Genomic DNA, 56,567 nt, shown 5'->3' on the forward strand with positions numbered 1-56,567 from the left:
TCCGACGCGGGTAAAAGTACCCTTGTCGCTGGGCTGTGCCGCGTCTTCAAACGACGCGGCCTAACGGTTGCGCCATTCAAACCTCAGAACATGGCCTTGAACAGCGCGGTGACACCCGACGGCGGTGAAATCGGGCGGGCGCAAGCCTTGCAGGCGCAAGCGGCGGGCATTGCGCCTTCCGTCCACATGAACCCGGTGCTACTCAAACCAAATACCGATACGGGGGCGCAAGTCATCTTGCAAGGCCATTCCATTGGCAACCTCGAAGCCCTCGATTACCACAGTTACAAACCCAAAGCTGCCGCTGCGGTGTTTGATTCCTACGCCCGTTTGTGTGCCGAATACCCCTATATCATGGTGGAAGGCGCGGGTAGCCCTGCCGAAATCAATTTGCGCGAAGGCGATATTGCCAATATGGGCTTTGCGGAACGTGCTGATTGCCCGGTGATTTTGATTGCTGACATCGACAAAGGTGGCGTATTCGCGCATCTGGTCGGTACGCTGGCTTTGTTATCGGCAAGTGAGCAGGCGCGGGTGCAAGGTTTCGTCATTAACCGTTTTCGCGGCGATATTGCCTTGCTGCAAGGTGGGCTGGACTGGCTGGAAGCCTACACCGGTAAGCCTGTGCTGGGCGTATTGCCATACTTACACGGGTTGCATCTGGATGCGGAAGACGCGGTGCCAGAAAATGCAGTGAATGCCGGGAAATTCCGCGTCATTGCTCCCCTGCTTCCGCACATCAGCAACCATACCGATTTTGAGCCGTTGCGGCTGCACCCGCAGGTGGATTTCCGTTATGTTCGGCATCTGGAAAGCATTCCCGCCGCTGACTTGATACTTTTGCCGGGCAGCAAAAACGTCGGGTTTGATCTGGCGTGGTTGCGCTCCCAAGGTTGGGAAGCCGCAATCCAGCAGCACTTACGCTACGGCGGCAAAGTGATCGGTATTTGTGGCGGAATGCAAATGTTGGGGCACAGTATCCATGACCCGCACGGCATTGAAGGCGCACCCAGCAGCCATAAAGGTTTGGGTTTACTCGACCTTGAAACCACCTTGCAACCCGAAAAACAACTCACCAACCGAGTGGGGGTGTTGGGACTGATGCCAAGAGAGGGCGTATGCAATACGCCCCTACGGGGATATGAAATCCATTGTGGTATCAGCACCGGGGCAGCATTAGCCACCCCTGCGGTGTATCTGGAGGGGCAGCCGGATGGCGCAATCTCGGCGGATGGACAGCTCTTTGCGACTTACCTGCACGGCTTGTTTGATTCGCCGCAAGCCTTGCAAGCGTTGCTGGAATGGGCAGGTCTGTCTGTGGCGCAAACCCTTGACATCAATGCTGTGCGTGAACAGCAACTGGAGCGCCTCGCGGATACGTTGGAAGCGCATTTGGATATGTCCGCCATTCACCACCTGCTGACACCATGCGCTTAATCCTTGCCCCAATGGAAGGTGTGATGGATCACACCATGCGTGACTTGCTGACCCGCGTGGGTGGTTACGAACGCTGCGTGACCGAATTCGTGCGGGTGGTGGATCGGCAATTACCCCCGCGTGTGTTTTACCGTACTTGCCCCGAATTATACCACGGCGGTAAAACTTCAGCAGGAACACCGGTTTACGTGCAACTCCTTGGTGGCGACCCTGAAAGCATGGCACTCAATGCGCAAGTGCTGGAACGCTTGGATGCACCCGGTATCGACATCAATTTTGGTTGCCCTTCTAAAACCGTCAACAAAAGCGATGGCGGTTCGGTGCTGTTGCGCGAACCTGAGCGGGTGCATGACATTATCAAAGCGGTGCGGACAGCGGTTAGCTCGCATATCCCAGTAACCGCCAAAATTCGCCTCGGTTTTAAGGACAGTAGCCTGTTTGAAGACATTGCGCTGGGGGTGGAGGCGGCCGGAGCAACCGAGTTGTGTATCCACGCCCGTACCAAGCAGCACGGTTACTTGCCCCCGGCCTACTGGGCAGAAATCGGCAAGGTAAAACCCAAGCTCAGTATCCCGGTGATTGCCAACGGCGAAATTTGGTCAGCCGCGAATGCTAGCCAAGCGCAAGCCGAAAGCGGTTGTACCGATTTGATGCTGGGGCGCGGTGCGTTAAGTTTCCCTGATTTGGCGCGAGTCATCCACGCCCAACAGGCTGGGGAAGCTTATACCCCGTTGCCGTGGGCAGAGATTTTGCCGCTGGTAGTGCAATACGCCGGAGAGCTTGAGCAACGTGCGCCGAAATACGCCGCCAGTTTCATCAAGCAATGGTTTACCTATTTGCGTCGCCAATACCCTGAAGCGGAAAGCCTTTTCCAGCAGATAAAACGCATGAAATTACCCGATGAGATCAAGGCCGCGCTGTTGCTGTACTGTTACTAAGCTGTTACTGCTATAATTTGACGCTCTTTAACCTTGCGGGTATGTTCCATTAAATAGATTAATCTTTGGTCGTATTTAATCGTTACAATGAAATAAAGGGGCGCAAGCATGGATAAGAAAGTGTTTTTTATTAAACGCTTAAATGATCATGTTCAGTATTTGAGCAAGATGAAGGGGCGTTTGGATGGTTTGAATCAATTTGAGCCATGCAACTGTCAGCAGTGCGCTTTAGGCGGCTGGTTGTACGGCGAAGGGCTGAGTGAAGTTAAACCTTATGGGGCTGTCATGGAGGATTTGTTTCAAGCATTATTTATCCCTCATGAACGTTTTCATCAGTCCAGTGATGAAGCGTTATGTTGCCAAATGGCTGGGGATGAGCTGGGTACGCGTCGCGCGTTGACCGAAATGCATCAACTCTCGAACACACTGGTTATGCTGTTGTTAAAAATGGACAATATTTCAGGTAAAACTGACTTACTGTTGTCTGCTGAATGTTCATAATCGACATGCCTAATTAAGGATTTAACCGATGGAAAAGAAAGCATTTTTTTTGAAGCGACTCAATGATCACATACAATATTTACGGCGCATGAAAGGGCGGTTGGATGGTGTTAATCAGTTTGAGCCAACCACCTGCCACATGTGTGTATTAGGCGATTGGTTGTACGGTGAGGGGCAACGCGAAGCCAATGAATACGGTGAAACCATGTTGGCCTTATTTAATGCGTTGTTAGTGCCACATGAACGCTTCCATCAAGCGAGTGAAGAGGCGTTACGTTGCCAACAAGCGGGTGATGAAGTGGGAATGCAACGTGCTTTTACGGAGGTGCATACCCTTTCCAATACTTTGGTAACAATCTTATTGCAGATGGATGGTCTATCAGGCAAAGTCAAATACCAACCCGCTATTGCAGAATGCTCATGACTGATACTGATAAAAACACTCGCCATCAAGCCCGTATGGCTCGTAAAAAAGCCGTGATTGACGCCAGCATTGCGCGTGCGGATCAGGAAAAAGGCTTGCTGCTGGTGTTGACCGGCAATGGGAAGGGCAAATCCAGTTCGGCGTTTGGCATGGTGGGGCGTTCATTGGGGCATGGCATGAAGGTGGGCGTTTGCCAGTTCCTCAAAAGCCGTACCGATACTGGGGAGGAGGCATTTTTCAGCCGAGATCCCAAGGTGGAATGGCATGTGCTAGGTGATGGTTTTACCTGGGAAACGCAGAACCGTGAGCAGGATATTGCGACCTCGCAACGTGGCTGGGTGGTGGCGCAGCGGATGCTAGCCGATCCTAGTTACGCGATGGTAGTGCTGGATGAGCTGACCTATCTGCTGAATTATGGCTATCTGGATGCCGATCAGGTGCTGGATGACATCGCCGCCCGCCCAGCGATGCAGCATGTGGTAGTCACCGGGCGAGCAGCCAGCGAAGCCTTGCGTGACCTCGCTGACACCGTGTCAGAGATTGCCGATGTGAAACACGCTTACCGTGATGGCATCATGGCTCAAAAGGGCGTTGACCTTTAGTCGGTTGATTAGCCTAACAATTCTTTCATGAACTGTGGTAGGGCTGCACTACCTTGATGAATACCAGCGTTGTAATATTTGGTCGGGAAGCCCAGTTTTTCAGCTGCGGCTTGCCGGGCAAATTCAACGTTGCCCGCTTTCGCCGCAATCGTGCAGCTCCACCAGCCCGTTGGGTAACTCACCAGTTGGAACTGATGTAGTTTTGTATCACTAAAACCCGCTTTGCGCATGGTGTCGTGCATGGGTTTGATGATCTTTTCGGCGTGAACCAGCGGCGATTCGCTTTGCTGTACCAGTAAGCCGTTTTCGCCCAATGCACGCCAGCAGCCACGGAAGAATTCTTCGCTGTACAACACAGCGCCGGGGCCTACCGGGTCGGTGCTGTCTACGATCAACACATCCAGCGAACCGGGTTCGGCATTATTGATCCACGCAATCCCGTCTTCAAACGCCAGCGTAGCACGCGGGTCATTATTGGATTCGCACAATTCCGGGAAGAACATTTCGCTGACGCGGGTCACGCGCTCGTCGATGTCGATCTGGATGGCAGATTCGACTTCCGGGTGACGCAACACTTCACGCAAGGTGCCGCAGTCGCCGCCGCCGATAATGCACACGCGCTTGGGCGCGGGATGGCTGAACATGACGGGGTGTGCCATCATTTCGTGGTAAACGAAGTTGTCGCGGGTTGTCACCATGGTGCAACCATCGAGCGTCATCAGTTTGCCGAAGGTTTTGGTGTCGTAAATTTCCAGCTTTTGGAACGGGGTTTGTTCTTCATGAATTTTGCCCGCGTCAGTTAATTCCAGCCCGAAAATCGTGCCGGAGTCGGATAATTCAGTAAACCAGTTAGGGTTGGATGTCATGGCAGTGCCTGTTGATTGATCACATAAAGGCGCTATGATGCCACAAGCCCGAAGTTTGTAGAATGTCTGTTTAGTGAAACACAGGTGCTTCGCCAGACAGACTTAAGCCCTCTGCCCAGAAAAAGCTGTTGCCCTCTTCCGGGCGGTTGAGTAGGACCATTAAGACGACCCATTTAAGGCGGTCGAGATTAAAGTCTTCATCCTGTAATTCCAGCACGCGGTCAAGGATCTGTTCCCGAGCTTCGGTGCTAATGACGCCTGCGTGCTCCAGAAAGATCAGGTAGCCTTGGCATTCGCCATCCAGCCAGTAGCGTTCCTGCGGGGAAAAAATCCGGGTCGTGGAACAGCGGTAGGTGACTTCTACCCGTTCGGCGGTATCGCCCAGGCTTTCCAGCCAGTCGAACGCACGGGTAATTTCGCTGTTCAGGAAACCAGCATCCTGCAAATAGCCATGCATGGAGGCACGGTCTTCCGGCAGGTTGTCACCCATGTCGGGATAATTATCAAAAAGGTAGAAGAGAACGTCTAACGTATTTTCTTTCATCAGTTTCCAGTTCCTGACCCCAATCGCATGTAATGACCACCACCACACGCTGCTACAAGGTTATGCAGTTCAAGCATAAGGAGAATGGATGAAACTGCGTCAGCGGTCAAGCCTGTATTCAGGATAATCCGGTCTATCGGTAGTGGTTCGTAGCCCAACGCATCAAGTACTTGGGCATATTCAGGATCAAAGGTATCGTTGTCCAGTAAGCCATTACCGGCTGTCAGTACCAGTTGTCCCTGAGTGGTAGCGGGGGCTTTATCTTGTTGTAACCAAACATTTAACTGTGGTGCAATTTCTTCCAAAATATCGTTGGCGGTTTCGACTAATTTTGCACCTTGGCGAATTAAATGGTGGCAGCCGCGTGCTAGCGGGTTGTGGATCGAGCCGGGAATGGCGAACACTTCGCGGCCTTGTTCCATCGCGTGGCGTGCCGTCACTAGTGTGCCGCTTTGCAGGGCGGCTTCCACAATCAATACCCCGAAGCTCATGCCGCTGATAATGCGGTTGCGGCGCGGGAAATGCTGCGGGTGGGCGGGAATGCCGATGGGGAATTCGGAGACGATACAGCCTTGCGTGGTAATACGTTCCGCCAGTTTGCGGTTGCGCAGCGGGTACATAATGTCGAGGCCGTTGCCGACCACGGCAATGGTATTGCCCCCGGCTTCCAGCGCGGCTTCGTGGCTGTAGGCGTCGATGCCCACCGCGAGGCCGCTGGTGACGGTGAGGCCATTGGTGGCGAAATGCGCAGCGAAGGCACGCGCGTTTTCCTTGCCGCCTTGGGTGGGGTTGCGGCTGCCGACCATGCCGATTTGCGGGTCATTGAGCAGATCCGCGTTGCCGAAGGCAAACAGCACGGGCGGCGCGGTGCGGATGCGTTTCAGCAGGTTGGGGTAACGGCTGTCCTCGGGAACGAGGATGTGGTGCTGGTCGGATGCTTCCTGCCAGCGCCAGTCGGGGTCGGCGGCCTCCTGCGGTAGGGCGCGGTAGGCGGCAATGCCTTCCTTTTTCAAGCCTGCTTCGAGCAAGGCGGTCTCGGAAACGCGTAAGGCTTCTGCTGCCCCGCCGAAATGTTCCACGATGCGGCGCAGGCTGCTGGGGCCCATGCCTTTGGCACGCCAGAAATGCAGGCGGGCGCGGCGTTCTGAATCAGTGAGCATGAATAAAGCGTTCCGTGGTGATGAGCCTGCATTTTCCGCCAGCGGTGGGCATGGATGCAAACAAATCCGCTAGCCTGTGGTGTTGCCTGCCTTGTCCGTTGACGAGTACCACGCTGGTCATACCTCCTTTGTACCCATTCCTATGCTCCGTCATGCTTATTGCAGCTCCCGTGCCGAATTGGTACAACAGTCAGATGATAGCAACTAACCCTGATACTCACTTATTGATTGACCGCTTCGGGCGGCAAGTGACTTACGTGCGCCTGTCGGTGACTGACCGTTGTGATTTGCGCTGCGTGTATTGCATGTCCGAAGACATGACTTTCGTGCCGCGTGAGCAATTGTTGACGCTGGAGGAAATGTTTCGGCTCGGCAAAGCCTTCGTGGCCATGGGCGTGGATAAACTCCGCATCACCGGGGGTGAGCCGTTGGTACGGCGCAATATCCTCAAACTGTTTCAGGATTTGGGGCAACTGGACGGTTTGCGTGACCTGACCCTGACCACTAACGGTACGCAGCTTGCGCGTTACGCCAAAGATCTGAAAGCCGCAGGCGTTACCCGTATCAATATCAGCCTCGATACCCTCAACCCGGAACGTTTCCGTGCCCTGACCCGCTTGGGTGACATTACTAAAGTACTGGAAGGGATTGATGCGGCATTAGCGGCGGGTTTCCAACGCATTAAACTCAACGCCGTTATCCTGAAGCACCGTAACCACGACGAAGTACTGGATTTGGTGAATTTCGCCCACCAGCGCGGCATGGACATGACCTTCATCGAAGAAATGCCGCTGGGCGTGATTGGTGATCACGACCGCGCTGAAGCTTTCTATTCCAGCGATGCAATCTTGCGGGATTTGCGCCAAGGCATGGTGCTGGAGGAAAGTGCTGCTCAGACTGGCGGCCCCGCACGCTATTTCCAGCGTGAAGGTAGCGATTACCGAGTGGGGTTCATTTCGCCGCATAGCCACAATTTCTGTGATACCTGCAACCGGGTACGGGTCACGGCGGAAGGGCGTTTATTGTTGTGTTTGGGGCAGGAACATTCGCTGGATTTACGCCGGGTGTTACGCGCTCACCCGACGGATGATGGCAAGGTGCGTGAGGCCTTGCTTGAGTCGATGGCGATCAAGCCGCAGGGGCATGAATTCAATCTACAGGCTGCCCAGCCGATGATTTTCCGCCACATGAGCGCCACCGGCGGCTAGGTTTATAAGAGCCAGTCCTTCGGTATTTCCCCTGCCAGCGGTGCAACCGTGAATTCGCGGGCATCTTCCCCCGGTCGGGCACTGTTGCAGACCACTTCCGGCGCGTGTTTGCCTTGGCTGTAACGGGCGGCAATTTGTGCCGCCAGTTGCAAATCGTCATCGCTGATATGGTCGCCATCCAGCAGGGTTAAGGGGCCGCCGTGGCTGGCAGTCTTGATCCAGGTAAACTGGTTTTTGTAGCCTTCGAGGAAATTGGTTTCACCTTCTTCACGCGACACGATCATTTTGAAATGCGGGCGGGGGCGTACATGCCGCCCGATTTTCAGCAGCATAATGTCGTCGAGTTCGTAATCGCGGCTGGGGCGGTGCGCCCACAAGTCTTTGAGTTTACCGGTGTAATTGGCATCGGTGAGGAAGCAGCAGCCGCCCGCAGGTTGTGCGTATTCTTCAATACCCCATTGGTTGGCTAGCGCCATTTGTGGCTTGCGGCTGCGCCCGTTGAAACCGTAGAGTTGCTCGCGGTTGATCCAACCCTCGCGTTCCGGCTTGGTGGGCGGCAGGTTGCGGGCAGACAGCGGGCGTAACAGCAAATCCTCCGCGCCGGATTCGGCGGCAATGATCGGCATGGTTTTGGCGCGTTGCGACATGGGGCGTTGCCCCACCACTTCGCCGGTGATGATGAAATCGAAGCCTTTTTGCTGAATCCACTCGTGCGCTTTTTTCACCATGAAAATCTTGCAGTCGAGGCAAGGGTTCATGTTCGCGCCGTAGCCGTATTTGGGGTTGAGCACCACGTCTTTGTATTCTTCGACAATATCGACGATGTGCAGCTTGATGCCGAGCTGTTCCGCCACCCACAGCGAGTTATTGCGCTTGGTTTTTTCACTGTGCTGCTTGCGGATCGCGTGGGTATGGCCTTCCACACAAAAGCCGGTGTAAAAGTTGATGCCTTCGACGTGGATGCCTTGCTCCTGCACGGCTTTGGTGGCAAGCATCGAATCAAGGCCGCCAGAAATCAGGGAAACGGCGCGGTATTGTCGGGTCATGACGGTCACTAACTGGTTGGGGATGCGTCAGTATACGCTATTTGTGGCGTGCTGTTGAAAGATGCCTGCGTCGCGGTTCTTCATGACGTTTTCCCACGAAAATATCTGCCCATTCATGGCGATATAAACGCCTGCCGGGAGCAGTTGCACCCCGGTGACGGCACAACCTAGATTAAACAGCGCGTCGGAATGGCTCACGGTATAAGGAATCATTGCGCCTGACAGCACGATGGTTTTGCTGCTTATGTGCTTGCCCAAAACTTCGGCGGTTGCCGCCATCGTATCCGTGCCGTGGGTAATGATGATGTGAGTGGCGGGGCAGCGTTGGCAGCGTTGCAGAATGTTGGCGCGGTCTTGGTCATTCATCTCCAAACTGTCTTTTAGCGACAGGGTTTCTACCGCTATATCCAGCGTACAGCGGCCTCGGGCGAGCATGGCGGGAATGCTGGTCTGGTCGAATACCAGTTCGCCCGTGAGGGGGTTGTACACTTTGTCGAGCGTGCCGCCGGTGATGAAGAGTTGGATTTGCATGGAAGTCCTTCTGGAGTGGTTGTGCTGAGTGCTCTTTTGCCGGGCTGCGAGTATAGCATGACGTGGTTTAGCATCTGCCCCACCAGAAAGCCCCGATTTCCTACCGCACATTCGGTTAGAGTGCTGAATGAGACAGCAGCTTGCAGTATACTTGCCAACTTTCAGGCATAAACGTAAAAGCAAGTAAGTTATGGCTAACTATGACCTTTCCACCTTTCAAGGGTTGATCCTCGCACTGCAAGATTACTGGGCGCAGCAAGGTTGCGTCATCATGCAACCGTATGACATGGAAATGGGTGCGGGAACCTTCCACCCGGCAACTTTCCTGCGTTCCATCGGCCCAGAGCCGTGGCGTGCCGCGTATGTGCAGCCCTCGCGCCGCCCTACGGATGGGCGTTATGGCGAAAACCCCAACCGTTTGCAGCATTATTACCAGTTTCAGGTATTGCTGAAGCCGTCGCCGGACAATATTCAGGACTTGTACCTCGGTTCCCTGCAAATGCTCGGTTTCGACCCGCTGGTGCATGACATCCGCTTCGTGGAAGACAACTGGGAATCCCCCACGCTGGGCGCATGGGGTCTGGGTTGGGAAGTGTGGTTGAACGGCATGGAAGTGACCCAGTTCACCTATTTCCAGCAAGTCGGCGGGCTGGATTGCAAACCCGTGAGTGGCGAGATCACCTACGGTCTGGAACGCCTCGCGATGTACATGCAAAACGTGCAAAGCGTCTACGATCTGGTGTGGACGAAAGGCCCGCAAGGGGTGGTGACTTACGGCGATGTGTACCATCAGAATGAAGTCGAGCAGTCCACCTACAACTTCGAGCACGCCAATGTGGCAGAGCTGTTCCACACCTTTGACGTGTGCGAACGCGAAAGCCAGCGTCTGATCGAAGCCGGATTGCCTTTGCCTGCTTATGAACAAATGCTCAAAGCCTCGCACACCTTCAACCTGCTGGATGCGCGTAAAGCCATTTCCGTGACCGAACGCCAGCGCTTCATCTTGCGGGTACGCACCCTGTCGCGGGCGATTGCCGAAGCTTATTACAACGTCCGTGAAGCCTTGGGCTTCCCGATGCTGCCCGCAGGAGAAAAATAATGAACCACGATTTGCACGATTTATTGGTGGAAATTGGCACGGAAGAGCTGCCACCCAAAGCCCTGAAAAAACTCTCCGACGCTTTTACAGCGGGTATTGTTGCTGGCCTCGCAGACGCTGGTCTGGCAGCCGAGGACTTCTACGCTTACGCTGCGCCGCGCCGTTTGGCCGTGTGGTTGAAAGGCGTGCCCAAGCAACAAGCGGATCAAATCATAGAACGCAAAGGCCCTGCCTTGGCAGCAGCGTTTGACAAGGAAGGCAACCCCAGCAAAGCAGCGGAAGGTTTCGCACGCTCCTGTGGTGTGGCATTCGCTGACTTGCAACAGATTGAAACCGACAAAGGCGGCTGGCTGATCTTCCGCCAGCAACAGGTCGGGCAACAAACCACGGCTTTGTTCGCCGCTATCGTCGAAAAGTCCCTCGCGGCCTTGCCTATCCCGAAGCGGATGCGTTGGGGCAGTGGCACGGCTGAATTCGTGCGCCCGATCCATTGGATTGTGATGCTGGCGGATAGCGAAGTGATCGACGCGACGATTATGGGCATTCCCACCGGGCGCGAAACCCGTGGACACCGTTTCCATGCCCCGGCTGCGTTGGCGATTACCTCGCCTGCTGATTACGCGGTGCAATTGGGCGAAGCCTACGTGGTGGCACGCTTTGATGCACGTCGCACCATGATTCAAGGCAAGGTTGAAACCCTCGCGGCGGAACTCGGCGGCAAAGCGGTCATGCCGGAAGATTTGCTGGATGAAGTCACTGCGCTGGTCGAATGGCCTGTGCCCGTCGCGGGTCGCTTTGAGGAACGCTTCCTCGATGTGCCGCAAGAAGCGCTGATTTCTACCATGCAGGATAACCAGAAATACTTCGCATTGGTGGGCGCGGATGGCAAGCTGATGCCGAATTTCATCACGGTTGCCAATATCGAAAGCCGCGATGTTGCGCAGATTTCCACGGGTAACGAGCGCGTGATTCGTCCGCGTTTCAGCGATGCCGAATTCTTCTGGAATCAGGACAAGAAAACCCCGCTGGAAAGCCGCCGCGAACAGCTCAAGAAAATGGTGTTCCAGCAAAAGCTCGGCACTTTGTACGACAAGTCTGAGCGCGTGGCTTTGCTGGCGGCGGAAATTGCCAAGCAGATGGGCGGCGATGAAGCCCTCGCTATCCGCGCTGCCCAGCTTGGCAAGTGTGACCTTGTGACCAATATGGTGTTTGAATTCACCGAACTGCAAGGCACGATGGGGCGCTATTACGCCCAGCAAGATGGCGAACCTGCTGACGTTGCCAGCGCGATGGAAGAGCAGTACATGCCGCGCTTTGCTGGCGACGATCTGCCGCACACTGCCACCGGGCGCATTTTGGCGTTGGCGGAACGGCTCGACACCTTGACCGGCATTTTCGGTATCGGTCAGAAACCAACCGGTGCGAAAGACCCGTTTGCATTACGCCGTGCTGCGCTGGGTGTGTTACGTATCCTGATTGAGCTGCAATTGCCGCTGGATTTGGCTGACTTGCTGGATAAAGCTGCTGAAGGTTTCACTGCCCAACTCGGTAGCAAGCCGGACACGCAGGAAGCGCTGGATTACATCCTCGAACGCTTACGCGCTTACTATCAGGAACAGGGCATCGGTGCGGAATTGGTCGAAGCGGTTGCTTCCCTCAAGCCAACCCACCCCTTGGATTTCGATCATCGGGTCAAAGCGGTGGCGGCCTTCCGCCAGTTGAGTGCCTCCGAAAGTTTGGCAGCGGCCAACAAGCGCATCGGCAATATCCTGAAAAAAGTCGAGGGCAATTTGCCGGACGGCGTGAATGCGGGTTTGTTGCAGTTGGAGGCGGAGCGTGTTCTGGCGAGTGCGGTGCAGTATCAGGAAAACAAGGTCATGCCGTTGTTCGCGGCGGGCGAATACGAAGCAGCCCTGTTGTCGCTGGCTGAATTGCGTGAGCCGGTCGACAAGTTCTTCGATGATGTCATGGTTATGGCTGACGATGTGGCGTTGAAAAACAACCGCCTCGCATTGCTGAACCAGATGCGTGGCTTGTTCCTGCGCGTGGCGGATTTGTCGGTGCTGTAACAGCACAATAGTGGGGTTTGCATGGTGCTTCCATCCCGTTTGCTGGGGATGCTTCCGGCATTGTTTGTATTGTTGTGGAGCACCGGCTTTATCGGCGCAAAGTACGGGCTGCCATATGCCGACCCGCTGGCTTTTCTGGTGGCGCGTTATGCTCTGGTTATTGTCGCCCTCTCCTTATTGGCGTGGGTGGGCAAAGCGGTTTGGATAACCAATTCTACACAGTTACTGCACTTGGCTATCGCGGGTTTGTTGTTGCAAGCTACGTATCTGGGTGGGGTGTTTATCGCCATTAGCCACGGCTTGCCTGCGGGTTTGGCCAGTTTGCTGGTGGGATTGCAGCCGCTGTTAACCGCGCTGCTGGCAGGTATATTACTGGGTGAAACAGTGGGTAAATACCAGTGGTTGGGGATTGCAACGGGCTTGCTCGGTGTGGTGTTGGTGCTGGCACAAAAAGCAGGAGTGGCCACGGCGCACAACCTCAGTTGGTACGAGGTAACGCCCGCATTGTTTGCCTTGCTGGGGATTACCTTTGGAACCTTGTATCAGAAACGTTTTTGCCCGCATTTTGATTTGCGCACGGGTTCCGTGGTGCAATTTGTTCCCTCATTAATCATCACTGCATTATTAGTCCCTGTCATGGGGGAATGGCATATTGAGTGGACGGGGCATTTCCTGTTTGCTTTGGGTTGGCAGGTGATTGTGTTGTCTTTGGGGGCGATCAGTTTGCTCAACTTGCTGATTCGTCAGCAAGGGGCGATCAATATTACCAGCTTGTTTTACCTGACACCTGCTGTCACTACGTTGATTGCGTGGGTGTTATTTGATGAGGTGTTAACGTTGCAGCAATGGCTGGGGATGGCGTTGACTATGTTGGGGGTTTGGCTGGTACGGCGTAACCCCCTCGCGAAAGCAGTATCACGGTAGAGACGCAATAGCTTGCGTCTCTACGTCGTTTTTAGTGGCTAGCCAAATTCTGCCGTCGGGGTGCGCACGGCATCCAGACGGTAGGGCGTTGGGTCAATGCGTGGGGTTTTGCCCAGCATTGTGTCGGTGAGCAGGTCTACTGAGGCCAGCGCCATGGTGACGCCGTAACGGTAATGCCCGGCATTCACGTATAGCCCGGCAATTTCCGGGTGTTCGCCGATATACGGCACGCCATTCGGGGAGCCGGGACGCAAGCCTGCCCAATGGTTGTTGATGGGTAAGTCACGTAACGCTGGCATCATCTGGTAGGCCGTTTCCCGCAAGGTTTCTTTGGCGGCCTCAGTCGTGCGCTTGTCAAAATCGTTCATTTCTAGGGTGGAGCCACACAGGATGCGCCCGTCTTGGCGTGGAATCAGGTAAGTGCCTTCGTGCAGCACAATACGGTTCAGTAAGCCTTTTGCGCCGCGAAACAGGATCATTTGCCCCAGCACCGGGCGTATATTGACGTTCAGCGCTTGCATTTCTGGGAACAAACCCGTCCATGCCCCCGTGGTGAGGATCACCTTGTTGGAGTGGAATACTTCCTCACCTAAACGTACACCGGTTACTTTCCCATCGGTCGTTTCCAGCCCCGTTACGGGATAATGTTCGGCAATCTCAATGGGCAGTAGGCGTAAGCTTGTGCGTAAGGCATCAGCAATGCGCGGGTTGCGGACTTGCGCAATGTCGGGCATGAACATGCCGCGTTCAAAGTGTTGCGCCAGTTGCGGTTCGCAGGTGTGAAGGGCAGGCGCTGAGGTGAGGTGTTGCAACTCATACCCCCACGTGTTCGCCCAAGCTTGTGCACTGGCATACTCGTTATCATCAGTGAAAACCAGACCTGAGGAGCGCCATTGTGGGTCAATACCGGTTTCATCTTGAAGGGCGTTGCAGAGTGCGGGGTAACGTTGTTGGCTATATTGGGCGAGACGCGAAATCTCGTCAGGGTAACGCCACGGATATAGAGGGGAGAGAATACCCCCACCCGCCCATGTGGATTCTTTGCCCAATTCACCTTGGTCGATGATCATCACTTTGAGGCCAGCTTCGTGCAGGGAACGGGCAGTTAGCATACCCAGTATGCCACCGCCGACAATAATTGCGTCTTTCATGCATCATCTCAACATCAGGGGGCTTAAAGTATACGGAGACGCGGCGCGGTCATCCAGCCATGAATGACCGCTGGGGCGGTTTATTGCAGGGTGGTGTTCTGCACGGGCATGTCTTCAAGCAAGGGTGGAGCAGGTGTGCTGAGACGTTGCTTGATGTTTTTCCAGAGTGGCTGGGCTGCTAACAGGCTTATTTTGTGGTGGCTATTGGCCTTGTCTACGGCAGTACTTAGGGTTTGGATACAACCTTTACAGTCGTCAGTACGACAATGGGTGGTCAATTTGCCGAAGGTTTCCCAGCCACCCAGTTCAGCATATTGTGGGACAGTAGCAGCGATGCGGGCAAATTCACCGCGCCGGAAATAAAACAAGCAGGGAATTGTGCGCAGCGGATCGGGGTAGCCGGAGTTTAGCCCGGCAATATCGCGCATTAAGGTGAAAGCCCGTTCCCACTGCCGCAGGGCGCACAGTCCCACGGCCATCAGGTGTCCGATCGTGGTGTCGTAAGGGTTTACTTGACGGGCTGTTTCAATTTCCACTTGCCCCATCTCGTAGTCGCCCCGGTGGAAGCATTCCAGTGCAAAAATACTGTGCGCCAAGGCATTGCCGGGGTTGAGTTCCAGCGCCCGTAAGGCCAAACGGTGCCATTGGTTTGTCAGTAAGGTTTTGGTTGAGCCACGAAACATGTAGGCATACAAGCAGAGCACTGCGTAGTGCAGGTGGGCTAGTGCATCGTCATGGTAGCGTTGGGTGCGGGTTTGGCAGGCATCCATAAACGTTTGGAGGTTGGTTTCGCCAGCATTGTCTTGAATAAACGCTACATGTTCGACCAGTACCTGATAATGGCTGGGTATTGTGCCATGGGTTTTCCAATAACGGCTCCAGTACGCCATGGCTACACCACGATGTAGGCTAAAGGTTTCCTGTATCAATTGGCTGAAAATGGTTTCCAGCGTCTGTTGGGTATGGTGCGCTGGTAGAGGGGCACTATCTGACCATACGACTTCGTGGGTTAAGGTGTGGAAGAGGGCAAAGCGAATATCAAAGCCGTTGGGCACGATTTCAGCAGTGCATTGCAACAAGAATTCGGCTTGATGTTGGCGCCATGCGATGTCTAGTTCATCACCTTGTGGCGTTTTGGTTGGGCTGATACGTGCTAGCGCAATCCGTACTTCGCGGAAATTCCCCATCACCATCGGTAATATTGAACGCATGTTGTAGACTAAGCCACGCAAGCTGTCATCGCGTATGAGGGCTGTATCAGGGTAACAAATGTGTACTTTTGGCCCGAGAGATTGAATGCTTTTAGGGCCGAAGTGTTGTACGACGAGCGGCTCTGACTTGGCCATACTGTCAAAAACGGGTTGGTAACTGCCACTCGGTAGGATAATCCTGATCTTGCTGTCTTTCCCTTCCGTAGCGTAATAGGTTTCTAGTAATTTACGCACCCGCCCAGCCTCGACACGCACCGCAGGGCTGTCAGTGGGGCAAAAGTCGTCTGGCTTACCAAGGGCTTCAATGGCAATGCCATATTGTGTGATTTTCTCACCGCGTCCAGCTAATGTTTCAGCAACGATGTAGGTAAGAAAATTACATGCCTGTTTTTTACCATCTAATAGTCTGCTGGCTAATATTTGGCTAAGCTCGTTTTCAATAAAATCTTTTTCTTCCATAAAATATCTTTTCTTCTTAATAAAAACAGCTAGTTCCCGCAAGGATATTACCAAATTATGAATTGCCAATAGTTGCATGAAAGTAATACGGCCAACAAGCTGTGAATTTGTAACATTCTGTACCAGTCATTTTTTCTTTACTTCTTTACTATTATTTATTTCAAATGCTTACGTTATTTTTGAATAATATTTAAACAAATTAATATGAGGTGTTGATGCAGGAAAACTTCGTCGGTGTTACGGGTAACAGGGAGGTTTTACTTGGTATTGGTGCTTAAAACGTTAACATGCCGCCCATGGGTAGGGCTGTAGTATGTAATATTTTCAGGGCTGGCAACGTCGTTGTTGCGTTCGATTTATTCTGCTGAATTTTCGTGGTTGGTATTTTTTCTGAGAAATGGAGTGTTGGTGATGGGGGCTTTGATTCATGCAGATAAGCATCTGGTGTTAAATAACCGCTATGCTTTGTTGGGTTGTATTGCGGTATCAAGCGCTGGAAAAATATACAAAGGACGTGATTTGGGGCTGGTTGACAATCAAGAGTTGGAGTCGCGTGTTTTAATCCATGTTTTACCCAAAGCAGCATTATGTTGGCCATTGGATGACATGTTTCAGCAAATCCGTAGCACTTGCCAGCAGATTCGTGAAGCTTGGATTCTTGAGCCTTTGGCTTATGGGCAAGATAAGGATCTTGCTTATGTTGTGCTGAAAAGTCCTGCCACAGAAGTATTACAGAGTTTACTTAGCACAAATAGCGATAAGCCTTGCTATCAGGGCACACGGCAACGTATCGATCCTTTGGTAAAACAGGGTTACCTGAAAGCACATATTGCCCCTGCCTTATTCGTTTGTACTGCGGATGAAGGGTTGTATCTGCTGGCCACAGCACTTGCGCCACAGGTGCAGGCTTTGGATAAAGGTATCTCACATCGCCAGTTCATGCCCCGCAAATCTTTGGGGCAAGCGTTGATGACTGGTATGTTGTTGAGCCTTTTTGCTATTTTCACCGCAGTGGCGGGTAATACTGCTTTGGATATGGGGCTGATTGATAAGCCGTCGCTGCTGGGTGCTTGGAAGACAGAATCCGTTCCGCCATCGCAGCCTATGGAATTGGCTGCATTGCCGAGTACCAATGCTGCATCCGTTCTCGTGAGGCAGCATGATCAAGTTATGCGTACTTTTTCGGATGATTTAGTGCCTTTAACGAAGACTGATGCTCAGCCATTGCCCGCGTCACTGAAGTCATCGACGGTGGCTTTGGTTAGAGCACCTTCTCCAAAAAGTGAGTTTGGGACACAGAAAAAGGCCACTGTGACGGCTTCAGCACCAAAGCCTGCACCAACTAGCCGCAATGCTGACCGTCCGCAGGCAGCTAAGGTGTTGAAACAGCCTGAGGTATCTACCCCTCCAAACCAGCTGGGTATTGATGAGCTGATTTCTCAGGCTTATGCCATGCTGAATACTGGCAATCTGGGGGGGCAAAACGGGGCGCTGTATTTTGTGCGGCAACTGCGGTCGCAGTCAGCTTCACACCCACAGGTTACACGGTTGGGGCAAGAAATTACGGCGGCTTACCTTCGACAGGTCAGAGGGAATTTACAGACTGGTAGGCTGACAGCAGCAGCCCGAGTGTTACCTATGACCCGGCAACTTATTCAAGAGTTTAACTTGCCAAATCTCAATCCAGCTCAACAGGTACTGGAAGATAAAATAGTGGAGCTTAATGGTCATTAATGGCCAGCGCATTTTTAGTCAGAATAAAGGGGAAACCATGATCAACCAACAGAGAGCTTGGCTTTTTGCCGAGCAATTGCAACACCGTATGCCTGAAATTGAAAATCTCCAGCTGTTGACGGTGGATGGTTTGGCTATGCGGGGTAGTTGTTTGAGGCAAGATGAAGATAAGTTGTCTGCTTTGTCGGCGCTGTTATATAGCGGGGCACAGCAGTTGGCTGAGTGCCTTCAGGAGGAGAGTCCCAAGGGGCTGATTGTTTGTATTGGTGTGTCAGCTTATGTGATTGCCCAGTTGGGTGATGAGTTAGTGCTGGGGTTGCAGGTGCCTGCTGATTTAGGACATCCACAATTTCTCCAGACGGTGTGCCAACTCATTGGTGAGTATGAGCAGAGCTCCCCTTTAATTCACTGAGTGTGATCATCAATACAGAGATAGGAGTATGACAATGGATCTAGTCAGCATGACCAACAGTATTTTGCAAAAAATTCCGGTGGTATTGATTCCGACCGCGAATGACGGAATCCTGTTACAACGTTATCAGCCGTTTTTCAAAAAGCATGAGGATGCTGTTATTCGGGGTTTTTACGACGTGGTGTATGGTGATCAAGAGGCTATCCACCGTGCATCGGGGTTGAATCAGGCGATTTTGGGGCGATTCATTCACATTGAAATCGACAACCTGCTGGTTCAGGGGCGGGCGATTCTGCATGAAAAAGTTCAACAGGCAGCAGCTTGATCCAGTTTTAAGCTTATCGAATCCCTTTTGATAAATGAGGCATGATTTTGAAGATACACATGATAACTGGTTTACCTACGCAGATGGGTAAATCATTGCTCCTACTGACATTGCTATTGGCTAGCTCCTGTCTATTTGCTGCTGATAATGAAGGTGCAGCGCCGTTGCCTGCGGGTGTTTGTCCTTTGAATAGTGGAGGGCCTTCGCTGTTGGGAAGTCAATGGCGTTTGCTGTCCATTTATGGAACCCCCGTGCCTGCCGAGCTGGAAATTAACCTGACGGTTGGGGAAGATGCTTTGCACGGTTCGTCAGGTTGCAATGATTACACCACCAACTTCAAACGTGTTGGGCATACGGGTTTTATGATGACGGGCGTGGAAAAAGGTAAAGACGTTTGCCGAGTATTGCCGACTGTCAGGGGTGGGCCGACGATCAATGTGGGGAATTGGGAAGGCAGTTATATCCGTACCCTGCAACGCGCAGGTAGTGTGCAGCAAGAGGGCAATACCCTGCATTTCTACAACCGCAGTGGTGAACCGTCTGTGGTGTTTGCCAAAAAATTTGGCAACAGCTAAGCCGTAGTGGGATCTATCGGGAAAGGCCGTGATGACCGTTCCCGATGAGCGCCTGATCCGTTTACTTTTCCAGTTGTGTTACGTCACGCACCGCGCCACGCGAAGCCGAAGTGGTCATCGCCGCATACGCTTTCAACGCTGCACTTACCACCCGATCACGATTTACTGGCTTCCAGCCTGCTTTGCCTTGTGCGTCCATTGCGCTCCGACGGCTGGCAAGTTCTGCATCACTGATGCGCACGTTGATGGTGCGGTTGGGGATGTCGATGTCGATCATGTCACCTTCCTGCACCAGACCGATGGCGCCGCCTTCGGCTGCTTCTGGGGATACGTGGCCGATGGAAAGGCCGGATGTACCACCAGAGAAACGCCCGTCGGTGATCAGCGCACATGCTTTACCCAAGCCTTTGGACTTGATGTAGGAGGTGGGGTAAAGCATTTCCTGCATACCGGGGCCGCCGCGTGGACCTTCGTAACGGATCAACACGATGTCGCCCGCGACGATATTGTCGGCGAGAATGCCTGCTACTGCTGCATCTTGTGACTCGAAAATACGCGCAGGGCCGGAGAATTTGAGGATGCTGTCATCGACTCCAGCGGTTTTCACGACACAGCCCTCCAACGCGATATTGCCGAACAATACGGCAAGGCCGCCTTCGGTGCTGTAAGCGTGGGCTTTGTCGCGGATACAGCCGTTGGCACGATCCGTGTCGAGGGTATCCCAGCGTTTGCTTTGGCTGAACGCGACTTGTGTAGGAACACCACCGGGGCCTGCGCGGAAGAATTCGTGGCGCTTGGCATCGTCGGTCAAGCGTACATCCCATAACGACAGGGCTTCTGCCATATTGGTGGCGTGGACAGTACCTGCTTCGCGGTGCAGTAAGCCTGCGCGGTCGAGTTCGCCCAGAATAGCAAACACGCCCCCGGCACGGTGTACGTCTTCCATGTGGTAAAGCGGTGTGGAGGGTGCAACTTTACACAATTGTGGGACTTTACGTGACAGGCGGTCGATGTCGTTTAGGGTGAAATTCACCTCGCCTTCTTCGGCTGCTGCCAGCAAGTGCAGGATGGTATTGGTGGAACCGCCCATGGCAATGTCCAGACACATGGCATTTTCAAACGCTTCAAACGTGGCGATGGAACGCGGTAATACGGTTTCATCATCCTGCTCATAGTAACGTTTCGCCAAGCCGACGATGATACGCCCAGCTTCGAGGAACAAACGCTTGCGGTCGGAATGCGTCGCCAACGTGGAACCATTGCCCGGCAAACTTAAGCCCAGCGCTTCGGTGAGGCAGTTCATCGAGTTGGCGGTGAACATGCCGGAACACGAGCCGCAGGTCGGGCAGGCGGAACGTTCCATGGTTTCCACGTTTTCGTCGCTTTCGGCACTGTTGGCGGCGGAGACCATCGCATCAACCAGGTCCAGCTTCACCAGCTTGCCGCCGATCACGGCTTTGCCGGATTCCATTGGCCCGCCGGAGACGAAAATGGTGGGAATGTTCAGGCGCATGGCGGCGTTCAGCATCCCTGGCGTGATTTTGTCGCAATTGGAAATGCACACCAGTGCGTCGGCACAATGTGCATTCACCATGTACTCCACCGCATCGGCGATCAGCTCGCGGGATGGCAGGGAATACAGCATTCCGCCGTGTCCCATAGCAATGCCGTCATCCACGGCAATGGTGTTGAATTCTTTGGCGACGCCGCCAGCGGCTTCGATTTCACGCGCGACCAGTTGCCCCATGTCTTTGAGGTGCACATGCCCCGGTACAAATTGGGTGAACGAGTTGGCGATGGCGATGATGGGTTTCTGGAAATCTGCATCGGTCATGCCGGTCGCACGCCACAAAGCGCGTGCGCCAGCCATGTTGCGACCGCCAGTGGAGGTGCGGGAACGGTATACGGGCATGGTGTACTCCTGACAACGAAAGCTTGCAAAGCCACATTCTAACGCTGGAAGAGCCGAACGTCATAATTTTAGGGGATTAGGGATGCTGCTCATCTTTTTTATTCGGTGCTTTATGAGCCGTATTGTCATTCTGATAAGCGGTTAAAAACTCATGTGGATTGACATAAAATACCTGATCCAGTCCCATGGATTGCTCTGGTTTCCATTCGGTTACCTGTGGTGGCAGGCTGCGGATAGAATAATACAGGCTGGAGGCAACAGGGCTGCTACGATCTGGTGCGCCAATGTTGCCAATTTTTTGGCCGGTTTTGACCCATGAGGCTGTTTTGACGCTGACTTGCTCCAGATTGGCATAGTGATGTAAGCGCCATTTTGCACCTAGTACCCAAACAGAGTGCTCACCATCTGGTGTGCTGTCATGATAAAGCACAAGGCCACTGGTTGTTGCTTCCACGGCAGTGCCTTTGTTGGCAAAAATATTAATGCCTTTTTGTGCATTTAAGCCGCCCACTTTGTAGGCGTAAGCAGCCGTATTTAGGTCGTAGACTTGCGTACCTTCTACTGGAACATGACGATCTTCTGGTATCCAGTAGCCAATCATGAATATGGTTAATGCTAATAAAAGTAGCAATGGTTTTTTGTTCATTGTGTGCACCCTAATATAATACCGCTATTCTTATTTTTAAGACGGATGTACTGTCGAAAAGTTCATCTTTTCCAGTAGGGTACTATAAAATTATTTTGGGCGTCAAAAAACCTTTTTCCGAAGAAAGGTGCTTTTTAGCTTGGATTGAGCAAAATCTGCTTGATTTCTTTAATGGTGGACGTCCATTTAGATGGCGCATTTTCCTGCCAATCGAGTAGGTGTTTGTTGAGTGACTTATCTTGACTATCATCGCCTAAATTTAAGTAATTGATGGTGGTCCACGTTTCTGGGTTTTCGGCAAAAATGGGTAGTAACTGGTTGGCCACCACTTCATTTAGATCACGCCCTTGTGCATAAGGGTCGGCACTGAGTGTTTGGGCATACTGCTTATACCAGGTTGGCATTTTCATCCCTTTGGGTAGTCTGCGATGGGTTTGCTTGAACATTTCTTGTTTATAGTCAGTGAACTTCGGGGCGTACTCTTGCCACTGCGGATAGGGGGGATTGCTTGCCCATTGTTGTGCCATTTTGTCTAGTGCGAATAGGCTGAAGGCTTCACAGAGTGATTCTTCAAACCATTGCTGTTTTGAGACGTTCTTAGGTTCTAAGTCGTAATTCGACATGAGATGGCACATTTCGTGGGAAAATTGATAGGACAGTTGTGCCCAATAACGTCCTTTGACGTTTAAGAGAATGATGTATTCATTCGTGGGGCCTTTTTCATAGAGTGAGATGGGTCCACTGGTATCATTTCTGACAATAATGTCGCCGAAGGTACGCTTTGCCATATAGGGTGAAATCACCTCAATGACTGATTGTAAGACAGTCTGCACATCCTTGGGGTCGGCGTCACCCCAATCCTGGCTTTGTACTTCAACGGTTGCTGGGGCAACAAAGGCCAGTACATACGTTGGGGTGAGGAACAATAGCACTAGAAGCAGTGTTTTCAGATAACGCATAGCATTACTCAGCAGTTGCCTGTCGGTGAGGCGGCAGGGGATTACTCGGGGTCAGGGGTTTTGGATTCGATATTTTGCCTTTCCAGCGAGTTTTGGAAAGGCCTTATCCTGTTGATCGGTAGTGGAAGCGCGATAGGCTGTGAGGCTGCTGGCGTTAGTGAAGTAGGGGAAGTTCTACAATGAACTCTGCCCCTTGTGTGGCTTCACCCAAGCGGATACTGCCGCCATAGGCTTTGAGGATGGAGGTGATTATTTCTAGTCCTAACCCAGTGCCACCTTTGGTGCGTTTGGTGGTGAAAAATGGAATAAATATTTTGTCACGGTTGGCGATGGAAATGCCTTCACCATCATCGTGCAGACGCAGTTGCAGGGTATCTGCATTTGTATCGGTGTCGATATCAATGCGGTGGGCTTGGTGTTGGAGGCTGTTGTCCAATAGGTTGGTGACTATCGCTTCCAGTGCATCTGGTGCGATGGCGAGTGCAATAGCTGGGGGTGGGTTATTGAAGTGTAATGTTAACCCGCTATCTTGGTAGCGATTTTTGAGCGCTTTGAATAGGTTGGGTAGATTGCTGCTGTCTTTGCTGGTTTCGAGGGCATCCGCCCGTGCAAGTTCTAGCAGGCGATTGACTAACTTCTTGAGACGTTGTGTGTCGTCTAGCAGGTTTTGAATGAATTTTTCACGGCGTTCGAAGGGCATGGTATCGATGTGGTCGTGTAGTAATTCGAGTGCACCTTGAATAGCGGTCAGTGGCGTTTTAAATTCATGTGAGACATGTGTGGCGAAGCGGCGGATATAATCGGAACGTTCCGCTAGAGCATGTGACATGCCTGCAAAACTTTCGGATAGTTGTGCAACTTCTTTGGTGACGGGGTTTTGAATGGGGTCTACTTCGCGTTGTTCGCCTTGGCGTACTCGTTCAGTTTGCCGTAACAGTTCCCGAATCGGGCGTGAAATAGTGGAAGAAACAAATAAAACGAGTAGTACTGCCAATAACAATAAACTCAGTGTTGCGAGTAATACGACACCTTTGTTTTCGTACAGGTGTTTGATAATGTTGGTCGGGGTACGAGAAAGGTAAACAACACCTTGTAGCCGTCCTTCTTCAATAATGGGAAAAGCTGTAAAGATGCGTACATGCGTTCCCCGGCTAATGGAGTACAGCGGTGGAGGCGATTCGTCTGAGATGCGCTGACGGATAATACTGGCGTATTTGCCTTTTAACGATTGCTTGATCTCTGGAATATGCGCCAGTGATAAGCCCACTTCTTCACGTCCACCAATGACCGTGCCTTTCGCATCTAGTAGGCGAATGCCAGAAAGTGTTACTTGTTGGGTATCGTGTAGGATTTGATTCATGTGCTGGCCGATTTTGCGGGCAATCGGGTCAACGGCTTGAGTGCTAGGGCGAGCATCAGGGCGAGGCGGCTCAATCGGGGCAATGAGGTCAACACTGGGAGTAACGGGGGTATAAAATACTTTACCTGTTGATTTATCAGGGTTGTAGGAGGCGTTTGGAGGCGTTAGTGAGGTGGAAAACTGTACATAGCCGTAGTCATTATCACGTTGTTGGTCGCGTACCAATTGACGAAAAGTCGCTGCTAGCACGGCTGATTGTGAAATCAGCTCTAACTCAGTTTGTTGAACCAGTTCATTTTCGTAAATACGGAAGAAATATAGCCCCCCGAGTGGCAAAGCCAATACTGCGAGCATGACGATCAGCAGGATGCTGCGCAGCCTGAATAGGGTTTTGCGTGGTAAGGGTAAATGGGCATTTATTGGCATGAAGCAAGTTTATACCCAACCCCGTGCACGGTTTCAATTACATTTTCACAGCCAACGTCGGCAAATTTCTGGCGGATATGGCGGATATGGCTGTCAATAGTACGATCACTGACATACACATTGCTGTCATAGGCGTTGCCCATAATACTGTCGCGGCTGAATACGCGGGTGGGTTGGCGGACAAACAGTTGTAACATGGCAAACTCGGTGGCCGTCAGGCTTAAGGGGGTGTTATTCCAGTGAGCCATGTGTTGCTCTGGCTGGATGGTGAGTTGGCCGTGGCATAATGTTCCCTGAGGCGCTTCCGTTGCAGGTTTGCTTTGCTGCTGGGTACGTTTAAGGATGACGTTGATACGCGCCACCAGTTCACGTGGACTGAAGGGTTTCGTGACATAATCATCACCACCGATTTCTAATCCTAAGATACGATCGATTTCATCGTCACGTGAAGACAGAAATAAAATGGGTACCTCGGAAAATTTGCGGATCTCACGGCAGACTTCCAGTCCATCCAGTTCTGGCATATTAATGTCTAGCACCATCAGATCCGTTGGGTGACGGCGAAAGGTATCGAGGGCTTGACGTCCGTCTTCAGTTTGCGTGACCTGCATCCCGGCTTTTTCCAGCGCGAAACTGATCACATCGCGGATATGAGGGTCGTCGTCTGCAATGAGGATATGTTTATTCATGGTGCTGATATTAACAGAAAATAATAAACCCCAACTGACGGGTGTCGTGCCGTCGGTCGGGGCTCAGGAGTCTCCGGGCTCATGCATTCAAGCCCATCGGGAAACTGACCGTAAGTGAAGATTATTTTTATCATCCTGTCAGTACCCGATTTGGTGAGTAGTGTCAGGAATGTATGCTACCGATAAGATTTGCAGACATTGTCTCAATATTGTGGAAATACGTCGGAAATGCTTTGCAGATTATGTGCAGAAGCCGATGAGTCGGTGTAATTTCCCGTAGGATGTCATAGAGAAAGCATGGATTTCTGCAAATCCCGCTTGAATTTCCTCTTACTCCATGCTTAAAGATGCTTTACAATCGTCGCCTTATCCGCAATTCCTGCGTTTCTTCTTTGAGATTTGGAAAAATGACTGACTTAACACTTTACCGAAATATTGGCATTTTTGCCCACGTTGACGCTGGCAAGACCACTACCACCGAACGTATCCTGAAACTGACCGGCAAAATCCACAAGATCGGTGAAGTACATGACGGCGCTGCTACCACCGACTTCATGGTGCAAGAAGCAGAGCGCGGGATTACTATCCAGTCTGCGGCGACTACCTGTTTCTGGAAAGACCATCGTTTTAACGTTATTGATACCCCAGGGCACGTTGACTTCACCATTGAAGTTTACCGTTCACTGAAAGTATTAGATGGTGGTATTGGCGTATTCTGTGGTTCCGGCGGTGTTGAGCCTCAGTCTGAAACCAACTGGCGTTATGCGAATGACTCCGGCGTTGCCCGCGTCATTTTTGTTAACAAGCTTGACCGTTTGGGTGCTGATTTCTACCGCGTTGTTAAGCAGGTAGAAGACGTACTGGGCGCACGTCCACTGGTTATGGTTCTGCCAATCGGTGTGGAAGATGCATTCAGCGGTATCGTTGACCTGCTGACCCGCAAAGCTTGGGTGTGGGATAACTCCGGCGACCCAATGAACTACACCATTCAAGATCCACCGGCTGATATGCTCGACCAGATCGAAGAATGGCGTGAAAAGCTGATCGAAACAGCGGTTGAGCAAGACGACGACATGATGGAAATGTACCTCGGTGGTGAGGAACCTTCCCTTGAAGACATCAAGCGTTGCATCCGTAAAGGGACTATCGCGCTGGACTTCTTCCCGACGTTTGCTGGCTCCGCCTTCAAGAACAAAGGCGTACAAAACGTACTCGACGGTGTGGTTGATTACCTGCCTAGCCCGGTTGAAGTTAAACCACAGCCTGAAGTTGACCTCGAAGGCAACCCGACTGGTGAATTCGCGATTGTTGATGCTAACCGCCCACTGCGTGCGCTGGCGTTCAAGATCATGGATGACAAATACGGTGCACTGACCTTTACCCGTATCTATTCCGGTACCATGAAAACCGGCGACACCATTCTCAACACCTTCACCGGCAAAACCGAACGGGTCGGCCGCATGGTGGAAATGCACGCGGATGAAGCCAACGCTATCGACTTCGCCCAAGCAGGTGACATTATCGCATTGGTTGGTCTGAAGAACGTACAAACAGGTCATACCCTGTCTGATGTGAAGAATCCGGCTACTCTCGAACCGATGGTATTCCCTGATCCGGTTATCTCTTTGGCTATCTCACCAAAGAACAAAGCCGGTGCAGAAAAAATGGGTGTTGCTCTCAACAAGATGGCGAAAGAAGACCCGTCTTTCCGCATCGAAACTGACCAAGAAACTGGCGAAACCATCCTCAAAGGCATGGGCGAGTTGCATCTGGACATCAAGGTCGACATCCTGCTGCGTACTCATGGTGTGGAAGTGAACATCGGTAAACCACAAGTTGCTTACCGTGAATCCATCACCAGCCGCGTTGAAGACAGCTATACCCACAAGAAGCAGTCGGGCGGTTCTGGTCAATACGGTAAAATCGACTACACCATCGAACCAAACGAAGTCGGCGCAGGTTATGCGTTTGAATCCGTGGTTGTGGGTGGTTCCGTACCGCGTGAATTCTGGCCTGCGATCGACAAAGGCTTCCGCGATAGCATGGTAAAAGGCCCATTGGCTGGCTACCCTGTGGTTGACGTGAAAGTCACCTTGCGCGAAGGGGGTTTCCATGCGGTTGACTCCTCTGCCATCGCGTTTGAAATTGCGGCGAAAGGCGGCTACCGTCAAACCATGCCAAAAGCTGGCCCGCAAATCCTTGAGCCGATCATGAAAGTTGACGTATTCGCACCAGATTCCCACGTAGGTGATGTTATCGGTGACTTGAACCGTCGCCGTGCGATGATCAAAAATCAGGATACTGCTCCCATCGGTGCACGTATCAAAGCTGACGTGCCGTTGAGCGAAATGTTTGGTTACATTGGCGACCTGCGTACCATGACTTCCGGTCGTGGCCAGTTCTCGATGGAATTCTCACATTACGCGGCTTGCCCGAAATCTGTTTCTGAACAGGTTATCAAGGAAGCGCAAGAGCGTAAGAAAGCACTGGAAGCTGAGAAGTAAGACTCTCCGCCTTCGGCATGAAAAACCCCCGCCGGGTGACTGGCGGGGGTTTTTTGTTATCAGAGGTTGGGTGTAGTGCCTATAACGGTCAGTTCGTGAGTCGCTAGGCTGGTATTGTTGAAAGCATCAGTCACTTTCAAGCTGAAGGTGTACGAACCTTGCTGATCGGGGATGAAACTGGCCGTCATGCTGTCTGCTGCTGTCAGTGTCGCAACGCTGCCTTGTGGCGCAGATTCGATGGTCCATTGATAAGTGAGAAAGTCATTTTCGGGGTCAGTAGTGTTGCTGCCATCCAGTATCAACGGTTCACCCAGTGTGACTGAGCTGGGTAGAGATACGACAACTTGTGGCGCTGCATTGGATGTTATGGAAAAATTTTTCAATACAGAGGCGTTTCGTAACGAAAGTGATTCGTATAGGCCATTGCCATCGGCATCCAGATTGACCTGTAAGTTGCGTTGCGGCGGGGTGGACGTATCATAGCCTTGTGCAATGACTTGTACTTTGCTGTTGGCAGCGCCGTTCAGGACTATTTCACCTTCAAGGGGCACACCATCCTCGGCAAACAGAAGCGGTGTGACCGTCGTCGTGGTAATGCAACCTTGCACATCTTCGCAGAATTTTCCGCTAATCGTGGTATAGCCGCTTTTGTCTACTAGCATCGAGACATTGTCTATGAATTGTTGTTTGCCCGTGCTCAAATTGCGCTGGTATTGGTTAATCAGCAATGTACTTTGCTGTGTAGCCATATCCACGTCAGTACGTAATGTGCCGGTCGAAGTGTAGGGCACGTCATCGACGAGTATGCTTAAACCTTTCATGCTAATGGTGTAGGAGCTTGCTTCTTGATACTGGGCGTTGAAAGCATTAATCGCTAATAAAGCCGTGCCATTGGTGGTGATATTTTCACTTTTGCACTGGTTATAGGTCATTTGTAGCGTACCAGTGAAGGTGATGTTGCTGACTTCACCGCTGACAGATGCTGTTCCACCGTTAGGACAGGTGTCGCTGACGTCGATTAGCCGTGCTTGATAACGTTGTCTGGCTATTTGCTGAGAGGCTAATGCGGACAACATCTGTTGTGTTCGAAGTAAACTGGTTTCACTCTGTGAGACAGTATCCGTTGAGCGTGACGCACTAAGATTATTATTAATGTTTTCAGTACCTAATGCTAAATCAACAAATGTCATGCTGTTGCTTGTGTTCAGTAAGGCAAGCGTGCTGTTGCCTGTATAAATGCTGCTAGCATCCACGACTGTGTTATCGACGCTGCTAATAATAACGTTAGTACCACCTGTTGTGGTGCTCGAGGTGGTTGTGCCACCGCCACATGCCGTCAATAGTGTGCCTGCCACCAGTGCAGGCAAGAGTTGATTGGTTTTCAAGAGATAGCCCCCTATTCTCAAGTGTTGTTATGGATAGTTAGATGTTTAGTAGGTAAGTTCCCTCCCCCTGTTGCAATATGACATAACGTTTGGTGCCATCACCGTTGAAGAACACAAACTGTGGAATCACTGACGTGTCATTATTGCTGGTGGGGGTTAAATCGCTGGTTAGCTTTTCATCGATTAAGTTGAGCGTTGGCATCGTGTAAGTTTTCAGGCTGTATTCTGAGCCAACACCTGTAATGCCTTTGTCGAGAATCACCACGAACTTCTCTACTGCCTGCGAATGGTCGGCATGGAGTAGCAAGGTGTTTGGGTCGTTGTCGTTGTCTGACAGGCTGCGTTGGTAGAGCATGTCCTGATCTTCAGTGGTTGCGGTGCGGAATAAGGTTTCACCCGCCGTTAAAATGTAGCTGCCATCTTCTGTTAACCATAAGCCTTTCCCATTAGTGCTACCGATATCATAGTCACCGTTATACGGGGAGTCATACAGGGCTTGTGGTGGCGTGGCTGTATCAGCTTTGATTAAATCCGCAGGCAGTGTGCCCTTGTCGTAAATATACAAGCCTTTGGGAGTGGATGAGAATGCCACATAAGACCCACCCATTTGTACAACGGTGTCACTGGAGGTGACTTCGCCTGTTCCCAAGTTAATGGCTTTGAGGAAATCGTTTAACGTGTTACTCGTAGGGGTTGCATAGGCGATGCCATTGTCTCCTAAGGTAATATCAAATACGTTAAAGCCAAGGTTGTCATAGAAATCCAACACGCTGGCCGCTTGTAGATTAACGTGGGTAACCGCTTGACTGTGTCCGACGACCGCTGTTTTACCATCTGGGCTGATGGATAAGCTGGTTGGCGCAAGGTTTAATAAGACTACTTGTTGCTCGCCTGTTGTTGGGTTGATGATGTTTAGCGCATTCTTGGGTGATGAACTGACCGTGATCAAGCGTTCTAGAGAATTACTGTAGGCGGCATCGATAACACTGTGTGTCAGTAAACGCGCGTTACTCTTAATGGTGCTACTTGTTGTATCAGGGGCGACATTGATGATAGTGCTAATGGTGCCAGTTGTTGTCGTTGTGGAGACGGTAGTTGCAGGCGTGTTTGTTTCAATTGTTCCAAGTGCAGCACCTGTACCTCCTCCGCAGGCGGTGAGTATGCTGGATAGTAAGGTGATGGAAAGGGTTTTCCCTGTCTTCATGGTGAGCCTCTGTTGTTATTGATTTTTTATAAGGTCTTATTATTCTATATTATACATCAGCGGTAGTGATAACTTAAAATGATAAAGTGAATTTACCTGATGGGGGCATCCCACAGGTTACAGTGACGCTGCTATACTTGATCCTCAAATATTATGAGGAGATTTCCATGTCCACTATTCTGATCACAGGTGCCAATCGCGGTATCGGTCTAGAGTTGACCCGCCAGTATGCCGCTGATGGCTGGAACGTGCTGGCCTGCTGCCGTTCCCCGGAGAATGCCCATGATCTAAACAAACTGGCGATGCAATCAGGCGGTAACATCAGCATTCATTTGTTGGATGTAGCCAGTGATGCGCAACGTATTTCTCTAGCAGCTCAGCTCAAAGACCAGCCCATCGACATCCTGTTCAACAGCGCTGGGGTTTCCGGCAACTGGGGCACGCAAGGTTTTGGCCATTGCCAAACGCAAGAATGGCTCGATGTGCTGCACATTAATGTGATTACCCCCATGTTGATGATGCAGGACTTCACCGACAACGTAGCCTTGAGTGAACTCAAAATCATTGCCAATATGAGCAGTAAAATGGGGAGTGTGACGGACAATACCTCCGGCGGTAGCTATTTGTATCGCTCCAGCAAGGCGGCGCTGAATATGGTGAACAAGAGTGCTGCCCACGATTTGGCACGCAAAGGCATTACCGTGATTGCCTTGCACCCTGGCTGGGTACGTACCGATATGGGTGGGGCGAATGGTGAGTTATCCGTCGAAGAATCTGTCACCGCTCTGAAGCGCAATCTAGCGAACATCACGCTTGCTGATTCAGGTCGCTTGCTCGATATCGATGGCAGCAATATCCCGTGGTAAGTGGGCAGGTCGTCCTTAAGCAGGGACGCGATAAAAATGTCCGCTCTCATCACCCGTGGGTATTTTCAGGTGCTGTCCAACACGTCAAAGGCAACCCGCAGTCTGGCGAAACGGTTGAACTCCGTGCAGCTAATGGCGATCTGCTAGGGATGGGGGCATGGTCACCCGTGTCACAAATTCAGGTGCGCTTGTGGACATTTGCGGAAGCGGTGATTGATCGCGATTTCTTCATCGGCCGCATTCAGCAAGCCTTGGCATACCGCCAGCAACTGGGTATTCCGCAGCAGAACTCTGGCTATCGATTGATCAATGCTGAATCCGACGGCCTGCCCGGTGTGGTGGTGGATGTATTCGGTGAATGGCTGGTGATGCAATGCCTCACTACGGGCGCGGAATACTGGAAGCACACCTTGGTGGATGCGTTAGCCGCCACTATTCCTTGTCGGGGTATTTACGAGCGTTCCGATGTGGAAGTCCGTAAAAAAGAAGGGCTGGAAACCACCAGTGGATTACTCCAAGGCGAAATGCCGCCTGCTTACCTCGATATTATGGAAGAACAGCGCCATTATCGCGTTGATGTTATTAACGGCCACAAGACAGGTTTTTACCTCGATCAGCGCGATAATCGCAGCGCTTTGCAGCAATATGCGCAAGGCAAAACGGTATTGAACTGCTTTTCCTACACCGGTGGTTTCTCGATTGCAGCTTTGCACGGTGGGGCGTTACAGGCCACTAATATCGATGCTTCTCAGCCCGCGCTTGATCTGGCGGCACAAGCCGCTGCTCTGAATGGTTTTCAGCCAGAACAAATGGAAAACATCTGTGGTGATGTTTTCAAACTGTTGCGCGAATACCGTAACGAAGGCCGCCAGTTTGACATTGTGGTGCTTGACCCGCCCAAATTTGCTGAAAACCGCAAGCAACTGGATAAGGCTGCACGGGGTTACAAGGATATTAATCTGTTGGGCTTTAAGCTGCTCAAACCGGGTGGTTTGTTGTTCACCTTTTCCTGTTCGGGTCTGATGGAAAGCGGTTTGTTCCAGAAAATTGTCGCCGATGCGGCGGTGGATGCAGAGTGTGATGCGCGTATTTTGCATAAATTGGATCAGGCTACTGACCACCCGACGCGCTTGGCATTTCCTGAAGGCTATTACCTCAAAGGTTTGGTATGTCAGAAGTAGAAACGAAACAAGCCCGCTTACTGGTTATTTTTGAGCGTTTACTGCCGCTGGTGGATAGCGTGTCCGACAAGGTGCGTTTTGCGGCTTTGTTGGGGGTGGGGCTGGATGTGTGGATTTTCATCTGGCTGTTTTTCCTCAAAGGCTTTTCCTTGAGTAGTGCGCTCATCGTTGCCGGTGTGGTGATGTTACCACTGTTGATCCTGCTACGTTTCTGGTGGGCGCTGGAAGAGATCAAGGATTTGCCTAATATTGCCGGGCGCATGATGACGGATGCTAAAGGTGAAATTCAGGAAACAGTGCAGGGTATTCGTGCCGGTCAGGTGCAAAAGCTGGGATTTCTGAGTTCCGCGAAAAGTTTGTGGAGCATTGGTTCGATGGCGAGTGAGGCGCGTGAGTTGGTTGGCTCGTATATCAGCATTGGAACCTTGGTAAATCCGCTGTCGCTCATCTTGGGCGTGTTGTCGTTGCTATTTGTTTTGTTATTGGTGTTGGTGGGTTTGGTGTTGTTGATATTGGCATTTTGGTGATGAGTGGTGTTATTTTTTCGCCTGTTGGTTATTGACCACAAAAAAACTAATAGCAAATTTTTTTTTATGTATTTTTATAAATAAAAACAAACTGCTAACATCATTAGTATGAAAGATAATGACTACCTTGCCCTAGATGGCCATTCGATGCACGTTTTCCTGACCGTATTGGAACAGGGGTCGATTGCTAGCGCCGCTGATAAGTTGGGTATTACCAAAACCGTGATTGGTAATTGCCTGACTAAGCTGCGTTCTGTGTTTCATGACCCGTTGTTTGTACGTACCGGTGGGCAAGAAATCGTTGCTACCGCCCGTGCTGAAAATCTCGGTGAGCGGATGCGCTTGGTATTGTCTGATATGCAGCAATTAACGGCCGAACAAGTCTTCAAGCCTAAACAGTCCGTGATGCATTTCACGGTGGGCACTAACGATTTCCAGCGTGACCTGATTTTGCCAGAGCTGTATCGCTTAGTGGCTAGTGAAACTAAGGCGTTTTCCTTACGCACCATTATTTCAGAATACCCGTCATTGGACCTGTTACGGACTGGCAAGGCGGATTTACTGCTTTCCCCGGTAGCACCAGAAGGCGGGGATATTCTCTACAAACGTTTGTTCATTGATCAGCCGCGCTGTTTCTTTGATGATAGTGTGCGTCAAGCACCGCGTACTTTGGCCGATTTCCGTAATGCTCGCTATGTTGGCCTTAATTTGGTTGATGGGCAGCGCGTTGTGCCGTTGGCAGCGCCGATTTCGCGGGAATTGGAGCAGCAAGTGGCGATTCGTGTGCCTAACTTTTCGGACATGGCAAGTTTCATGCGTGGCAGTGATTTGCTGGCAATGGCGCCGGGGATGTTGCGTATGGGAGCCTTATCAGGGTTTGCATCCATTACACCACCCTTCAATATGCCATCGGTATTTATGTTTATGTTGTGGCACAAGCGCCATCAGGGTGATGCGGCACATCAGTGGATGCGTAACCAATTGGAATCAGCCGTTGGTGGCGTCATGGCACGGGGCAAGTTAGCAAAAGCCTGACTGTATTCAGTGTTCTAAAAGGCATCCTTCGGGATGCTTTTTTGCGTTTGGGGCTGGTAGCGGTTTCTATTACAATGACTTTCGCTGTTTTTGAATCCAAACCGTGCTGCGCAACGTATTAAGGTAAAACCGAAGGAATATTATGGAGCCGCATTCATTGAATGAACTGCTGATCCGCAGTGGTCAGGGGGATGCGAAGGCATTTCAGCATTTGTACGATGCTGCCTCTCCGCGCCTATTTGCTGTTTGTAAACGCCTATTACGTGATGAGGCATTAGCTGAAGACGTATTGCAGGAAGGTTTTATTAAAGTCTGGCACCATGCTGCACAATTCTCAGCCAGTAAGGCTAGTGCGATGACGTGGATGACAACCATCGTGCGTAATCAGGCGCTGGATAAGCTCCGTCAAGTTAAAAGCCGCCCAGAATCCAGTGAGGATGTTGAGTACGAAACCTTGGAGTTTGCTTCACTGGAACCAGAGCCAGATGCCCTGCACCAATGGGGCGAAGATGCCCAGCGCTTGTGGCATTGTTTGGAAACACTTAAGCCTGAACAGCGCGAGTGTATCCTACAAGCCTTCTACCATGGGCAAACCCATGATGAACTTGCCCGCACATTGGTCAAACCATTAGGAACAGTGAAGGCGTGGATACGTCGTGGACTGGAACAATTGAGGGGATGCTTACAATGAAACGCTACCAAAACCCAGAGATTTTTGAACATTTGGCGATGTCCTACGCACTGGGAACATTGCAGGGTAAGGCACGCTTGCGTTTCGAGAAGTTACAGCAAAAACACTTGTACTTACGCGCTGTTACCGATGCTTATCAGCAACGATTTTCTCCGCTGGTTGAACTGCTACCTGCTGAAAAACCCCCAGCAAAGGTCTGGCAACAGATCAGTAAGGAGCTTAAGCTTGATCAGCAAACCAGTATTGCCCGGTCAAACTGGCTAGCAAGCCTTAAGGGTTACTTGCCGTGGTCGGTCGCTGCGTTTGCTTCGATAGCTGCGTCGGTCATGACGGTATTGTTGTTGAATATCAATAGCCAACCGGCTGCTTACATGGCAATGATGAAATCCCCGGTACAGCAAGACAAAATGATGGTGGCAATGGTCAGTCATGATGCGATGGAAATTTCCTTCGATATGCCCAGTGGAGCGTTGCCTGATGACAAGGGCATGGTTCCCACCATCTGGTGCGTTCCCAAAGACAAAAACATGCCTCTGATGCGCATGGGGACACTGGCTAAAGGCGATGATCACCGGATGCCTATTGACAGCAAAGTCTGGAAAGATATGGCAAATGTCCGTGAGTTTGCGATCAGTATGGAGCCGATGAATGCCCCTGAAAGCCCGGTTCCAACGGGGGCAATGATGTTCACGGGTGAACTGGCTGCTTGGTAAGCAGTTAGCGCGGTATGTTCAAGTGTATTGCCTGCTTGTTTTGTTACGGGCAGAGGTAATACGGAGCTGGAGACAGTTTAGATACAACTTTCACAGGAGACGCTTTCCGAGTGCACTAGATCCGTGCTGAAAGACAGTATCCAGCCCCGCTGCACAGCATTCATCAGCAAGGCCGCTAGCTGTTCCTGAAAACGCTCGGCCAATTCAGGCAGTGTTGCCCGCTGCTGTACCGCCGCAAGAAAATCCCACGCCTGTTTATCCAGCACAACTTGTTGTAAACGCCGCCCTGTCCGCCATATCAAGACAGTGCTTGCTTGCTGAATCTGAAGGCGTTCCAGTGGCAATTTATCGGGGTGGTCTTCGGGTTGGTGTGCCAACCAGATGGGATGGATGGCGTAAGGCGATTGCAACAGGTGGGCAGAATTTGGGGTGTGCAGCGTCAGGTGTTCCTGTTGCCCGGCATCCAGCAGCGCCAGTTGGGCAAAATCCGAGGCAGGCTGGTTAACCGCGTTCCATGCCTGATGCCGCGCCCATTCCAGCCGTGCTATCTCGGCTATCCACGGCATGGTGCTTAATGCTGGGTAGTGGTGCAGGAAATCAGCAAACTCGTCAGCGTATTCGGCGAGAAACGGACGGGTTGGGGGTGATTGGTCAATATACCTGTCGCTGGCAGCTTCAAAAAAGTCATCGCCTAGCAATTGCTGGCACACCGGATACAGTGAACGGAGGTATTGCAGCAAAATGCCGTGGACACTGTTGCGGTAAATGCCCACCCGTTGCACTGCATCGAGTGCGCCGTGGGCTTTTACCAGTGCTGCTGCGGCATCCCGTTGGTCACGGTCAAAGATGGCGTTGATGAAACGGTATTGAAGTTCAGGCAAGGACATGGGCTTGTACCTCTGCTGCTTTACGGGCTTCGGTCAGTAGAGTGCCGAGTTCCGGCACGTTGTTGTCCCATTCAATCAGGGTGGGGATTGCACCCAAGCGCTGGATGGCTTGCGCATACAATTCCCATACCGCATCGCTGACCGGGTAGCCGTGGGTATCCAGCAAGTGTGTACCCCGATCTTCATAGCCCGCGAGGTGGATTTCTTGCACCCGTTCTACAGGAATCGCGTTCAAGTAATCCAGCGGATCAAACGCATGGTTGCAGGCACTCACGTAAATGTTGTTCACGTCGAGCAGGATATGGCAATCGGCTTCTTCCGCCACGGCGCACAGGAAATCCCATTCACTCATGGTTGACTGCTGGTATTGCAGGTAACTGGAAACGTTTTCGATGACCAGCCTGCGCCCCAGTATGTCTTGCGCCTGACGGATACGACTGGCGGCATGGCGGATGGTTTCCTCGGTGTAAGGCAAAGGGATCAGGTCGTGCGTTACCAGCCCGTGTACCGATGTCCAACACAGGTGGTCGGAAATCCATGCAGGGTTCACGCGCTCAACCAAGGCTTTGACGCGCTTAAAGTATTCGCTATTCAGCGGGTCAGTTGAACCTAGCGACATGCCAACACCGTGAAAGGTCAGCGGGTAATGTTCGGCGATTTCAAACAGGTAATCCTGCTGCACACTGCCGGGTAACAGGTAATTGTCGGTGAGAATTTCCAGCCAAGGAATGGCGGGCTTGGTATCCGTAATCTGGTCAATGTGCTGGGGGCGCAAGCCCACCCCGCAGCCGCTGACGGGGTGGTTGATCGTTGTGTTTAGGTTCATGGGCTAAGATTTTCCCTACGCTGAAACAGATAGTGCTTATACGGAGCTTGTCCGGGTTTGGATGCATACCGGTCAGAAGCTGGCAACTCTAGCCGTACCGCTGCCGCAAATATTGGCTCAGAGGGTAATCCAGCGCCCACTTGCCCGACCCGAATACAAACACGACCCAGATCATTGCGCCCCACACGACATGCTGCCAGAAGCCACCCGCGCCATCTATCGTCCACAGGTAAGGATAGGAGACGACCGCCACGATGTTGAATACGAAGAGTGCCAACGCTGCCGGGCGTGACAGTAAACCCACGATTAGTAGTACCGGTAAGACCAGTTCCGCCGCTGTCCCCAGATAGGCAGCCAGTTCAGGTGACAACAGCGGGACGTGGTATTCATCCTCAAACAGGTACAGCGTACTCGACCAACTCTGGATCTTGGTCAGGCCGGAGGCAAAAAACACCCATGCCACATACAGGCGAAAACCCAGCAGGGTTAAGGGTTTTAGGAAACTGTCCAAAGGCCAGCATTCACCCATTAGGAAAGCAGGTAGTGTAATGGGGTTTTTCATCAGGAATTCCTTATGTCGGCGATTGCCGTAAGTGGGGATGGCAGGCCACCTCCCGGAAGGGAGGGGCTGCGTTATGGAAGGAGGAAATGTTACTTACATGGCTTTTTTGTCTTCTGACAATACAACGCCGCCCGTGATTTTTTCGCAAGTACCTTTGGGCATTTTGATCCATTCGCCTGCGGTATTGTCTTCCTTGGCTTGACCTGCACAAGCGTGACCGTTTGCACCACACTCATTCATGCCAGCCTTGACGATGCCGGAACATTTTTCCATTTCGACTTTGGCCTGTTCTCCATGATTATCAGCTAATAATGTGCCAGATGTTGCTGCCATACCCAATGCCATCAGTGCCGCAGCCATTACAGATTTGTTCATGTTCATTGTCTTAACTCCTTAATACGCTAAAGTCATTTGTATTGATTACCTGCTTGTTTTGTTGCAGGTAAACGTTATACGGAGCTGGATACGGTTTAGATGCAAAAAAGGGGAGATTTCCGAAGAAATCCCCCCTTTTAACTTCTGCTAGGAAGCTTTAGAAAGTGTGGTGTTCTTTAATGAGTGTTATTGCTGATTACTTGGCAGCCGGTGCAACAGGTGCTTGTGGAGCCATCATCATTGGCGCAGAACCCGCTTTAGCCGTTTGACCATTGCCTGCAACGTTGCTGTTGCCATTGCCGTAACCATAACCGTTACCTGCGCCGTACCAGTCACCGTTGCCTTTACCGTTAGCAGCCATGTCGGTATTCATATTGGTTTTGCCTTTGCCTTTGAAGGTAACAGCAAATTCAACTTCGCCGTCTGCGTCGCCTTTACCACGACCCCAGCCGTTAACATCAGAAGCGCCGTTGCCGTAAGTGTTGCCAGTGGCAGACGTAGCACCGTTGCTTTGAGTTGCGCCGTTACCCACAGCAGAACCATTGTCGAAGCCGTTGAAGAACTCTGCGGAAGCAGCAGTAGAGAGGGCGATCAAAGTAGCGAATGCGATAACTTGTAATTTCATGTGTGTATCTCCTAGCGAATTCAGATAAGTTTCAATATGAGAGTATTATAATATTAGGAAACTCTAATGTAAAGAGGTTTTTCATGGCGATGAGCTTTTTTTTCAATGGGGATGGTTTGCCCTACAATAGGGGCTTCCCCAACACCCAAGCAGGATTGACGACATGACAGACCCTATTGCCCGCATTGGCATTTTGACGATTTCCGACCGCGCCAGCCGGGGCGAATACGAAGACAAGGGTGGCCCTGCCATCCAGGCGTGGTTTGGCCGGGTGTTAACCAGCCCGTGGGAAGCCGTGGCGCGGGTGATTCCCGATGAACAGCCTGATATTGAAGCGGCCTTGCGTGAACTTAGTGACGTGGAAGGTTGCAGCCTGATTGTTACCACGGGTGGTACAGGCCCTGCTTTGCGTGACGTAACGCCTGAGGCGACTGAGGCCGTGTGCAGCAAAATGCTGCCGGGATTTGGCGAGTTGATGCGCACGGCTTCATTGAAGTTTGTGCCGACGGCGATTTTGTCGCGCCAGACCGCTGGCATCCGGGGGCGCAGTTTGATTGTCAATTTGCCGGGTAAGCCTTCCGCGATTGATGATTGTTTGCAAGCAGTGTTCCCGGCGATTCCGTACTGCCTTGATTTGATTGAAGCTGCGTATCTGGAAGCTGACCCGTCGCAATGCAAGGCATTCCGTCCAGCGCACGCAAAACCGCGTTAATCTGGTTCAGATGATATTGTTATTGACATTCACCGTATTGCCGCTAAACTTCTCAGCCATTATCAACCCTAACTATGGAGACACCCATGCTGAACGTATATACACAAAGGAATTTAATCATTTAGTGTCTCCCGCGCTTGTGCCGGGGGACTGATCTCAGTCATCCGGCGTAAGAATGCGGTGCTTCGTGTACAGCATGTCGAAAACCCCGGATGGCGTAAAAACCAACGGGGTTTTTTTATGCCTATCAGTTTTATGCTCAATAAGGGCAAAGTTCCGGTCAAGATTTTCACCGACGATGTGGACAGCGGCTCGCTGACACAATTGGGGAATTTGTCGCAACTGCCCTTCATCCACAGCCACATTGCGGCGATGCCAGACGTGCATCACGGCATTGGTGCGACTGTGGGTTCAGTGATTCCCACACGCGGCGCGATTATTCCGGCGGCGGTGGGGGTCGATATTGGTTGTGGAATGAATGCGGTGCGTTTGTCACTCAAAGCCCACGACTTGCCCGATAACCTGTACAACATCCGCAGTGCGATTGAACAGCGCGTACCCACGGGTTTTGACGAACACGTGCGCCCCACCCTCAACGGTTCTACCCTCAATAACATGGGGAAGCATCTGGATGTGATTACCGACAAGCACCCCGGTCTGGTGAAAATGTTGAAAAACTTTCACCGCCAATGGGGTAAGCAACTCGGCACACTCGGCGGCGGCAACCATTTCATTGAACTGTGCCTCGACGAAAGCGACGACGTGTGGGTCATGTTGCATTCCGGTAGCCGGGGTGTCGGCAATGCCATCGGGCGCTATTTCATCGAAAAGGCCAAAAAGGATGTGGGTCGCGAATTGGGTCAACTCCCTGACAAGGATTTAGCCTACTTCACCGAAGGCACGCAGCATTTCGACGATTACGTGGAAGCGGTCGGCTGGGCGCAGGATTACGCCACGGTCAACCGTCGCGAAATGATGCGCTTGGTGCTGGATGCCTTGCAACGTAGCAAAGCTTTGCCCGCATTCACTACCACCCGCGAAGCGATCAACTGCCACCACAATTACGTGCAAAAGGAAGAGCACTTCGGTGCGGAAGTCTACCTGACTCGCAAGGGTGCCATCAGTGCGCAACTGGGGCAGCTCGGCATTATTCCCGGCAGCATGGGTGCGAAATCCTACATCGTGCGCGGCTTGGGTAATGCGCAATCGTTCTGCTCGTGCTCGCACGGTGCGGGGCGACGCATGAGCCGCACCGAGGCTAAACGGCGTTTCAACACCCTCGATCTGGAAGCGCAGACCAAGGGTATCGAATGCCGCAAGGACAAGGGCGTGGTCGATGAAATTCCCGGCGCGTACAAAGACATCGACGTGGTGATGCAGAACCAAAGCGATCTGGTCGAGGTCGTACATACACTGCGTCAAGTCATTTGTGTGAAAGGTTAAAGGCGGTGCATCATGGAAAAAACCCAAGTTGACATGATTCGCGAATGCTTAAGCGGCAGCCGCACGGTGTTCCACTACGCACCGGAAAGCTACGCCCTGCAATTGCTCAAGGACTACATCGGCAACGGCATGGGGATTGGCGCATTGCGCCGCTCCCCTTACGCCAAACTGTTGACCAAACCCATTGTCGCGGAAGCTTTGGCCTTGGCAGGCAACGGCGTGCTGGAGCCGTGGCATCTGGAAGCCGTTGCTGCGGAATACCGTACCCACAAGCCGCTGAATTTCATCCTGACGCTGGACGAATGGGGTACTGACGACAAGGACGACCGTCACTGGAAACAGATTTGCCGCACCGGTTACGACTTGGTGCTGCAACTCAATTTTGCCAATGACCACCAGCAACCTTTCAAAACGCTGATCCATACGGATGGAGGTGTTGCCCCGTTTTCTTACCACGGGCATCCAGTACGTAAGGATGGCCGTTTGGAAACGCTGGCATGGGCGCGGATCGACCTCGATTTTGCCAGCAATCAGGCGTTGATCGAGGAAATCCAATCCGATTGGGTAAAGAATGCGGCAAATAGTGATCAGGATTGGCAGTATGGTGCTGACAAGATGCAGCAATACCGTGAAGTGTTACGCCCTTACTCCAAGGTATGGGATGAGGCGATTTTGACCGCAGCACTGTGTTTTATCCGGCGTGAACTGGGGATTCGTGAAGTGTTTTACCACAGCTACGACACTGGCAATCGCCTCAAGGGCATTGAGCGCTATTACGAATACGGCAAGCCGCCGCGTTATTTGTACACCGATTTACCGAAAAAGTTTTGCTTCGTCAAAACCAGCGAAGCGCCGGACTTCCTCAAACCTGTCCGCTATCTGCATTACCTGCAACGGCACGGTAAGGCGCAATGGTTCAAACTGCCAACACAGGAGAAATCTCATGGCAAAAAAGCAGCGGCGTAGCCGCAATCCCGTCGCGCACCACTTGTTTATCCATCGGGGGGGTGTCCACGAAAAAAGCCATTCTGCCAAGCGGCAGGAACACAAACGTCAACTACGCAAGCTGGTGAATAAAGCAGGGGTCGGATTTTCCGGCCCCGATGCGTTGGCGGCTTAGCTCAAGTAATGATGATTGCCGCACCGACTAGCCAAAACATCTCACCGATTTCCACACTTGCACCAGCGGTATCGCCAGTACAGCCTTGTAAGCGTTGTAGCATGAGTCGTCGTAATAGCCAAAAGCCCAATAATGTTAGGCTGATAGCTGCACCGGAAACGACTAATCCTAGTAACAAGCCCCCCAGCGTTATCCACCATGCTATGGTGCGTGGTAAATATTGTGTCACCGCACTGGCTAGTCCGTCTGCGCGTACATACGGGGTGGTCAAAAACAGTAGCAAAATCAGTATTCGCCCGATCAGTGGAGTAAGCAGGATAATCTGCCAGTGGTGATGTTCAAGTAAGACAGCCAATGCGGCGAATTTCAAGAGTAATACCCCAACCACCGCAATCACTCCAGCCGCCCCCACCAACGGGTCTTTCAGGATACGTTGAGTTTTCTCCGCATTGCCAAAGCCACCGAGCCATGCATCAGCACTGTCTGCCAGACCATCCAAATGCAGCCCACCGGTCAACGCTGCCCATAGCACGGTGAGGATAGCCGCCAATAACACAGGTGAAGCATGAGGAAACACGAGCATAGGGAGGCACAATAAACCGCCAATCAGCAAGCCTACTAGCGGGTAGTACAACGCAGCACGCGCAAAATCAGGCGGTTCTAGTTTCCCAAGCGCGGGTACAGGCAAGCGTGTGAGGAAGGAAATGGCAAGGAATAGGTGTGTTAGCATCAGGCGTGAGGCAAACCGTGCCCTAATAATGATGTTTCACCGTCGGGGTAAATGCGTACCCGAGTGATCTGCGCGTAGCCAACTTCAAACCGCAAACTGCGTTGGTAGAGGATATCTAACACTTTAGCCAGTACGACACGAATCACACCTGCATGGGTCAACAGCAAAATATTTTTTCCAGCATAGTGAGCTTGTAATTCTTCCCAGGCTTGTTGTACCCGGTCAATGAAATCTTCCATCGCCTCGCCATTGGGTGCGACAAAACGGCGCGGCTGATACCACAGTTGTTGCATCAGTTCAGGGTATTCTTCCCAGATGGTGGTTTGGGGTTTACCAATCCAGTCGCCAAAATCCATTTCCCCAAAGCGCGGGTCAACTCCAAAGGGGCAATTCAAGCGCTGCGCGAGCAGGCGGGCAAAGTCATGGCAGCGTCGGCTAGGTGAACTGATGACCATATCCCAGTGCCCGTGCTGAGTTGCCAGTGTTAGTTGTTTCCAACCGTGATTGCCGAGTGGTTCATTGCCGGGGGCGCAAAATAGGTTTGGGGTTACCACTTGTCCGTGCCGCAATAAGTCTATTGTGGTGGGGGTGGTAATGGGTTCAGGTTGTTTTTCCTCTGGCTGCTCCAGTATTTCTTGATGCTCATCGGAAAGGATATCAGGGTTTATATTGCTTGTGTCAGTGTCATTTTGCATCGCGGTACTCACAGTTTTCCGGCTACAGCCGCTTCGTCGAAGGTGGCCATCTGATTGTGTAACGCACAGGCTAAGCGTAACAGGGGGACAGCAATCGCAGCACCGCTACCTTCACCCAAGCGTAAGTTCAAGTCTAGCAGAGGGCGTTGTTTTAATTCGGTAACGGCAAAAACATGCCCCGGTTCTGCTGAGGTATGAGAAAGAAATAACCAGTCTGCCACGGTGGATTGCACCTTGATAGCAATCAGTGCGGCGGCAGTGCTGATGAAGCCGTCGACTAGTACAGGCAAGCCAAGTTGGGCAGCTCGCAGATACGCGCCAGTCAGGGCAGCGATTTCAAAGCCACCGAGGCGGCGCAACACTTCCAGCGGCTCGTCGAAATGGCTGCGGTGCTGGTTGAGGATGCGGCGAATCACGTTTACTTTGTGTACCATGCCGTCGCGGTCCAGACCTGTGCCGGGGCCGGTGGCGTCGAGTATTGCCACATCCAGCAAGGCGCAATACATCGCGGTTGCGGCGGTGGTATTGGCAATGCCCATTTCCCCGCCGATGAATAGTTCGGCATGGTTGGCGTGGGCGCGTTCTGCCGCATCCGCCCCGGCTTGCAGCGCAAGGCTGAGCTGGGTGCTGGTCATGGCGGCATCAAGGGCGCTATTTGCCGTGCCGTCACCTGCCCGTTGGCTAATCAGCTTGGGGTGTGTCACCACGGTTTTCATACCGACATCAATGATTTCCAGGGTTGCGCCGAGTTCGCGTGCCAGCACGTTAATCGCAGCGCCGCCCTTCAGGAAGTTGTGCACCATTTGCACCGTAACGGCTTGCGGGAAGGCTGAAACGCCCTCTTCTGCCACTCCGTGGTCGGCCGCGAATACACTGATGTGTACCGTGTCGATGCAGGGTTGTTCACGGCCTTGTAAACCGGCAAGGCGGATAGCGACAGCTTCCAGCTCGCCCAGTGCGCCGGGGGGTTTGGTGAGTTGCGACTGGCGTAAGTGTGCGGCTGCTATCGCCGCCGCATTGGGGGCTTTTACGGGGGTCTTTAACCATTCCATGTCATAACTCCTTTCAGTGGGTGCGGCAAACCTGCCATCATGAATACCACCGTTTCCAACTGTGCGGCTAGTTGCTGGTGGAGCTGGCCTGCATGATCAACGTAACGGCGGGTTAATTCACCTAAAGGAATAATACCTAAGCCAACTTCATTGCTAACCAGTAGCAGATCACCGGGTAATTCTGGTAAGCACGCCAGCAAGGCTTGTGTTTCAGTGGGCAGACGGTTGGGGTCTTCGTGGCAGAGTAGGTTGGTGAGCCACAGGGTTAGGCAGTCAACCAGTAGCAAGCGTCCGGGAGCAGCCTGTTGTTGCAGAGTGGTTGCTAGTGCCAGCGGTTCTTCAATGGTCTGCCAATGGGCGGGGCGTGACGCACGGTGGTGGGCAATGCGGGCGTGCATTTCGGCATCGTGCGCAGTCGCAGTGGCGATGTACACCACCTCACGCCCGGACTGCTGGGCAAGGGTTTCAGCGTGGCGACTTTTGCCGGAGCGTGCACCGCCAAGGATTAAGGCTTGCAAGGGTGTCAGGCTTCCAGTAATTGCAGGGTCAGCGGTTCCGGGCCGGAAATCTGGTAGCGGAAAGCGCTGCCCGGCTCTTCATGCAGTGCGACAATTTGCGGTTCAATCGGCAGTTCGCGGCCTTCGCGGGCAATCAGCGCGATGGCGGTGATGCTGGCAGGGCGGCCGAAATCGAACAGCTCATTCATCGCGCCGCGTAGGGTGCGCCCGGTGTAGATGACGTCATCCACCAGTAGTACGTGGCGGTTTTCAATCTCAAACGGCAGGCGTGAAGGCTTTTGCTGGCGGTGTAACCCAACCTGACTGAAATCGTCACGGTAGAACGTGGTGTTCAGCTCGCCCAGCTCTTCTGGGATATTGAGGCGCTGGCGCAAGGCTTGTGCCACCCAAACGCCACCCGTATGCAGACCGACCATTATTGGGTCGGTAATATGGTGGTTCTGTATCCATTGGCGAGTCTGCTGTTCGAGCTGGTCGAGCAGCGCGGTGACGTTATAATTTTTGTTGTCCATGATGGTATTCCTGAATCCAGCTTTCCAGAATGATGGTTGCTGCTATTTGGTCAATTTCTTCTTTGCGCACTTTACGTTTACGCCCCGCTTGCCGTGTCTGCTTGAGACGTTGCTCGGCTTCGAGGGAAGACAGTTGTTCACTCACCACGTCCACTGGCAGACCGTAGCGGCCTTCCAATTGGCGGATGAAGCGTAAAATCGGTTCTTGCATGGCACTATCCGAGCCATCCAGCTTGCGGGGCATTCCTACCACCAAGCGTTTGGGTTGCCATTCTTGCAGGCAGCGGGTAATGGCGTTCCAGTCTGGAACACCATCGTGCGCTTGCACGGTGGATTGCGGGGTGGCGATACCGGTGAGGGTATTGGTAATGGCAACGCCAATGCGTGCCTTGCCATAATCAAAGCCTAAGACCGTCATGTGGCTCATGCGTGACCTGCTGCAATGCCTAGCAGGTTAACGTCGATACCCAGTGTTCGTGCGGCACCTTGCCAGCGATCCTGATACGCCATGTCAAACAGAATGGGGGAAGTGCACGGGCAGGTGAGCCAAGTGTTTTCCTTGATTTCATGCTCAACTTGACCGGGGCTCCAGCCTGCACAGCCCAGCAGCAGTAAGAAGTGTGCAGGACCTGTGCCGTGAGCAATGTCTTGCAGGATGTCGCGGGAGGAGGTCAGTGCCAATTCCTCTGATACCCGTAAAGTGCTTTCCCAATTGCGTGAGCCGTCGTGCAATACAAAGCCTTGTTCGGCTTGTACGGGGCCGCCACTGAGGGCAAATTGCCCGGCAATGTGTGGATCTTCGATAGTAATATCCAATTGCTCAAACAGTTCCCCCACCGTCATACCGAGTGGGCGGTTGATGACGACGCCAAATGCACCAAATTCATCATGCTGACAGATCAGGCTGACCGTATGGTCAAAGTTCGGGTCGCCCATGTTAGGCATGGCGATCAGCAGATGGTTACGCAGGTTGAGTATATCTTGGGTCACGGCTGTTCCGGTTAATGCTGGGCTTACTGGGTATTCAGGATGCCGCTGTGGAAAATCCACGTGCGAGTAATGTTGAGTTGATCCCACTTGCGACGGATTTCTTCAGGCAGTGCGGGGTAAGGGCCTGCGAGTTTGATAATGCGCAGCGCCGCTTTGTCCAACACGTCATACCCTGATGATAGACTAATTTGCGCATCCACGACACGTCCCTCATGATCCAGAGTGGCATTCAGGATAAGTTTGCCACTGAGGTTGCGGGCAATGGCTTCTTCGGGGAAGTTAATATTACCGATACGTTCAATTTTCTTGATCCAGGTGTCGATGTATTCGGCTTCTACGGCACTTTTGGCGCTGACGGCATCGATGAAGTGGATGCGTGGGCGACGCGCATACTTTGCTTCATCCTCATCCATTTCGGCGAGTAATTGGGCAATTTCTTCGGTGGCATCGGTGCGTTCGTCGGCGACAGGCACATCCTCGTTTTCTTCAGGTTGCTCTGGCATTTTTTCGACACGTTTGAAGGTTTCACCTTTAGTGGTGAGGATTTGTGGGGTGAGCTTGAGCGGCGTGTCAGGCGAACCTGCTTCCGATTGGAGCGGTGATTCACCACTACTTTCTATCGGTAACAGTGAGGAAAGCGGGCTTTGTGGGCGGTTCTTTTCATCGCTGCTGCCACTGGCTTGCTGATTGGCCTGGGCAATAAAATCCACCATATCGGGCACGGTGTCAGAATGCGTTTGCACCAAGGTAATGTCCAGCACCGGGGCGAACTTGGTGTTCTGGTTGATTTCCGGGACGAAACTCACGCCGAAAATCAGCAGCAGGTGTAATACTGCGGCGATTGGAAAGGTTTTTGCTAGCGGTTCATCTGCTAAATTCATGGGTAATACAGTCATTGTTATAATACGTAGATGATGTTTTCCACGGACAGGACATTGTTTTTTATATTATCCTGCTTGTTTTTTTTCAAGGATAGCCCCTTCTATTAGGGGTATCTTAACACTTTAATGAGTCAGTTGAGTAGAGCCTTATGTTGAAACAAATGCTCGGATTGTTGCTAGCCGTGGTGCTAGGTGTGGGGGGCGCTTGGTTAGTGATGGGTACAGGGTGGCTATCCACGGGGGACAAAAAATCCCATTTACCTTTGCCTACCGGGGGGGATTTCACCCTGCAATCGGCTGATGGTGCGGTTAATTTGGCCGATTTTCGGGGAAAAGTGGTAGTGCTGTATTTTGGTTATACGGCTTGCCCGGATATTTGCCCGACGTCTATGGCTACTCTTAAAGCCGCAATGGCTTTGTTGACTCCGGTTGAAGTGGCAAAAGTGCAAGGTTTATTTGTTTCTGTTGACCCTGAGCGGGATACTTTGGCGCATATTCAACAGTACGTGAGGTATTTCCACCCCAGTCTCGTTGGCGTGAGTGGAGCGCAGGCGGCATTGCAGGAAATTACCCGCCGCTATGGTGTATTTTACCGCAAGGTGGAAGTGCCGGGGTCGGCGATGGCTTACACCATTGATCATTCTGCCGTCCTGTATGTGCTGGATAAGCAAGGTAAGTTACAAGAGCAAGTGCAACATGCCGTGCCACCCGCAGAATTGGCCGCCGCTATCCGCCGCTGGTTGTAAGGCTTACGGTTTGCGGCACAGCATGTGCTGGTAACGTGCGAGTGAACGCCATGGTTCTTGTTGTGAATAGAGGCGTTCCAGCGGTAAAACGTCTTCCAGCTTCGCCGTTTTGCGCACATTGTGGTACATGTAGTCGTAAAAACAGCGTACACCTGACCATGTGCCTAGCTCCAAGCCTAGTTCGTTCAACCAACCAAGCACTTCTTCTGGTTTCAGGGGTGAAATGGGGGCCAGCCCTTGATGGCCGTTACTGGCGATGTCGCCTCGACGTACTGTGTCCAGATCCCCCACAATCAGACGGCGCATGACGGTAGAGTGATGGTTGAAGAACATCAGTGACAGCGAACCACCCGGTGTTAGGCAATGCAGCAATTGTTCCAGTGCAGCACGGGGTTCTGCCAGCCATTCGAGTACGGCGTGGAAGATGATTAGATCAAATGTTCCGCAATCCTTAGGCTGTAGCTCTTGTACGCTGGCTTGCATCAAGTGGATAGAATCTTGTAAACCTTGTTCGACAATCGCGGCTTCGGCGCGTTGTAACATGTCGCCGGACGGTTCTGCTAATACGACATGATGGCCTTGCTGTGCCAGCCAGATAGCCATTTGTCCCAAGCCGCCGCCTGCATCTAGAATCCGCAAGGGTTGGCTGCTGCGGTGCATGACTAAGGGTTGTAAATCGTCTTGCAAAATGGCCAGACGAATGAGTCCACGTGGGTCATCGTAAATGCTGCGTTGGAAGCGTTGCGCCAGTCCATCGAAAATACGGTCTTGCTTCAATGTAGAAACCTATGGTGGTTACTAGGCTGTTTCGCCGATTTTTTCGGCGAAAATCACGAAAAAAACTTGATGTGTAAACCGCTGTTTACCTATTATGCCTTATACTTCAAGAAAGTTGTACTTCTTCATGGAACATCAACTTAATGTGCCAGTAAGACCCCTCAACTGACCACTGGCACATATTTCACCGGCTTACTTTTAGTAAGCCGGTTTTTTTATGCGGAATTAGGTCTGTTGTTCGAGATTTTCCCAGCGTGCAAATGCCGTTTCTAGCTCGCTTTCCAAGCCTTGTAATTCCTCTTGCCGGGCGACTACCTGCGCATTATTTTGCTGATAGAAGTCAGGTTGGCTCATCAGTTTATGTAAGGCCGCAATCGCAATTTCCAACTTTTCAATGATAGCAGGCAGCTGCTCCAGTTCGCGCTGATCTTTGAAACTGAGTTTTTTGGTTTTCGGTGCAGGTTTTGCAGCTTCCACCGGCTTTTCTACGGCTTTTTCCGTTTTGGCAGCCGCTTTGTCTTTGTCGGATAATGGCGTTGGACGTTGTAACAGCCAGTCGTCGTAACCACCGGCGTATTCGCCAACGGTATCATTTTCAAACACGATGCTGCGGGTGACGACTGAGTTGAGGAAACTCCGGTCATGCGAGATCAGCAACAAAGTGCCTTGGTAGTCGATCAGCAGTTCTTCAAGCAGTTCCAGCGTTTCGGCATCGAGGTCGTTGGTCGGTTCGTCCAATACCAGCAGATTGGATGGTTGGGCGAATAAGCGTGCCAGCAACAAGCGGTTGCGTTCGCCGCCGGATAGCACTTTCACTGGCTTCTGGATTTGCAGCGGGGTAAACAAGAAGTCTTGTAAATAGCTGATGATATGGCGTTTTTGGCCGTTAACTTCGACAAAATCCGAGCCAGAGGCGATATTATCGCGCAGGTTCTTTTCACCGTCGAATTGCGCCCGGTGTTGGTCGAAGTAGGCGATTTGCAGGCGGGTACCGAGGTTAACCTTGCCCGCTGTGGGTTGTAATTGCCCCAACAGTAGCTTGATCAGGGTGGTTTTACCGACACCGTTAGGGCCGATAATGCCGATTTTGTCGCCACGTAATACGGTGGTGTTGAAGTCTTGAATCAGCAGTGTGCCATCCCAGCCGTAATCGAGGTGTTCGGCTTCGACGACGACTTTGCCGGAACTGTCCGCTTGACCGATTTGGGCGGTGACTTTGCCTTGCAGGTTGCGGCGTTGCTTGAATTCTTCGCGCATGGCTTCGAGGCGGCGCACGCGGCCTTCGTTGCGGGTGCGGCGGGCTTTGACGCCTTGGCGGATCCAGACTTCTTCTTCTGCCATGCGTTTGTCGAAAAGTGCGGCTTGTTGGGCTTCAGCATCGAGCGCGGCTTGTTTGTTTTCCTGGTATTTCTGGAAATTGCCCGGCCAACTGGTGAGTTTGCCCCGGTCGAGTTCGATAATGCGGGTGGCCAGTTTTTGCACGAAAGAGCGGTCATGGCTAACGAATAGCAGGGTGCTTTTGAAGCCCATCAGGAAGTTTTCCAGCCATTCGATCGCGGGGATGTCGAGGTGGTTGGTTGGTTCGTCCAGCAGCAGCAGGTCGGGTTCGCCGACGAGGGCGCGGGCTAACAGGGCGCGGCGTTTCCAGCCACCGGAGAGGCTTTCAAAGAGGGTGTCGGGGTCAAGCTGGATGCGTGAGAGCACCGTTTCGACTTTCCATTGAATTTGCCATTCGTCTTCGGGTTCTACCACGCCTAAGCCTTCGGCTACGATGTCGAAGATGCGGGCTTCCAGATCGTGGGGCACGTCTTGTTGCAGCCGGGCAATCTTGAGTTCGGGTTGATGGATCATTTCGCCATCGTCGGGCTGGATGTCGCGGCACAGCAGCTTCATCAGGGTGGATTTCCCCGTGCCGTTGCGCCCGACCAGACACAAGCGTTCGCCTTGTTCAATGGTGAGGTCGATGCCGTCAAACAGGCGATTGTCGCCGTTTTCCAGATGGATATTGCGTAAGTGAAGTAGAGCCATAATACCTGTCGAAATAGTAAGCCGCTAAAGCAACAGGTATGCGCCCTTGGTCTTAGCGGGTGTCTGTACCTGTCTTTGTGAGTGGATAGTGCATGGATTGTACCTCCTTATCCAGTTGCTTGACGTGTTTTTGGTATTTTTTGGTACGGATTTGCAACATTTGTAAGGAATTTTTGTAACGCTTAAGGTGTGTCATTAGGTCGATCATTTTGTCGATATCCTGACGAGTTAAGCTGGATGCTTGTTGTATCGGTATCATTTCTGCCGCAACAGGTTCCGGCTCAGGTTCGGGTTCGGGTATGACGACGCTGACAGGTTCCGGCTCAGACTCAGGCTCAGGCTCGGGTATGATCACACTGACAGGTTCCGGTTCGGGTTCGGGTATGGCGAGGCTGATGGGTTCCGGTTCCGGTATGACGACACTGATGGGCTCCAGCTCAGGTATTGATATAACGGCAGGTGTGACGACGAGTGCGTTGGTTATGATGTCAGGCGTAATATCCGGTGTTATATCCGGCTTAGCCGTTATTAACAGTCTGCTGAACGGTTCAGCGACTTTGACTGATTTTTGAATGCTACTGAGTGGAATGATATTGCTGATATCTTCCGCTGTTTTTGGCAAAGTGGCGTGGTATTGGATGAGACGCTGGTTAGTTTCTTTCCATGTTTGTGGCCAGTCATGCCGAAGTTGCAGCTGGTAAGCTTCTCTAACCCATTGGGGAAGCCAGAAGCAACGCCCTGATAATTCGAGTAAGCCTAATTCGTTTAATTGTGAAATCGCTTGTTGGCGTTTTTTGGGGTTTAGGCGTGCAAACTGACCCATACGATTAATATAGTTATCTTGAGTCTTTTTGCTGAAGAATGCTGTCCAGCTGCGCTCTTTACCGAGGAGGGCTTCCAAGGTTTCCCAATGTGTGGGGCGGTAGAGCATACTGAGCAGGTAAAGCATCGCTTCATTGGGTTTGTTTTGAAGCTCGGTTGCGTTAGCCACCAGAATGCGGCGTGCTTGGCGTCCATCCGCTTTCTGATCCATTAAAACTGGGATTCTTTCCATTTTGCGCCAATCCCCTTGGTGCCACACTTTTAGATAGCTGCCAAGTAAGCTTAATACGAGTGGATTTTGCCCATAATCGACAGCTATTTGCCGAAGTTTGTCGGAATCTGCTTGCACGCCTTTGTAGCTTAAATATTCTGCCGAAGCGTCGACTGACAATACACCTAACTCATGGTGTTCTATGCCTGCCTTATCCAGAAAGTTGCCTTCCAATGGCGTTCGACTGATGGCAACGCATAAGCCAGGGTTGTGTGTGGCTAACCGCTCTAGCAATACATTGATGCGAGGGTCGCCTATTTGATGAGCGAGACTGCCTGTCTTGAATTGTAGGTTTTCTAGCCCATCCAATAAAAGTAGGGTGTGGTGGGACTGGACTAATTTGGCAAGGTATTCCCCTTGAAGTAAATTGGGGCAGCGTTGTGCTTCTTCTCCACCAAACCAATACAGGGCGTGATGGAAAAATTCTGCTACCGGATCTTGGGGGGCGTGAGCAAGATCAGGTGGATAAAATGACCAAAGAAAGACGGCTTCTGCATCATGCCAGTGCTTGTTTTGTAATTGATGCAGCCATTTGTGTACCAACGTACTTTTGCCAATGCCTGTTGCGCCATGCAGCAAGCATAGCCGTGACTTTGTACTGATCCAAGCCTGATTGAGAAAACCAATATCTTGGGCACGTCCAAATAATTGGGTTGCTTTAAATTGGTTTACATAATCTTCGGCAGAAATATGTTGCTGCCCACAATGGTATTCGTCCCGGATAAAGATCCTGGTCATTTGTCTTCCCCAATGCCCATCAAATAATGTTGTTATCAGCTACACGTTAGCAAATCACCTGAGCTTGTCAAGCTGTCGCCTTCTGGGCGGTAGGTGTTTTGATGTTCTCTATTTTCAGTCCTTATTTACAGCAGAAAGTTCAGCCGTTAGCCGCCAGTTGTTGGGTCAATCTGTTTGAGTTAACAGCATAATTGGCGCGTTTTAATAAGCATGAGGCTTCGTGAGTTTCGCCAGTTACACGCAATAATCGTGTGAGTAAGTGTGTATTTTGCATGAGACTGGGTTGATCATGACTGAGTTCGGCATAAGCGACGCCACGTCGAGCGCAGTACATCGCCGCTGAGAGATTGCCAAGAATTAAATGATGTTCACACAGATGATTGGCGATGATGGAGGCTCGATACCAGTGCTTTTTTAAGGCTGATTTTTCCAGTTTAACACCTAGGTTGCGCGTGGCGGTGATCGTTGATTGAATATCCGTGTGCCCGAATTTTAGGTAAAGCATGTTACTGGTTGGCAATAAGGGAATATCGGGTGATAAGGTGGGTAATGAGGTTTGCGTGCATTTTTCCAGTAGGCTTTGTAACCTTGTTGGAATAGTAGGAAAGCGTGCCCTGACTCGTTCACGGAAATAAGCGCGTAACATGCTGTGCAGATGCAGTGCGCCGGTATCAGGTGACGAGGATATTAAGCGCATTTGATAAAGGCGGTTTTGTAACTTGGAAAAGTCACGTAAATTGAGCTTGCTAAGGGGGGTGAGTGCTAGCAACGTTTCATCAGGTTTTAGCCAACGTTGAAACCACGCTTGGCGTTGGCTGTTGAGTAGTAAAAAGAGCTCTCTTTGGGTAACAGGGCGATCCAGTAGGGCAATGAGGTAGAGCAGTAATAATTCGGGCGTTTTCCATAACCATTGCTCAATAAGCGTGAGTACTCGCCGAAGTTGCAAGCTTTCGCGCTTTTCATCACGCCAAGCAAGCATGGCATTCACTTCTTCTAAGGCGCCCCCGTTATTTAAATAGGAGCTTAGCAGATCAAGTGTGAGGGGGTGGCCGCGAAAATCATGGGACATTTTGCTGAGCGTGTTCGGTAATAGCATCACGCTACGCTGGCGTAATAGTGCTGCACCTTCCTCATCGTTCAGTGCTGGTAGCGTGTGTTGAACAATGTTTTGTTGAAAGAGTTCACAGGCTGGAATGATCTGTTGGCTGGCGATTACGCATAAGCCATTATTATAGGCAGCAAGGTAATTAATTAAAATGCCCAATGATTGTGGTTGATTATTGCTCTCTTGAAAGTCAACTTCAAAGGATAGAGAGGGGAAATTATCCAAGACTAAAAGGGTGCGTTGGCGTTGAATGAGTTTCACCAGTAAGTTAACACGTTCGAGCGTTTGCTTGGGCAAGGTGAGGTGAGAGCCAAACCATCGCAGGGCATGTTCGATAAATTCATCTGCTAGTGTTTGTGCATTAGTGTCATCGGTGATGTCTGGGAATGACCAAGCGTATACTTGGTCTGCACCTAACCAATTCAAGGCTTCCAGCCTACTTAGCCATGTGTGCAATAGGGCGGTTTTACCCGTTCCCCCTATAGCATTCAACAGGAATACCCCGGTGAGTTCATCATGCCAAGCATTATCTAATGCCAATAATTCCTGTTCGCGTGCTACGAACCCCTTGATACTCGTTCGCGGGCAAGCACTGTTATTTTTTGCTTGCTGATGCCGCCAAAAGGTAATAAATGCCCCAATCATATTTTTGCCCGATCGATAAGTTAATCGAATATTGCTATTTATTGATTAGCCGAGCAACCAAGTAAAATAAATTTTTTTAATTAATCTGAGCTTATGGCAATGATATGCCTTATTTATTAGCATTTAGCTGTTCAGCATCGGGGTCTGGGGTTTCAACCAATTCGTTTTGTACTAGCTTTTCAGGGGTGTTATGAATTTGTTCCGAAGAAGGCGTGGCTAGTACCTCACCTGTTTCTTCGGAGGTTACGGGTAAGTCTTCTTGCATACTTTCGCTTAAGTCAGTCATGCTATTTTTGCATGCTTCTAAGTAGGCTGTTTTTTTGCCATCAGCGATGCCATCTTCTTCTGCATAGGTATTGCACAGTTCAGTCAGGGCTGTACTGTTGGTTTCTTCTGCAACCGGGGTGTCGTCTGCGAACAGATTTTGGGTAACACTGAGTGTGGCAATAGTGAGTAATAAAGTGAGGTATTTCATCATCGTTAACCTTTTTTGAGCATATCAAAATACCCAATCGCATCATTAACAACAGATCGGGCTTTTTTTTCATGAGGTTAGTGCTTGCACATAAGCGGGGTCTGGAAGGTCGAGGCCAAGGCCAAACAAAGTTTGGCCTACGACTTTCCGTACTGTTGCTGTGTAAGCTAATAACCTGATGTTCAATATCGACATCCATTGACTGGATTTGTTCATTTTCCAGTGGCTTAGGGGGAGATATTGGTACAGCTTTCGTCGTTGCCACTGTGATATCTCCCCTAAGGGATTATCAATAGGCACTGTTGTTAATATGGAAGTAATCGACTAGAAATACAAGTATTAGCCGATTTTCAGACCTGCGAAGAATCCACCAACGCCACTGACACCCTTGCTAGTGATGTGCGATAGGCGTTCCACCAGAAAACCACCGGATTGTTTGGCCATGCCCGTTGCTGCATTTGCTGCACTTTGGAGCTTTTCGTCGGTCATTTCAGTAATACCATAATATTCAGTGACAAACAGCAGGACGATAGCTGCGCCGCCTAGGAAAAGGGCCAACCGTAACATTTTTTTGGCGAAGTAGCCCACCGCTAGGCCGATGATAAAAGGTGCGCCAACATTACCCATCAAAAAGCCGGAGGATAGGAAGTCGGTAGACATGGTGTTGTTTACTGGATAATCGTTCATTTTTTGCCCTTCAAGATACCGTTGAGTTTATTGATGTTTTATTTGCTAATAGCATTCTGATAAGTTTATCGCTAATTATAAAAAATAACACGGATAGCCGTAAAGAATGAAGCATTCTGTCAGCTTGGCGATCGCTCTATTGTCTTTGGCAATGCCCGTCGATGCCACACAAATTATTACCCCGGCCGAGGCCAGTCGCGTTGTCAGTAGTGGCAGTGTTGTGACATTTGCACCGGTATACCGTGTGCTAGCACCAGAACAGGGTTTGGAAACGGGTTTGGGTCTACGCGTTCATTTTAATGCGAGTGCTTTACAATTTAACGGCGTTAGTGGTTTGTTTGCTTATGGTGTCCAGCCTGCCGGTGAGGTGATGGTGGATACCGAAGACTTTGATGCAGACGCGACGACTGACCGTTACGTGATTCTTGCTTGGGTTGATGTGATGGCGCAATGGCCGGGTACTGATGAGTTGCCTTTGACCTTAGGCGCGGTGTCATTCGAGGTGAAGAATGGGTTTGTGGGCACGACCTATTTGCGAACCACTGCCATTGATACTGCCGATGGTGCGGCCTTTCAAAGTACCCCCATGCAAGTGGATTGCACTGCTGCACCTCAGGTAGCGCTTAAGCTCAAAGGATTATTACAAGGCGCTTATGTGTCAGTCGATGGGTTGATGCGAGATAGTCTACGGAGTACGGGATTACTGCCTATGGCGCAACCGTATTCAGCATGGGGGTATGCGGGGAATGAAACCACTAGCACTGCTCTATTGGCAACAACAGGAGCTGATGCACCTGTCGATTGGGTGTTGGTGGAATTACGCGATAAAGCCGATGGTAAAACGCTGTTAGCCAGTAAAGCTGCTCTGGTGCAACGCGATGGTGATGTGATGGATGCTACAACAGGTAGCAATACTTTAGGCTTTTCCGGGGTGGTAGCGGGCAATTACTACGTGGCCTTGCGTCATCGTAATCATTTGGGTTTGTTGAGCGCTACGGCATTGAGCTTGAGTGCTACGCCGACTACGCTGG

General features: G+C 51.5%; 59 protein-coding genes (2 of these 59 cut by a window edge). 26 read left to right on the top strand and 33 right to left on the bottom strand.

Annotated elements, in window-relative coordinates; translation table 11 throughout:
* From Q394_RS0106225 to cobO, 5 genes are all read left to right on the top strand, one after another.
* On the top strand, nt 1-1,437 hold the 3' portion of the coding sequence (locus Q394_RS0106225) for a cobyric acid synthase (protein ID WP_028488516.1). 30 nt of this gene lie to the left of the window's left edge; the window shows 1,437 of its 1,467 coding nt (coding positions 31-1,467); its start codon lies off the left edge, out of view; its stop codon occupies nt 1,435-1,437.
* On the top strand, nt 1,428-2,375 hold the full coding sequence (locus Q394_RS0106230; RefSeq protein WP_028488517.1) for a tRNA-dihydrouridine synthase: 948 nt from the start codon (nt 1,428-1,430) through the stop codon (nt 2,373-2,375). Before Q394_RS0106225 ends, Q394_RS0106230 begins: the two co-directional genes overlap by 10 nt.
* Nucleotides 2,376-2,483: 108 nt before the next feature.
* Nucleotides 2,484-2,876 (top strand): CZB domain-containing protein, encoded by a 393-nt coding sequence (locus tag Q394_RS0106235; RefSeq protein ID WP_028488518.1) that lies wholly within the window; start codon nt 2,484-2,486, stop codon nt 2,874-2,876.
* A gap of 28 nt (nt 2,877-2,904) precedes the next feature.
* Complete coding sequence (locus Q394_RS19325) at nt 2,905-3,300, top strand: CZB domain-containing protein (RefSeq protein ID WP_051542926.1); 396 nt, start codon at nt 2,905-2,907, stop codon at nt 3,298-3,300.
* The gene (gene cobO / locus Q394_RS0106245) at nt 3,297-3,902 is read left to right on the top strand and encodes a cob(I)yrinic acid a,c-diamide adenosyltransferase (protein WP_028488519.1); all 606 of its coding nucleotides are present in this window, start codon (nt 3,297-3,299) and stop codon (nt 3,900-3,902) included. The genes Q394_RS19325 and cobO overlap by 4 nt, the downstream gene beginning before the upstream one ends.
* 8 nt (nt 3,903-3,910) lie before the next feature.
* Here the strand turns inward: cobO and speE are convergent, their stop codons facing one another.
* The 3 genes from speE to dprA all read right to left on the bottom strand — a co-directional run bounded on the left by speE (nt 3,911) and on the right by dprA (nt 6,472).
* Nucleotides 3,911-4,768, bottom strand: a complete 858-nt coding sequence (speE, locus tag Q394_RS0106250; protein WP_028488520.1) for a polyamine aminopropyltransferase — start codon at nt 4,766-4,768, stop codon at nt 3,911-3,913.
* Nucleotides 4,769-4,838: 70 nt separating this feature from the next.
* Nucleotides 4,839-5,312, bottom strand: a complete 474-nt coding sequence (locus tag Q394_RS0106255) for a Smg family protein (RefSeq protein WP_028488521.1) — start codon at nt 5,310-5,312, stop codon at nt 4,839-4,841.
* Nucleotides 5,312-6,472, bottom strand: coding sequence for a DNA-processing protein DprA (gene dprA / locus Q394_RS0106260; RefSeq protein ID WP_028488522.1), 1,161 nt, complete (start codon nt 6,470-6,472; stop codon nt 5,312-5,314). Before dprA ends, Q394_RS0106255 begins: the two co-directional genes overlap by 1 nt.
* Before the next feature lie 194 nt (nt 6,473-6,666).
* On the opposite strand from dprA, the gene moaA reads away from it, so the two are divergent.
* Nucleotides 6,667-7,680, top strand: a complete 1,014-nt coding sequence (moaA, locus tag Q394_RS0106265) for a GTP 3',8-cyclase MoaA (RefSeq protein WP_028488523.1) — start codon at nt 6,667-6,669, stop codon at nt 7,678-7,680.
* A 2-nt stretch (nt 7,681-7,682) separates the two neighbouring features.
* Here moaA and Q394_RS0106270 read toward each other — a convergent pair whose 3' ends face one another.
* Nucleotides 7,683-8,726 (bottom strand): tRNA (5-methylaminomethyl-2-thiouridylate)-methyltransferase, encoded by a 1,044-nt coding sequence (locus tag Q394_RS0106270; protein WP_028488524.1) that lies wholly within the window; start codon nt 8,724-8,726, stop codon nt 7,683-7,685.
* A 27-nt stretch (nt 8,727-8,753) separates the two neighbouring features.
* Nucleotides 8,754-9,257, bottom strand: a complete 504-nt coding sequence (locus Q394_RS0106275) for an asparaginase domain-containing protein (protein ID WP_028488525.1) — start codon at nt 9,255-9,257, stop codon at nt 8,754-8,756.
* A gap of 190 nt (nt 9,258-9,447) precedes the next feature.
* Here Q394_RS0106275 and glyQ point away from each other — a divergent pair, with 190 nt between their 5' ends.
* The 3 genes from glyQ to Q394_RS0106290 are packed head-to-tail and all read left to right on the top strand — an operon-like array spanning nt 9,448 to nt 13,349.
* Nucleotides 9,448-10,356: a glycine--tRNA ligase subunit alpha gene (gene glyQ, locus Q394_RS0106280; RefSeq protein ID WP_028488526.1), complete on the top strand. Its 909-nt coding sequence runs from the start codon at nt 9,448-9,450 to the stop codon at nt 10,354-10,356.
* Entirely contained in the window at nt 10,356-12,425 is a 2,070-nt protein-coding gene (gene glyS / locus Q394_RS0106285; protein ID WP_028488527.1) for a glycine--tRNA ligase subunit beta, read from the top strand. The genes glyQ and glyS overlap by 1 nt, the downstream gene beginning before the upstream one ends.
* 21 nt (nt 12,426-12,446) lie before the next feature.
* Nucleotides 12,447-13,349 (top strand): DMT family transporter, encoded by a 903-nt coding sequence (locus tag Q394_RS0106290; RefSeq protein ID WP_028488528.1) that lies wholly within the window; start codon nt 12,447-12,449, stop codon nt 13,347-13,349.
* A gap of 38 nt (nt 13,350-13,387) precedes the next feature.
* On the opposite strand, the gene thiO is transcribed toward Q394_RS0106290, so the two are convergent.
* Entirely contained in the window at nt 13,388-14,500 is a 1,113-nt protein-coding gene (thiO, locus tag Q394_RS0106295; protein ID WP_028488529.1) for a glycine oxidase ThiO, read from the bottom strand.
* 80 nt (nt 14,501-14,580) lie between these two features.
* The gene (locus Q394_RS19330; RefSeq protein ID WP_051542929.1) at nt 14,581-16,170 is read right to left on the bottom strand and encodes a tetratricopeptide repeat protein; all 1,590 of its coding nucleotides are present in this window, start codon (nt 16,168-16,170) and stop codon (nt 14,581-14,583) included.
* Nucleotides 16,171-16,512: 342 nt separating this feature from the next.
* On the opposite strand from Q394_RS19330, the gene Q394_RS0106305 reads away from it, so the two are divergent.
* The 4 genes from Q394_RS0106305 to Q394_RS0106320 are packed head-to-tail and all read left to right on the top strand — an operon-like array spanning nt 16,513 to nt 19,216.
* The gene (locus Q394_RS0106305) at nt 16,513-17,904 is read left to right on the top strand and encodes a hypothetical protein (RefSeq protein WP_156946753.1); all 1,392 of its coding nucleotides are present in this window, start codon (nt 16,513-16,515) and stop codon (nt 17,902-17,904) included.
* A gap of 37 nt (nt 17,905-17,941) precedes the next feature.
* Nucleotides 17,942-18,316, top strand: a complete 375-nt coding sequence (locus Q394_RS0106310; RefSeq protein ID WP_156946754.1) for a roadblock/LC7 domain-containing protein — start codon at nt 17,942-17,944, stop codon at nt 18,314-18,316.
* A 34-nt stretch (nt 18,317-18,350) separates the two neighbouring features.
* On the top strand, nt 18,351-18,641 hold the full coding sequence (locus tag Q394_RS0106315) for a globin family protein (protein WP_028488532.1): 291 nt from the start codon (nt 18,351-18,353) through the stop codon (nt 18,639-18,641).
* A gap of 59 nt (nt 18,642-18,700) precedes the next feature.
* Entirely contained in the window at nt 18,701-19,216 is a 516-nt protein-coding gene (locus Q394_RS0106320; RefSeq protein WP_245606741.1) for an META domain-containing protein, read from the top strand.
* A gap of 61 nt (nt 19,217-19,277) precedes the next feature.
* Here Q394_RS0106320 and ilvD read toward each other — a convergent pair whose 3' ends face one another.
* From ilvD to Q394_RS0106345, 5 genes are all read right to left on the bottom strand, one after another.
* Nucleotides 19,278-21,128: a dihydroxy-acid dehydratase gene (gene ilvD, locus Q394_RS0106325; protein WP_028488534.1), complete on the bottom strand. Its 1,851-nt coding sequence runs from the start codon at nt 21,126-21,128 to the stop codon at nt 19,278-19,280.
* Between the two features lie 76 nt (nt 21,129-21,204).
* Complete coding sequence (locus Q394_RS0106330; RefSeq protein WP_028488535.1) at nt 21,205-21,774, bottom strand: M23 family metallopeptidase; 570 nt, start codon at nt 21,772-21,774, stop codon at nt 21,205-21,207.
* Nucleotides 21,775-21,908: 134 nt separating this feature from the next.
* A complete protein-coding gene (locus Q394_RS19335) occupies nt 21,909-22,733 on the bottom strand; it encodes a hypothetical protein (RefSeq protein ID WP_051542934.1) in 825 nt (274 codons plus the stop codon).
* Between the two features lie 154 nt (nt 22,734-22,887).
* Nucleotides 22,888-24,519: a HAMP domain-containing sensor histidine kinase gene (locus tag Q394_RS0106340; protein WP_028488536.1), complete on the bottom strand. Its 1,632-nt coding sequence runs from the start codon at nt 24,517-24,519 to the stop codon at nt 22,888-22,890.
* Nucleotides 24,510-25,208 (bottom strand): response regulator transcription factor, encoded by a 699-nt coding sequence (locus Q394_RS0106345; protein ID WP_028488537.1) that lies wholly within the window; start codon nt 25,206-25,208, stop codon nt 24,510-24,512. The genes Q394_RS0106340 and Q394_RS0106345 overlap by 10 nt, the downstream gene beginning before the upstream one ends.
* Before the next feature lie 407 nt (nt 25,209-25,615).
* Here Q394_RS0106345 and fusA point away from each other — a divergent pair, with 407 nt between their 5' ends.
* The gene (gene fusA / locus Q394_RS0106350; RefSeq protein ID WP_028488538.1) at nt 25,616-27,712 is read left to right on the top strand and encodes an elongation factor G; all 2,097 of its coding nucleotides are present in this window, start codon (nt 25,616-25,618) and stop codon (nt 27,710-27,712) included.
* A 59-nt stretch (nt 27,713-27,771) separates the two neighbouring features.
* Here the strand turns inward: fusA and Q394_RS0106355 are convergent, their stop codons facing one another.
* Nucleotides 27,772-29,097, bottom strand: a complete 1,326-nt coding sequence (locus tag Q394_RS0106355) for a PKD domain-containing protein (RefSeq protein ID WP_028488539.1) — start codon at nt 29,095-29,097, stop codon at nt 27,772-27,774.
* Nucleotides 29,098-29,134: 37 nt separating this feature from the next.
* Nucleotides 29,135-30,301, bottom strand: a complete 1,167-nt coding sequence (locus tag Q394_RS0106360) for a YncE family protein (RefSeq protein ID WP_028488540.1) — start codon at nt 30,299-30,301, stop codon at nt 29,135-29,137.
* Nucleotides 30,302-30,468: 167 nt separating this feature from the next.
* Here Q394_RS0106360 and Q394_RS0106365 point away from each other — a divergent pair, with 167 nt between their 5' ends.
* The 6 genes from Q394_RS0106365 to Q394_RS0106390 all read left to right on the top strand — a co-directional run bounded on the left by Q394_RS0106365 (nt 30,469) and on the right by Q394_RS0106390 (nt 35,314).
* Nucleotides 30,469-31,167 (top strand): SDR family oxidoreductase, encoded by a 699-nt coding sequence (locus Q394_RS0106365; RefSeq protein ID WP_028488541.1) that lies wholly within the window; start codon nt 30,469-30,471, stop codon nt 31,165-31,167.
* The gene (locus tag Q394_RS0106370) at nt 31,161-32,348 is read left to right on the top strand and encodes a class I SAM-dependent rRNA methyltransferase (RefSeq protein ID WP_028488542.1); all 1,188 of its coding nucleotides are present in this window, start codon (nt 31,161-31,163) and stop codon (nt 32,346-32,348) included. Before Q394_RS0106365 ends, Q394_RS0106370 begins: the two co-directional genes overlap by 7 nt.
* The gene (locus Q394_RS0106375; protein WP_028488543.1) at nt 32,336-32,875 is read left to right on the top strand and encodes a hypothetical protein; all 540 of its coding nucleotides are present in this window, start codon (nt 32,336-32,338) and stop codon (nt 32,873-32,875) included. The genes Q394_RS0106370 and Q394_RS0106375 overlap by 13 nt, the downstream gene beginning before the upstream one ends.
* A 108-nt stretch (nt 32,876-32,983) precedes the next feature.
* Complete coding sequence (locus Q394_RS19340) at nt 32,984-33,910, top strand: LysR family transcriptional regulator (protein ID WP_051542937.1); 927 nt, start codon at nt 32,984-32,986, stop codon at nt 33,908-33,910.
* Nucleotides 33,911-34,052: 142 nt separating this feature from the next.
* Nucleotides 34,053-34,601, top strand: a complete 549-nt coding sequence (locus Q394_RS0106385; RefSeq protein WP_038140709.1) for a sigma-70 family RNA polymerase sigma factor — start codon at nt 34,053-34,055, stop codon at nt 34,599-34,601.
* Complete coding sequence (locus Q394_RS0106390; RefSeq protein ID WP_028488545.1) at nt 34,598-35,314, top strand: anti-sigma factor; 717 nt, start codon at nt 34,598-34,600, stop codon at nt 35,312-35,314. Before Q394_RS0106385 ends, Q394_RS0106390 begins: the two co-directional genes overlap by 4 nt.
* A 77-nt stretch (nt 35,315-35,391) precedes the next feature.
* On the opposite strand, the gene Q394_RS19345 is transcribed toward Q394_RS0106390, so the two are convergent.
* From Q394_RS19345 to Q394_RS19350, 5 genes are all read right to left on the bottom strand, one after another.
* Complete coding sequence (locus Q394_RS19345) at nt 35,392-36,201, bottom strand: HvfC/BufC family peptide modification chaperone (protein WP_051542939.1); 810 nt, start codon at nt 36,199-36,201, stop codon at nt 35,392-35,394.
* Nucleotides 36,188-37,027 (bottom strand): MNIO family bufferin maturase, encoded by an 840-nt coding sequence (bufB, locus tag Q394_RS0106400; RefSeq protein WP_051542945.1) that lies wholly within the window; start codon nt 37,025-37,027, stop codon nt 36,188-36,190. The genes Q394_RS19345 and bufB overlap by 14 nt, the downstream gene beginning before the upstream one ends.
* An 88-nt stretch (nt 37,028-37,115) precedes the next feature.
* On the bottom strand, nt 37,116-37,589 hold the full coding sequence (locus tag Q394_RS0106405) for a DoxX family protein (RefSeq protein ID WP_084260369.1): 474 nt from the start codon (nt 37,587-37,589) through the stop codon (nt 37,116-37,118).
* Nucleotides 37,590-37,682: 93 nt separating this feature from the next.
* Entirely contained in the window at nt 37,683-37,964 is a 282-nt protein-coding gene (locus tag Q394_RS0106410) for a BufA1 family periplasmic bufferin-type metallophore (RefSeq protein WP_038140745.1), read from the bottom strand.
* A gap of 196 nt (nt 37,965-38,160) precedes the next feature.
* Complete coding sequence (locus tag Q394_RS19350) at nt 38,161-38,589, bottom strand: hypothetical protein (protein ID WP_051542947.1); 429 nt, start codon at nt 38,587-38,589, stop codon at nt 38,161-38,163.
* Between the two features lie 163 nt (nt 38,590-38,752).
* On the opposite strand from Q394_RS19350, the gene mog reads away from it, so the two are divergent.
* From mog to Q394_RS22585, 4 genes are all read left to right on the top strand, one after another.
* Nucleotides 38,753-39,301, top strand: coding sequence for a molybdopterin adenylyltransferase (mog, locus tag Q394_RS0106420; RefSeq protein WP_028488549.1), 549 nt, complete (start codon nt 38,753-38,755; stop codon nt 39,299-39,301).
* Nucleotides 39,302-39,541: 240 nt separating this feature from the next.
* On the top strand, nt 39,542-40,744 hold the full coding sequence (locus Q394_RS0106425) for an RtcB family protein (protein WP_028488550.1): 1,203 nt from the start codon (nt 39,542-39,544) through the stop codon (nt 40,742-40,744).
* A 12-nt stretch (nt 40,745-40,756) separates the two neighbouring features.
* A complete protein-coding gene (locus Q394_RS0106430; protein WP_028488551.1) occupies nt 40,757-41,710 on the top strand; it encodes a hypothetical protein in 954 nt (317 codons plus the stop codon).
* Nucleotides 41,688-41,864: a hypothetical protein gene (locus Q394_RS22585; protein ID WP_169735883.1), complete on the top strand. Its 177-nt coding sequence runs from the start codon at nt 41,688-41,690 to the stop codon at nt 41,862-41,864. The genes Q394_RS0106430 and Q394_RS22585 overlap by 23 nt, the downstream gene beginning before the upstream one ends.
* Before the next feature lies 1 nt (nt 41,865).
* On the opposite strand, the gene Q394_RS0106440 is transcribed toward Q394_RS22585, so the two are convergent.
* From Q394_RS0106440 to Q394_RS0106475, 8 genes are read right to left on the bottom strand one after another with little or no spacing between them, the layout of a single operon-like run.
* Nucleotides 41,866-42,594, bottom strand: coding sequence for an adenosylcobinamide-GDP ribazoletransferase (locus Q394_RS0106440; protein ID WP_028488552.1), 729 nt, complete (start codon nt 42,592-42,594; stop codon nt 41,866-41,868).
* On the bottom strand, nt 42,594-43,289 hold the full coding sequence (locus Q394_RS0106445; RefSeq protein WP_084260370.1) for a histidine phosphatase family protein: 696 nt from the start codon (nt 43,287-43,289) through the stop codon (nt 42,594-42,596). Before Q394_RS0106445 ends, Q394_RS0106440 begins: the two co-directional genes overlap by 1 nt.
* Before the next feature lie 8 nt (nt 43,290-43,297).
* A complete protein-coding gene (gene cobT, locus Q394_RS0106450; protein ID WP_028488554.1) occupies nt 43,298-44,341 on the bottom strand; it encodes a nicotinate-nucleotide--dimethylbenzimidazole phosphoribosyltransferase in 1,044 nt (347 codons plus the stop codon).
* On the bottom strand, nt 44,329-44,859 hold the full coding sequence (cobU, locus tag Q394_RS0106455) for a bifunctional adenosylcobinamide kinase/adenosylcobinamide-phosphate guanylyltransferase (RefSeq protein WP_028488555.1): 531 nt from the start codon (nt 44,857-44,859) through the stop codon (nt 44,329-44,331). Before cobU ends, cobT begins: the two co-directional genes overlap by 13 nt.
* A 5-nt stretch (nt 44,860-44,864) precedes the next feature.
* Entirely contained in the window at nt 44,865-45,371 is a 507-nt protein-coding gene (pyrR, locus tag Q394_RS0106460; RefSeq protein WP_028488556.1) for a bifunctional pyr operon transcriptional regulator/uracil phosphoribosyltransferase PyrR, read from the bottom strand.
* On the bottom strand, nt 45,352-45,798 hold the full coding sequence (gene ruvX / locus Q394_RS0106465) for a Holliday junction resolvase RuvX (protein ID WP_028488557.1): 447 nt from the start codon (nt 45,796-45,798) through the stop codon (nt 45,352-45,354). The genes pyrR and ruvX overlap by 20 nt, the downstream gene beginning before the upstream one ends.
* The gene (locus Q394_RS0106470; protein ID WP_028488558.1) at nt 45,795-46,361 is read right to left on the bottom strand and encodes a YqgE/AlgH family protein; all 567 of its coding nucleotides are present in this window, start codon (nt 46,359-46,361) and stop codon (nt 45,795-45,797) included. Before Q394_RS0106470 ends, ruvX begins: the two co-directional genes overlap by 4 nt.
* Before the next feature lie 23 nt (nt 46,362-46,384).
* A complete protein-coding gene (locus Q394_RS0106475) occupies nt 46,385-47,242 on the bottom strand; it encodes an energy transducer TonB (protein WP_245606742.1) in 858 nt (285 codons plus the stop codon).
* Nucleotides 47,243-47,391: 149 nt separating this feature from the next.
* Between Q394_RS0106475 and Q394_RS0106480 the strand changes: the two genes are divergently transcribed.
* Nucleotides 47,392-47,988, top strand: coding sequence for an SCO family protein (locus Q394_RS0106480; protein WP_028488560.1), 597 nt, complete (start codon nt 47,392-47,394; stop codon nt 47,986-47,988).
* Between the two features lie 3 nt (nt 47,989-47,991).
* Here Q394_RS0106480 and Q394_RS0106485 read toward each other — a convergent pair whose 3' ends face one another.
* The 6 genes from Q394_RS0106485 to Q394_RS0106510 form a co-directional block, all read right to left on the bottom strand.
* On the bottom strand, nt 47,992-48,765 hold the full coding sequence (locus Q394_RS0106485) for a methyltransferase domain-containing protein (protein ID WP_028488561.1): 774 nt from the start codon (nt 48,763-48,765) through the stop codon (nt 47,992-47,994).
* Nucleotides 48,766-48,990: 225 nt separating this feature from the next.
* Nucleotides 48,991-50,793: an ATP-binding cassette domain-containing protein gene (locus Q394_RS0106490; protein ID WP_028488562.1), complete on the bottom strand. Its 1,803-nt coding sequence runs from the start codon at nt 50,791-50,793 to the stop codon at nt 48,991-48,993.
* A 52-nt stretch (nt 50,794-50,845) separates the two neighbouring features.
* Nucleotides 50,846-52,624 carry an AAA family ATPase gene (locus Q394_RS21340; protein WP_028488563.1) on the bottom strand — a complete coding sequence of 593 codons (1,779 nt, stop codon included), beginning with the start codon at nt 52,622-52,624 and terminating at the stop codon, nt 50,846-50,848.
* A 139-nt stretch (nt 52,625-52,763) separates the two neighbouring features.
* Nucleotides 52,764-54,155, bottom strand: coding sequence for a hypothetical protein (locus Q394_RS0106500; protein WP_156946756.1), 1,392 nt, complete (start codon nt 54,153-54,155; stop codon nt 52,764-52,766).
* Between the two features lie 328 nt (nt 54,156-54,483).
* On the bottom strand, nt 54,484-54,852 hold the full coding sequence (locus Q394_RS0106505) for a hypothetical protein (RefSeq protein ID WP_156946757.1): 369 nt from the start codon (nt 54,850-54,852) through the stop codon (nt 54,484-54,486).
* Nucleotides 54,853-55,188: 336 nt separating this feature from the next.
* Nucleotides 55,189-55,536: an FUN14 domain-containing protein gene (locus Q394_RS0106510; RefSeq protein ID WP_028488566.1), complete on the bottom strand. Its 348-nt coding sequence runs from the start codon at nt 55,534-55,536 to the stop codon at nt 55,189-55,191.
* Nucleotides 55,537-55,642: 106 nt separating this feature from the next.
* Here Q394_RS0106510 and Q394_RS0106515 point away from each other — a divergent pair, with 106 nt between their 5' ends.
* Nucleotides 55,643-56,567, top strand: the 5' portion of a protein-coding gene (locus Q394_RS0106515) for a hypothetical protein (protein ID WP_028488567.1). It continues 368 nt past the right edge of the window; the window shows 925 of its 1,293 coding nt (coding positions 1-925); its start codon is at nt 55,643-55,645; the stop codon falls past the right edge of the window.

This window comes from Thiothrix lacustris DSM 21227 (assembly GCF_000621325.1).
GTDB lineage: Bacteria > Pseudomonadota > Gammaproteobacteria > Thiotrichales > Thiotrichaceae > Thiothrix > Thiothrix lacustris.

Coding starts and splice junctions, on each gene's coding strand:
- Q394_RS0106510 (WP_028488566.1), bottom strand. CDS start 55,536: ATGAACGATTATCCAGTAAACAACACCATGTCTACCGACTTCCTATCC.
- Q394_RS0106385 (WP_038140709.1), top strand. CDS start 34,053: ATGGAGCCGCATTCATTGAATGAACTGCTGATCCGCAGTGGTCAGGGG.
- Q394_RS0106360 (WP_028488540.1), bottom strand. CDS start 30,301: ATGAAGACAGGGAAAACCCTTTCCATCACCTTACTATCCAGCATACTC.
- Q394_RS0106315 (WP_028488532.1), top strand. CDS start 18,351: ATGGATCTAGTCAGCATGACCAACAGTATTTTGCAAAAAATTCCGGTG.
- Q394_RS19335 (WP_051542934.1), bottom strand. CDS start 22,733: ATGCGTTATCTGAAAACACTGCTTCTAGTGCTATTGTTCCTCACCCCA.
- Q394_RS0106425 (WP_028488550.1), top strand. CDS start 39,542: ATGCCTATCAGTTTTATGCTCAATAAGGGCAAAGTTCCGGTCAAGATT.
- Q394_RS0106270 (WP_028488524.1), bottom strand. CDS start 8,726: ATGACCCGACAATACCGCGCCGTTTCCCTGATTTCTGGCGGCCTTGAT.
- Q394_RS0106275 (WP_028488525.1), bottom strand. CDS start 9,257: ATGCAAATCCAACTCTTCATCACCGGCGGCACGCTCGACAAAGTGTAC.
- Q394_RS0106430 (WP_028488551.1), top strand. CDS start 40,757: ATGGAAAAAACCCAAGTTGACATGATTCGCGAATGCTTAAGCGGCAGC.
- Q394_RS19330 (WP_051542929.1), bottom strand. CDS start 16,170: ATGGAAGAAAAAGATTTTATTGAAAACGAGCTTAGCCAAATATTAGCC.
- Q394_RS0106365 (WP_028488541.1), top strand. CDS start 30,469: ATGTCCACTATTCTGATCACAGGTGCCAATCGCGGTATCGGTCTAGAG.
- mog (WP_028488549.1), top strand. CDS start 38,753: ATGACAGACCCTATTGCCCGCATTGGCATTTTGACGATTTCCGACCGC.
- Q394_RS0106230 (WP_028488517.1), top strand. CDS start 1,428: ATGCGCTTAATCCTTGCCCCAATGGAAGGTGTGATGGATCACACCATG.
- Q394_RS0106320 (WP_245606741.1), top strand. CDS start 18,701: ATGATAACTGGTTTACCTACGCAGATGGGTAAATCATTGCTCCTACTG.
- Q394_RS22585 (WP_169735883.1), top strand. CDS start 41,688: ATGGCAAAAAAGCAGCGGCGTAGCCGCAATCCCGTCGCGCACCACTTG.
- Q394_RS0106235 (WP_028488518.1), top strand. CDS start 2,484: ATGGATAAGAAAGTGTTTTTTATTAAACGCTTAAATGATCATGTTCAG.
- Q394_RS0106390 (WP_028488545.1), top strand. CDS start 34,598: ATGAAACGCTACCAAAACCCAGAGATTTTTGAACATTTGGCGATGTCC.
- Q394_RS0106310 (WP_156946754.1), top strand. CDS start 17,942: ATGATCAACCAACAGAGAGCTTGGCTTTTTGCCGAGCAATTGCAACAC.
- Q394_RS19340 (WP_051542937.1), top strand. CDS start 32,984: ATGAAAGATAATGACTACCTTGCCCTAGATGGCCATTCGATGCACGTT.
- Q394_RS0106480 (WP_028488560.1), top strand. CDS start 47,392: ATGTTGAAACAAATGCTCGGATTGTTGCTAGCCGTGGTGCTAGGTGTG.
- ruvX (WP_028488557.1), bottom strand. CDS start 45,798: ATGAGCCACATGACGGTCTTAGGCTTTGATTATGGCAAGGCACGCATT.
- Q394_RS0106405 (WP_084260369.1), bottom strand. CDS start 37,589: ATGAAAAACCCCATTACACTACCTGCTTTCCTAATGGGTGAATGCTGG.
- Q394_RS19345 (WP_051542939.1), bottom strand. CDS start 36,201: ATGTCCTTGCCTGAACTTCAATACCGTTTCATCAACGCCATCTTTGAC.
- pyrR (WP_028488556.1), bottom strand. CDS start 45,371: ATGGACAACAAAAATTATAACGTCACCGCGCTGCTCGACCAGCTCGAA.
- Q394_RS0106475 (WP_245606742.1), bottom strand. CDS start 47,242: ATGAATTTAGCAGATGAACCGCTAGCAAAAACCTTTCCAATCGCCGCA.
- glyS (WP_028488527.1), top strand. CDS start 10,356: ATGAACCACGATTTGCACGATTTATTGGTGGAAATTGGCACGGAAGAG.
- Q394_RS0106290 (WP_028488528.1), top strand. CDS start 12,447: ATGGTGCTTCCATCCCGTTTGCTGGGGATGCTTCCGGCATTGTTTGTA.
- cobO (WP_028488519.1), top strand. CDS start 3,297: ATGACTGATACTGATAAAAACACTCGCCATCAAGCCCGTATGGCTCGT.
- speE (WP_028488520.1), bottom strand. CDS start 4,768: ATGACATCCAACCCTAACTGGTTTACTGAATTATCCGACTCCGGCACG.
- moaA (WP_028488523.1), top strand. CDS start 6,667: ATGATAGCAACTAACCCTGATACTCACTTATTGATTGACCGCTTCGGG.
- Q394_RS0106505 (WP_156946757.1), bottom strand. CDS start 54,852: ATGATGAAATACCTCACTTTATTACTCACTATTGCCACACTCAGTGTT.
- Q394_RS0106410 (WP_038140745.1), bottom strand. CDS start 37,964: ATGAACAAATCTGTAATGGCTGCGGCACTGATGGCATTGGGTATGGCA.
- Q394_RS19350 (WP_051542947.1), bottom strand. CDS start 38,589: ATGAAATTACAAGTTATCGCATTCGCTACTTTGATCGCCCTCTCTACT.
- Q394_RS21340 (WP_028488563.1), bottom strand. CDS start 52,624: ATGACCAGGATCTTTATCCGGGACGAATACCATTGTGGGCAGCAACAT.
- ilvD (WP_028488534.1), bottom strand. CDS start 21,128: ATGCCCGTATACCGTTCCCGCACCTCCACTGGCGGTCGCAACATGGCT.
- bufB (WP_051542945.1), bottom strand. CDS start 37,027: ATGAACCTAAACACAACGATCAACCACCCCGTCAGCGGCTGCGGGGTG.
- Q394_RS0106330 (WP_028488535.1), bottom strand. CDS start 21,774: ATGAACAAAAAACCATTGCTACTTTTATTAGCATTAACCATATTCATG.
- glyQ (WP_028488526.1), top strand. CDS start 9,448: ATGGCTAACTATGACCTTTCCACCTTTCAAGGGTTGATCCTCGCACTG.
- Q394_RS19325 (WP_051542926.1), top strand. CDS start 2,905: ATGGAAAAGAAAGCATTTTTTTTGAAGCGACTCAATGATCACATACAA.
- cobT (WP_028488554.1), bottom strand. CDS start 44,341: ATGGAATGGTTAAAGACCCCCGTAAAAGCCCCCAATGCGGCGGCGATA.
- Q394_RS0106345 (WP_028488537.1), bottom strand. CDS start 25,208: ATGAATAAACATATCCTCATTGCAGACGACGACCCTCATATCCGCGAT.
- Q394_RS0106255 (WP_028488521.1), bottom strand. CDS start 5,312: ATGAAAGAAAATACGTTAGACGTTCTCTTCTACCTTTTTGATAATTAT.
- Q394_RS0106375 (WP_028488543.1), top strand. CDS start 32,336: ATGTCAGAAGTAGAAACGAAACAAGCCCGCTTACTGGTTATTTTTGAG.
- dprA (WP_028488522.1), bottom strand. CDS start 6,472: ATGCTCACTGATTCAGAACGCCGCGCCCGCCTGCATTTCTGGCGTGCC.
- thiO (WP_028488529.1), bottom strand. CDS start 14,500: ATGAAAGACGCAATTATTGTCGGCGGTGGCATACTGGGTATGCTAACT.
- Q394_RS0106490 (WP_028488562.1), bottom strand. CDS start 50,793: ATGGCTCTACTTCACTTACGCAATATCCATCTGGAAAACGGCGACAAT.
- Q394_RS0106440 (WP_028488552.1), bottom strand. CDS start 42,594: ATGCTAACACACCTATTCCTTGCCATTTCCTTCCTCACACGCTTGCCT.
- Q394_RS0106340 (WP_028488536.1), bottom strand. CDS start 24,519: ATGCCAATAAATGCCCATTTACCCTTACCACGCAAAACCCTATTCAGG.
- Q394_RS0106445 (WP_084260370.1), bottom strand. CDS start 43,289: ATGCAAAATGACACTGACACAAGCAATATAAACCCTGATATCCTTTCC.
- fusA (WP_028488538.1), top strand. CDS start 25,616: ATGACTGACTTAACACTTTACCGAAATATTGGCATTTTTGCCCACGTT.